Origin of the sequence: Paraburkholderia podalyriae (assembly GCF_014397785.1) — a bacterium.
Taxonomy (GTDB): Bacteria; Pseudomonadota; Gammaproteobacteria; order Burkholderiales; family Burkholderiaceae; genus Paraburkholderia; species Paraburkholderia podalyriae.
In genome coordinates this window covers 228,177-270,489 of the sequence record NZ_VZQQ01000010.1, presented here as the reverse complement: position 1 = coordinate 270,489, position 42,313 = coordinate 228,177, and the positions used below count along the sequence as shown (strand labels likewise).

The 42,313-nt window shown below is 63.5% G+C and carries 38 protein-coding genes, 2 tRNA genes, 4 pseudogenes and 1 riboswitch (1 of these 45 running past the window's edge); of the genes and pseudogenes, 18 read left to right on the top strand and 26 right to left on the bottom strand.

Features of this window, described 5'->3' with window-relative positions:
- On the top strand, window positions 1-334 hold a 334-nt coding region (locus tag F6X42_RS14955; RefSeq protein ID WP_187634954.1), incomplete at its 5' end, for a transposase.
- Between the two features lie 42 nt (window positions 335-376).
- On the opposite strand, the gene F6X42_RS14950 is transcribed toward F6X42_RS14955, so the two are convergent.
- A complete protein-coding gene (locus F6X42_RS14950) occupies window positions 377-835 on the bottom strand; it encodes a hypothetical protein (protein ID WP_187634953.1) in 459 nt (152 codons plus the stop codon).
- A 613-nt stretch (window positions 836-1,448) separates the two neighbouring features.
- On the opposite strand from F6X42_RS14950, the gene F6X42_RS14945 reads away from it, so the two are divergent.
- The 6 genes from F6X42_RS14945 (at window position 1,449) to F6X42_RS14920 (ending at window position 8,256) form a co-directional block, all read left to right on the top strand.
- Window positions 1,449-1,850 carry a GreA/GreB family elongation factor gene (locus F6X42_RS14945; protein ID WP_187634965.1) on the top strand — a complete coding sequence of 134 codons (402 nt, stop codon included), beginning with the start codon at window positions 1,449-1,451 and terminating at the stop codon, window positions 1,848-1,850.
- 141 nt (window positions 1,851-1,991) lie between these two features.
- Window positions 1,992-2,109, top strand: a riboswitch (TPP riboswitch).
- Between the two features lie 89 nt (window positions 2,110-2,198).
- Window positions 2,199-4,130 carry a phosphomethylpyrimidine synthase ThiC gene (thiC, locus tag F6X42_RS14940; protein WP_187634952.1) on the top strand — a complete coding sequence of 644 codons (1,932 nt, stop codon included), beginning with the start codon at window positions 2,199-2,201 and terminating at the stop codon, window positions 4,128-4,130.
- Between the two features lie 165 nt (window positions 4,131-4,295).
- The gene (locus F6X42_RS14935) at window positions 4,296-4,520 is read left to right on the top strand and encodes a YMGG-like glycine zipper-containing protein (RefSeq protein ID WP_187634951.1); all 225 of its coding nucleotides are present in this window, start codon (window positions 4,296-4,298) and stop codon (window positions 4,518-4,520) included.
- 133 nt (window positions 4,521-4,653) lie between these two features.
- On the top strand, window positions 4,654-5,133 hold the full coding sequence (locus tag F6X42_RS14930) for a hypothetical protein (protein ID WP_187634950.1): 480 nt from the start codon (window positions 4,654-4,656) through the stop codon (window positions 5,131-5,133).
- 293 nt (window positions 5,134-5,426) lie between these two features.
- Window positions 5,427-7,025: an L-lactate permease gene (locus tag F6X42_RS14925; RefSeq protein ID WP_187634949.1), complete on the top strand. Its 1,599-nt coding sequence runs from the start codon at window positions 5,427-5,429 to the stop codon at window positions 7,023-7,025.
- 304 nt (window positions 7,026-7,329) lie between these two features.
- Window positions 7,330-8,256 carry a DMT family transporter gene (locus tag F6X42_RS14920; protein WP_187634948.1) on the top strand — a complete coding sequence of 309 codons (927 nt, stop codon included), beginning with the start codon at window positions 7,330-7,332 and terminating at the stop codon, window positions 8,254-8,256.
- A 97-nt stretch (window positions 8,257-8,353) separates the two neighbouring features.
- On the opposite strand, the gene bamC is transcribed toward F6X42_RS14920, so the two are convergent.
- Entirely contained in the window at window positions 8,354-9,586 is a 1,233-nt protein-coding gene (bamC, locus tag F6X42_RS14915) for an NlpB/DapX family lipoprotein (RefSeq protein ID WP_187634947.1), read from the bottom strand.
- Between the two features lie 350 nt (window positions 9,587-9,936).
- On the opposite strand from bamC, the gene F6X42_RS14910 reads away from it, so the two are divergent.
- Window positions 9,937-10,401, top strand: a complete 465-nt coding sequence (locus F6X42_RS14910; protein WP_187634946.1) for a DUF2844 domain-containing protein — start codon at window positions 9,937-9,939, stop codon at window positions 10,399-10,401.
- Window positions 10,402-10,469: 68 nt separating this feature from the next.
- Window positions 10,470-11,749 (top strand): annotated as a pseudogene (locus F6X42_RS14905) (DUF3443 domain-containing protein).
- A 47-nt stretch (window positions 11,750-11,796) separates the two neighbouring features.
- On the opposite strand, the gene F6X42_RS14900 reads toward F6X42_RS14905, so the two are convergent.
- Complete coding sequence (locus tag F6X42_RS14900; protein WP_187634945.1) at window positions 11,797-12,240, bottom strand: hypothetical protein; 444 nt, start codon at window positions 12,238-12,240, stop codon at window positions 11,797-11,799.
- Window positions 12,241-12,446: 206 nt separating this feature from the next.
- On the opposite strand from F6X42_RS14900, the gene F6X42_RS14895 reads away from it, so the two are divergent.
- Both F6X42_RS14895 and leuA read left to right on the top strand, forming a co-directional pair.
- Complete coding sequence (locus F6X42_RS14895) at window positions 12,447-13,073, top strand: cadmium resistance transporter (protein ID WP_187634944.1); 627 nt, start codon at window positions 12,447-12,449, stop codon at window positions 13,071-13,073.
- A gap of 335 nt (window positions 13,074-13,408) precedes the next feature.
- A complete protein-coding gene (gene leuA / locus F6X42_RS14890) occupies window positions 13,409-15,115 on the top strand; it encodes a 2-isopropylmalate synthase (protein WP_187634943.1) in 1,707 nt (568 codons plus the stop codon).
- A 128-nt stretch (window positions 15,116-15,243) separates the two neighbouring features.
- On the opposite strand, the gene F6X42_RS14885 is transcribed toward leuA, so the two are convergent.
- The 5 genes from F6X42_RS14885 to F6X42_RS14865 all read right to left on the bottom strand — a co-directional run bounded on the left by F6X42_RS14885 (window position 15,244) and on the right by F6X42_RS14865 (window position 21,785).
- Entirely contained in the window at window positions 15,244-16,023 is a 780-nt protein-coding gene (locus F6X42_RS14885; protein ID WP_187634942.1) for an amino acid ABC transporter substrate-binding protein, read from the bottom strand.
- 146 nt (window positions 16,024-16,169) lie between these two features.
- Window positions 16,170-17,408, bottom strand: a complete 1,239-nt coding sequence (gene boxA / locus F6X42_RS14880) for a benzoyl-CoA 2,3-epoxidase subunit BoxA (RefSeq protein WP_187634941.1) — start codon at window positions 17,406-17,408, stop codon at window positions 16,170-16,172.
- Window positions 17,409-17,465: 57 nt separating this feature from the next.
- Complete coding sequence (gene boxB, locus F6X42_RS14875) at window positions 17,466-18,893, bottom strand: benzoyl-CoA 2,3-epoxidase subunit BoxB (protein ID WP_187634940.1); 1,428 nt, start codon at window positions 18,891-18,893, stop codon at window positions 17,466-17,468.
- Window positions 18,894-18,990: 97 nt separating this feature from the next.
- Entirely contained in the window at window positions 18,991-20,670 is a 1,680-nt protein-coding gene (gene boxC, locus F6X42_RS14870; protein WP_187634939.1) for a 2,3-epoxybenzoyl-CoA dihydrolase, read from the bottom strand.
- A gap of 113 nt (window positions 20,671-20,783) precedes the next feature.
- Complete coding sequence (locus tag F6X42_RS14865) at window positions 20,784-21,785, bottom strand: helix-turn-helix transcriptional regulator (RefSeq protein ID WP_187634938.1); 1,002 nt, start codon at window positions 21,783-21,785, stop codon at window positions 20,784-20,786.
- 176 nt (window positions 21,786-21,961) lie between these two features.
- Here F6X42_RS14865 and F6X42_RS14860 point away from each other — a divergent pair, with 176 nt between their 5' ends.
- The 3 genes from F6X42_RS14860 to F6X42_RS14850 all read left to right on the top strand — a co-directional run bounded on the left by F6X42_RS14860 (window position 21,962) and on the right by F6X42_RS14850 (window position 24,964).
- Window positions 21,962-22,429: a DUF4863 family protein gene (locus F6X42_RS14860; protein ID WP_187634937.1), complete on the top strand. Its 468-nt coding sequence runs from the start codon at window positions 21,962-21,964 to the stop codon at window positions 22,427-22,429.
- Between the two features lie 73 nt (window positions 22,430-22,502).
- Entirely contained in the window at window positions 22,503-24,092 is a 1,590-nt protein-coding gene (locus F6X42_RS14855) for a benzoate-CoA ligase family protein (protein WP_187634936.1), read from the top strand.
- Between the two features lie 11 nt (window positions 24,093-24,103).
- Window positions 24,104-24,964 carry an alpha/beta fold hydrolase gene (locus F6X42_RS14850; RefSeq protein WP_187634935.1) on the top strand — a complete coding sequence of 287 codons (861 nt, stop codon included), beginning with the start codon at window positions 24,104-24,106 and terminating at the stop codon, window positions 24,962-24,964.
- Between the two features lie 51 nt (window positions 24,965-25,015).
- Here the strand turns inward: F6X42_RS14850 and F6X42_RS14845 are convergent, their stop codons facing one another.
- The gene (locus F6X42_RS14845; RefSeq protein WP_187634934.1) at window positions 25,016-25,519 is read right to left on the bottom strand and encodes a hypothetical protein; all 504 of its coding nucleotides are present in this window, start codon (window positions 25,517-25,519) and stop codon (window positions 25,016-25,018) included.
- Between F6X42_RS14845 and F6X42_RS14840 the strand changes: the two genes are divergently transcribed.
- Window positions 25,518-27,635 (top strand): phosphocholine-specific phospholipase C, encoded by a 2,118-nt coding sequence (locus tag F6X42_RS14840; RefSeq protein WP_187634933.1) that lies wholly within the window; start codon window positions 25,518-25,520, stop codon window positions 27,633-27,635. The genes F6X42_RS14845 and F6X42_RS14840 overlap by 2 nt on opposite strands.
- 106 nt (window positions 27,636-27,741) lie before the next feature.
- On the opposite strand, the gene F6X42_RS14835 is transcribed toward F6X42_RS14840, so the two are convergent.
- Window positions 27,742-28,122 (bottom strand): DUF5594 family protein, encoded by a 381-nt coding sequence (locus F6X42_RS14835; RefSeq protein WP_187634932.1) that lies wholly within the window; start codon window positions 28,120-28,122, stop codon window positions 27,742-27,744.
- A gap of 48 nt (window positions 28,123-28,170) precedes the next feature.
- Entirely contained in the window at window positions 28,171-29,835 is a 1,665-nt protein-coding gene (locus F6X42_RS14830; protein ID WP_187634931.1) for an acyl-CoA synthetase, read from the bottom strand.
- Between the two features lie 321 nt (window positions 29,836-30,156).
- Here F6X42_RS14830 and F6X42_RS14825 point away from each other — a divergent pair, with 321 nt between their 5' ends.
- Window positions 30,157-31,023 carry a hypothetical protein gene (locus F6X42_RS14825; RefSeq protein WP_187634930.1) on the top strand — a complete coding sequence of 289 codons (867 nt, stop codon included), beginning with the start codon at window positions 30,157-30,159 and terminating at the stop codon, window positions 31,021-31,023.
- A 10-nt stretch (window positions 31,024-31,033) separates the two neighbouring features.
- On the opposite strand, the pseudogene F6X42_RS14820 reads toward F6X42_RS14825, so the two are convergent.
- A pseudogene (locus tag F6X42_RS14820) lies at window positions 31,034-31,337 on the bottom strand (type 2 periplasmic-binding domain-containing protein); the annotation flags it as partial.
- Window positions 31,338-31,367: 30 nt separating this feature from the next.
- Between F6X42_RS14820 and F6X42_RS43990 the strand changes: the two are divergent.
- Window positions 31,368-32,081 (top strand): annotated as a pseudogene (locus tag F6X42_RS43990) (acyl-CoA dehydrogenase family protein); the annotation flags it as partial.
- A gap of 165 nt (window positions 32,082-32,246) precedes the next feature.
- Here the strand turns inward: F6X42_RS43990 and F6X42_RS45890 are convergent.
- Window positions 32,247-32,459 (bottom strand): hypothetical protein, encoded by a 213-nt coding sequence (locus F6X42_RS45890; protein ID WP_187634929.1) that lies wholly within the window; start codon window positions 32,457-32,459, stop codon window positions 32,247-32,249.
- Here F6X42_RS45890 and F6X42_RS14800 point away from each other — a divergent pair.
- A complete protein-coding gene (locus tag F6X42_RS14800) occupies window positions 32,458-32,775 on the top strand; it encodes a lysozyme inhibitor LprI family protein (RefSeq protein WP_187634928.1) in 318 nt (105 codons plus the stop codon). The genes F6X42_RS45890 and F6X42_RS14800 overlap by 2 nt on opposite strands.
- A 131-nt stretch (window positions 32,776-32,906) precedes the next feature.
- Here F6X42_RS14800 and F6X42_RS14795 read toward each other — a convergent pair.
- The 13 genes and pseudogenes from F6X42_RS14795 to F6X42_RS14740 all read right to left on the bottom strand — a co-directional run.
- Window positions 32,907-32,983 (bottom strand) — tRNA-Pro (locus F6X42_RS14795).
- Between the two features lie 76 nt (window positions 32,984-33,059).
- On the bottom strand, window positions 33,060-33,467 hold the full coding sequence (locus F6X42_RS14790) for a MerR family transcriptional regulator (protein WP_187634927.1): 408 nt from the start codon (window positions 33,465-33,467) through the stop codon (window positions 33,060-33,062).
- 43 nt (window positions 33,468-33,510) lie between these two features.
- Window positions 33,511-33,921, bottom strand: coding sequence for an integration host factor subunit alpha (locus F6X42_RS14785; protein WP_176108086.1), 411 nt, complete (start codon window positions 33,919-33,921; stop codon window positions 33,511-33,513).
- Window positions 33,922-33,990: 69 nt separating this feature from the next.
- Window positions 33,991-36,426, bottom strand: a complete 2,436-nt coding sequence (pheT, locus tag F6X42_RS14780; protein WP_187634926.1) for a phenylalanine--tRNA ligase subunit beta — start codon at window positions 36,424-36,426, stop codon at window positions 33,991-33,993.
- A gap of 160 nt (window positions 36,427-36,586) precedes the next feature.
- Window positions 36,587-37,600: a phenylalanine--tRNA ligase subunit alpha gene (gene pheS, locus F6X42_RS14775; RefSeq protein WP_187634925.1), complete on the bottom strand. Its 1,014-nt coding sequence runs from the start codon at window positions 37,598-37,600 to the stop codon at window positions 36,587-36,589.
- A 158-nt stretch (window positions 37,601-37,758) separates the two neighbouring features.
- A complete protein-coding gene (gene rplT, locus F6X42_RS14770) occupies window positions 37,759-38,118 on the bottom strand; it encodes a 50S ribosomal protein L20 (protein WP_006052502.1) in 360 nt (119 codons plus the stop codon).
- 29 nt (window positions 38,119-38,147) lie between these two features.
- On the bottom strand, window positions 38,148-38,345 hold the full coding sequence (gene rpmI / locus F6X42_RS14765; protein WP_027198217.1) for a 50S ribosomal protein L35: 198 nt from the start codon (window positions 38,343-38,345) through the stop codon (window positions 38,148-38,150).
- Window positions 38,346-38,608: 263 nt separating this feature from the next.
- Window positions 38,609-39,133, bottom strand: a complete 525-nt coding sequence (infC, locus tag F6X42_RS14760; protein WP_075643713.1) for a translation initiation factor IF-3 — start codon at window positions 39,131-39,133, stop codon at window positions 38,609-38,611.
- Window positions 39,134-39,182: 49 nt separating this feature from the next.
- Window positions 39,183-41,090 carry a threonine--tRNA ligase gene (thrS, locus tag F6X42_RS14755; RefSeq protein ID WP_187634924.1) on the bottom strand — a complete coding sequence of 636 codons (1,908 nt, stop codon included), beginning with the start codon at window positions 41,088-41,090 and terminating at the stop codon, window positions 39,183-39,185.
- Between the two features lie 255 nt (window positions 41,091-41,345).
- A tRNA-Val gene (locus F6X42_RS14750) sits at window positions 41,346-41,422 on the bottom strand.
- An 80-nt stretch (window positions 41,423-41,502) separates the two neighbouring features.
- Window positions 41,503-41,601 (bottom strand): annotated as a pseudogene (locus F6X42_RS46405) (DUF6429 family protein); the annotation flags it as partial.
- Between the two features lie 277 nt (window positions 41,602-41,878).
- The gene (locus tag F6X42_RS45885; RefSeq protein ID WP_376776368.1) at window positions 41,879-42,037 is read right to left on the bottom strand and encodes a hypothetical protein; all 159 of its coding nucleotides are present in this window, start codon (window positions 42,035-42,037) and stop codon (window positions 41,879-41,881) included.
- Between the two features lie 167 nt (window positions 42,038-42,204).
- On the bottom strand, window positions 42,205-42,313 hold the 3' portion of the coding sequence (locus F6X42_RS14740; RefSeq protein WP_187634923.1) for a RelA/SpoT family protein. It continues 2,135 nt past the right edge of the window; 109 of the gene's 2,244 nt are visible here — the last part of the coding sequence; the start codon falls outside the window, past its right edge; it ends in the stop codon at window positions 42,205-42,207.

The window sequence follows — 42,313 nt, the reverse complement described above, 5'->3', positions numbered from 1 at the left end:
GATGCTCGGCGTCTTCGAGGCCAGGTGGGACAAGGACTACCCTTCCATCGGGCAGAGCTGGCGGCGCAACTGGGCACGCGTGATTCCGTTCTTCGATTACCCGCCGGAAATCAGGAAGGTGATTTACACCACGAATGCCATAGAATCGATCAACATGAGTCTGCGCAAAGTAATCAAGACCCGCAGCTCGTTTCCGACCGATGAGGCCGTGACCAAGCTGTTTTACCTGGCGCTGAACAACATCAGCAAGAAGTGGACGATGCCTATCCGCGACTGGAAAGCGGCCCTGAACCGCTTCACAATCCAGTTCGAAGAGCGGCTAGTGCCGGGTTAAACCTCAACCCGTTTACACAAAATTCCGGACACCCCCGGCGACTCAGTCGTAACTGACCACCACCGTGACGCGCGTGTCGATATTAGTACGCTGCGCGTTCAGCGACAGCAGCCCGCCCGCGCGACCGACCGCGTAGTGGCCGTCGCGGGCCGTCGTGACGTGCCCGGTGGCATCGACGAAACGCGCCGCCACCCGATCGCGCGACTGCGTGTTGCCGTTCACTTCGAGCGCGACGTCGGCCCCGCTGACGACACCCGGTGGCGCGCTGAACGTCACCGTGCGCGAGAAGCGCTCTCCCGCCACGCTCACGCTATCGACAGCGACGCCCGTGGGCGCCGTATCCATGCTGAACTGCATCTGCGGCGCGACGATCCTGCCTACGAAGCGGATCACCCCGCCCGTCACCGTCGATGCCGCCGGCGCCGCCAGCGGCGCGGCGAGCAACGCCGCCACCGCGATCGTGCGACCGACCGTTCGCCACCGCCTTCTTTCCGCTTTCATGTGCACCTCACTCCGGTCAACCGGCGCGAGTCGCCTCGCGCCCTTCATGCGCCATCCCGCGAATCGCTTCGCCGGAGCGCGGCCTTCGCTGCACTTTCTTTAACGGCAATCTTCCGACTGGCTTGAACGCAATGCGGACCCCGTCACTTTCATCTGGCACCGCGCAAAAACGACAAATCGATGGTGCGCGACGCCGCGAACAGAAGTGCGCGAGACAGCGTGCTAACATGAACCTTTCGTCTCGCTGCTGCCGCGCGACCTCCGGTTTTGTCGCGCGACACCTCCGCGACACCTCCGATTCGCTCTTCCGTCGACACCTGGTTGTTTTGCCCGTGACTTCTCTGCGCCGTCCGACTTTTCGTGCTCTCGCCCGCTTGCGCCCACGCCGCGCAGGCGGCTGCGCGCGCGCGAGCGGCGCCCCGCACAGCGCCGGCGAGACGTCCCCAACGCTCCCGCTTCACGCCGCCCGGCGCCCTCGCTGATGTAGCCCGCTGACACCCAGGGCCGCGTCGCCGGGCTCCGGGCTTTCCCATTCGCTCACTGATCCGCCAACCACCCCGGTTGGGTCGTTGCATGCGGCCTTTCTTCACCGGTCTTATCTGGAGTTCTGATGATGAAGAAGATCAAAACCTGCTATCTGACCGAACTCGACGTGACCCGCCTCGAGAAACTCGCGGCCGCCGACGCCAAGCTGCAGCACATGCTCGACGACGTGCTCGAACGCGCGGTGATCGTCGACTCGCACGACATCCCCGCCGACGTCGTCACGATGAACTCGCAAGCGACGCTGATCGACACGGCGAGCGGCGAGCAGATGACGTGGACCGTCGTCTATCCGCCGAACGCGGATTTCGCGCAAGGACGCCTGAACGTGTTCTCGCCGGCAGGCCTCGCGCTGCTCGGCGCGCGCCGCGGCGAGAGCATCCGCTTCACGCCACCCAGCGGCGATCAGAAAGTGCTCAAGCTCCACAAGATCCTGTATCAGCCCGAAGCCGCCGACGATTTTTCGCTGTAAGCCGGCTGTTCTGCCACTGTAAGTTGCCCTGTCCGATGCGTTCTCAAATTAAGAATAAGGGGCGTGTGACGTCGTCTGGATCAATCTTTTGATCCATTCGGACAGGTTGCCAAACCGTGCGCGGGCGGTGTATCGTGTGCGCTGCTAACGCGGGGGTCCTGCGTAGCGCGGAGCTGGAGGTCCGTGTTGCGTGGGTGAGAAATACCCTTTGAACCTGATCTGGATAATGCCAGCGCAGGGAAGCGTACGGATTTCGCACCCAGCCTCGACGGCCTCACCTCTGCGCGATTTCCGACCACTTCCATCTCAGTCTCCTGCTTAGCCGCCCCACTTTGTACGGAGACTTACATGAACGCCAATCCGAAGTTTATTTCCGCCGAAGCCCACGTGGACGAGGCGGCCGTCGCGCCGTTGCCGAATTCGCGCAAGGTCTACGTGAGCGGCTCGCGCCCGGACATCCGCGTGCCGATGCGCGAAATCTCGCAGGCCGACACGCCCGACAGCTTCGGCGGCGAAAAGAATCCGCCGATCTACGTGTACGACACGTCGGGCCCGTACTCCGACCCGGACGCGAAGATCGACATCCGCGCGGGCTTGCCCGCGCTGCGTCAGGCGTGGATCGAGGAGCGCGGCGATACCGAGCCGCTGAGCGGTCTGTCGAGCAGCTTCAGCCGCGAGCGCGCCGCCGATCCGGCCACCGCGCAGCTGCGTTTTCCGGGACTGCATCGCACGCCGCGCCGCGCGATCGCCGGCGCGAACGTGACGCAGATGCACTACGCGAAACAAGGCATCGTCACGCCGGAAATGGAATACATCGCGATTCGCGAAAACCAGCGCCGCGCCGAGTATCTGGAGAGCCTGAAGACGAGCGGCCCGAACGGCGCGAAGCTCGCCGCGATGATGGGCCGCCAGCACCCTGGACAGGCATTCGGCGCGAGCGCGTTCGGTCCGAACGGCCTCACCGAAATCACCGCGGAGTTCGTGCGCGAGGAGATCGCGCGCGGCCGGGCGATCATCCCGAACAACATCAATCACCCGGAAAGCGAGCCGATGATCATCGGCCGCAACTTCCTCGTGAAGGTCAATGCGAACATCGGCAACTCGGCGGTGACGTCGTCGATTGGCGAGGAAGTCGACAAGATGACGTGGGCGATCCGCTGGGGCGGCGACACGGTGATGGATCTGTCGACCGGCAAGCACATTCATGAAACGCGCGAATGGATCATCCGCAACAGCCCGGTGCCGATCGGCACGGTGCCGATTTATCAGGCGCTCGAAAAGGTCAACGGCAAGGCTGAAGATCTGACGTGGGAAATCTTCCGCGACACGCTGATCGAGCAGGCCGAGCAAGGGGTCGACTACTTCACGATCCACGCGGGTGTGCGTCTGCAATACGTGCCGCTCACGGCGAACCGGATGACCGGCATCGTGTCGCGCGGCGGCTCGATCATGGCGAAGTGGTGTCTCGCGCATCACAAGGAAAGCTTCCTGTACGAGCATTTCGAAGATATCTGCGAAATCATGAAGGCGTACGACGTGGCCTTCTCGCTCGGCGACGGCCTGCGCCCGGGCTCGATCTACGACGCGAACGATGAAGCGCAACTGGGCGAGCTGAAGACGCTCGGCGAGCTCACGCAGATCGCGTGGAAGCACGACGTGCAGGTGATGATCGAAGGTCCGGGCCATGTGCCGATGCAGTTGATCAAGGAGAACATGGACCTGCAACTCGACTGGTGCGACGAAGCACCGTTCTACACGCTCGGGCCGCTGACCACCGACATCGCGCCGGGCTACGACCACATCACGTCGGGCATTGGCGCTGCGATGATCGGCTGGTTCGGCACCGCGATGCTGTGCTACGTGACGCCGAAGGAACACCTCGGTCTGCCGAACAAGGACGACGTGAAGACCGGCATCATCACGTACAAGCTCGCCGCGCATGCCGCGGACCTCGCGAAGGGTCATCCGGGCTCGCAAGTGCGGGACAACGCTCTGTCGAAGGCACGCTTCGAATTCCGCTGGGAAGATCAGTTCAATCTCGGTCTCGACCCGGACAAGGCGCGCGAATTCCACGACGAAACGTTGCCGAAGGATTCGGCCAAGGTCGCGCATTTCTGCTCGATGTGCGGCCCGCACTTCTGCTCGATGAAGATCACCCAGGACGTGCGCGAGTTCGCCGCGCAGCAAGGCGTGACCGACGACGAAGCGCTCAGGAAAGGCATGGAAGTGAAGTCCATCGAATTCATCAGGCAAGGCGCTGAGATTTATCAGCGGCAATAAGCGCGAATAGTGCGAATAAGCGGCTTGCGTGATTCGCGCGAGCCCGCGCAGCCGTATCGAAGCCCGCCCACATGGCGGGCTTTTTTTATTCCGCCGGATCGAGCAGGCACGTTGCGTGCTGGGAGAAAGAGACACCCGTTTCCAACAACGAACGGAGGCAGCATCATGAATTCGATCCGTCAACTCGGTACTTGTCTTGGCACGGTCGCAACCGCCATTTCACTGGTCGCGGGCCTCGCGGCATGCGGCGACATGTCCCCGCGTACACGCGACACCGCGATCGGCGCGGGCGTCGGCGGCGCCGCTGGCGCGGCGATCGGCGGCAATGGCTGGTCGACGCTGGGCGGCGCCGCGGTCGGCGGTGTCATCGGTAATCAGGTCGGCAAGTGAGCGTTACGTCCGGTGAGCGTGGAAACAGACTGAAATATGCGGTTGCGGTTTTGCCACAGCTTGCCGCGGCAAGAGCGTAAGCTCCTCACAACGATGTCGCGCGAAGCGGCGTCGGTTCATCCGGGAGCGCGCCATGAAGTCCCGCATCGTCATCCATCTTTGCGCGGTGCGCCTCTCGACGCCACGCGCTTCGTCCCCTCGTTCCGCGAGGTTCGCGCGGTCCGCCGCCGCAATTTCAACGCTCGCGTCGAGCCTCTTTTTGGCAGGCTGTTATTACCCCGTCGGCTACTATCCCGCCGCCTATTACCCGTCGTACTACTCGACCGCGCCCGCGACCGCAGCCGACCAAACCGCACCGGCGGTCGATCCACAGCAGGCAGCTCAAGCCCAGCCGCAAATGCAAGTCGCGCCGCAGGATCAGCCGCCCGCTTATGCGGTGTCCCCGCCCGTGTATGCGGCACCACCGGTCTATCCCGCCTACTATCCGCCGCCGGTTTATCCTTACCCCGCTTACTACGGCTACCCCGCCTATTACGGACCGTCGATCGCGATCGGCGTCGGCGGTTATTGGGGCGGGCACTGGGGCGGTCATTGGGGCGGACACCGGCATTGACGCGTCCTCTGTCGTCGTGAAGCGTGCTCGCGCCGGCACTGCAGTTGCCGGCACGCGCATTTCTTCGTAAGCCGTTTTTCCGCGCGCTTCGCCTGCCAGCGCGCCCACCCCGCCCGTACTTTCCCGGCTTGACGCGCCGGTATGGCGCCCTATGCTTGGAAAGCTTCGCGCAGCACCCGCTTAACTCAGGCGACGCCGCTTTGCCGAGGCCACTTGCGAGCGTCCGCCGTGCCAGCGACGCGCCGTCATGCGCAGTCCCCCGCGTCGAATTACACAACAACGAAGGAGACGTGATGTTTCATCAGCTACTCACTCCGGTTGGCAATTCGCTTTTTCCGTCGTTCATCGTCGCGGCGCTGCCGATCATCGCGGTGCTCGCGCTGCTCGGCTGGGCGCGCAGACCCGCGTGGCAAGCGTCGCTCGCGGGACTGATCATCGGTTTGATCGTGGCGATTTTCGTCTGGCAGTTTCCGCTCGGGCTCGCGCTCAATTCGGTCGCGGCCGGCGTCGTGTTCGCGTGCTGGCCGGTGATGTGGATCGTGTTTACCGCGATCCTGCTGTACAACATCGCGCAGCGCTCGGGGCGCTTCGCGGCCTTCCGCCTGTGGATGATCGACAACCTGCCGAACGACCGGCGCATCGTGCTCGTCGTGGTCGGCTTTTCGTTCGGCGCGCTGCTCGAGGGCATTTCCGGATTCGGCACGCCGGTCGCGATCACGAGTTCGCTGCTGATCATGCTCGGCTTTCCAACGCTCGAAGCGCTGACCTTCTCACTGATCTTCAACACCGCGCCGGTCGCGTTCGGCGCGCTCGGTGTACCGATCACGGTGCTCGGCGCGGTCACGCATCTGCCGTCCGACACGCTCGCGAAAATGGTCGGGCGTCAATTGCCTTTCTTTGCGGTCCTGCTGCCCTTCTATGTGATCGGCGTGTACGCGGGCTTTCGCAACATGCTGCGGATCTGGCCGGTGCTGCTGGTGTCGGGCGTGAGTTTCGCGCTGACCCAGTTCGTCGTGTCGAACTTCGTGAACTACAGTCTGACCGACGTGCTGTCTTCGCTGATTTCGCTGATTCTCACGGTCGCGTTCCTGCGCGTCTGGAAGCCCGCCGCCGATCCGAAATTCGCGATCAACGTCGATCGCATCAACGACGTGCGCGGCAAGATCGGCGGCGTGCAAGGCTGGTATCCGTGGATCATCGTGTCGGTCGTCGTGATCATCTGGACGCTCGCGAGGATCTTCACGATCGGCGACATCAAGGTGCCGTGGCCGGGTCTCGACAAGGCCGTGTTCATCACGCTGTACAACACGCCGTACGGCGCGATCTGGGACTTCCAGCCGCTCGCGACCGGCACCGCCATCCTCGTCGCGGCGCTCATCACCGCGTTCGTCGTGCGGCTCTCGCCCGCCGAGTTCGGCAAGTCGATCTCCGATACGTGGGTGCAGACGCGCATCGCCATTCTGACCGTGGCAACGATCGTCGGCCTCGCGTATCTGATGAACTACTCGGGACTCAACTACACGCTCGGTCTCGGCGTTGCGTCGGTCGGGCCGCTGTTTCCGCTCGTGTCGGCGTTCCTCGGCTGGGTCGCGGTGTTCCTGTCGGGCAGCGATACGTCGGGCAACGCACTGTTCGGCAATCTGCAGGTGGTCGCGGCCAATCAGCTCAACCTGAATCCGGTGCTGATGGCGGCGACCAACTCGTCGGGCGGCGTGATGGGCAAGATGATCTCGCCACAGAACATTTCGACCGGCGTCGCGACCACCGAGTTGAAGGGCAAGGAAGGCATCGTGTTCGCCAGGACCTTCAAGCATTCGATCCTGCTGACGGTGCTGCTCGGCGTGCTCGTCTGGGCGCAGCAGAACTTCCTGCAGTGGATGATTCCGCACTGAGGCCGCACCGATAACGGCGCAATGCCATTCACATTGTTTCGCACGGCCGCCCGCGCCTCGCGGGCGCTGTTTGAAATCCCGTTTGAAATCCCGTCCTCATTGGAGCTCCGCCGGAGCGTATTTTTTCTCACATATCGGTGAGAATTGCTCGTTTGGCGTGTGTCCTCGCGGCGCTTACCATCGGCCTCATCGGACCCGGCCGTCTCCCGGATCTTGCCGTTTCATCCCGCAATGAAACGATTTGCGCGATCGCGCTGTTACGATGCGCTGACGTCCCGACTCAACTGCGCGCGGCGCCATTCCAATGAAAGCCAGAAACCTGCTGCAACTGCTGATCCTCGCCGCCCTGTGGGGCGCGTCGTTCCTGTTCATCCGCGTCGGCGTCACCGACTTCGGCGTCGCGCCGCTGATGGCGCTGCGCGTCGGCATCGGCGCCCTCTTTCTCGCGATCGTGCTGATCGCGCGACGGCCGCTGCAACAGTCCGCCACGGTGTTGCGCGAGCGCGCGCTGCCGCTGCTGGTGGTCGGCGTCCTCAATTCGGCGGCACCGTTCTGCCTGTTCGCGTATGCGGAGCTGACGCTGTCGGCGGGCGTCACGTCGGTGATCAATGCGTGCGCGCCGCTGTGGGGCGCGCTGGTCGCCTTCCTGTGGTTGCGCGACCGGCTCAGCGCGTTGCGCACGCTTGGTCTCGTGATCGGTTTTCTCGGCGTGCTGATGCTCGTGTGGGATCAGATCGCGGCGCCGGCCGGCTCGGCCGCCTCGCCGCTGACCATCGCGCTCGCGGCCGGCGCCGCGCTCGGTGCCACGCTGCTCTATGGCATCGCCGCCAACTACACGAAGCGTCACCTGACCGGCGTCGACGCGCTGACCGTCGCGACCGGCACGATGATCGGCGCGACGATCGTGCTGCTGCCGCTCGCGATCATCTACTGGCCCACCGCGTCGATCTCGCTACGCGCGTGGGGCGCGGTGATCGCGCTCGGCGTCGCCTGTACCGGTGTCGCGTACATGCTGTTCTTCCACCTGATCGCGGTCGGCGGGCCGACACGCGCGATCACCGTGACCTTCGTGATTCCGATCTTCGGCATTCTATGGGGCGCGTTGTTTCTCGGCGAGACGGTGTCGCCCGGGATGCTCGAAGGTTGCGCGGTGATTCTCGTCGGCACCGCGTTGGCGACCGGCGTGGTCAAGCGCCTGCCGTGGGTGGGGACGCGGCGCGCGGATACCTGAGTGCCCGTCGCGACGAAATGCCTGGCCGTAAAAAAACCGCCCGGATTTCTCCGGACGGTTTTGTCGAACCGGCGGCGTCGGCCGCAAGGCTCTCTTATCAGTGCAACTGGTCGACCATCAGGCTCATGATCTGCCTGGCCTGCGAGCTTTCGTCGAGCTGCCCCTTGTCGTCTACCACGGCTACGCGGGTCTGGTTCGGCGTCACCGCGCGCACGTTCACGCGGTATTGTTTGGCGACCTTCTCCTTCTTGCCGTGGAAGATCTGGCTCCAGAAGCCCTGCTCGGCCGACGACATATCCTTCGGATCGACATAGCGCACGAAATACAGGCCGCGGCTCACGTCGCGGTCGTCGACCGTGAAGTTGCTGCGATCGAGCGCGAGGCCCACGCGCAGCCACGCGCGGTCATACGGCTCGCCGAGTGTGAGTTCGCTCGACGAGATCTGCGCCGACGTGTTCGCCGAATCCGCGTCCGGCACCGGCTGCTGGGCCGACAGCGCGACATTCTGCGCGGCGACCGCGGCCGCCGCCGACTTCGCACCCGCCGTCGCCGCATTCGGCGCGATCTGCGTGCCCGCAGGCGACAGCTCGGCGTTCTGCGCGCCAGCCGCGCTGGTACCTGAATCGGCCCGCGCAAGCGAGGCCATCAGACGCTTCAGATATTCCTGCTCGAGCGCCGGGTCGTTCGGCTTGGGCTGCCACTGCGTCGATTCGCTGTTCGTGCCGGTGATCGCCTCACGCATGCCTTTCTGGCTCACGAACACATAGGTGCCGCCGTTCGGCGCCGCTTCGAGACGCGTGCGGTACTTGTTGCGCTCCGAGTTCACGTAGCTGTTGCCCATCGCCTTAGACAGCGTGTTGCGGATAAAGCCGTCGTTGATCTGCGCGTGGGTTTCGTTCCAGTCGGTTTCCATCACGCCCTTGTCGCGCTGGTCGACGACGAGCAGGAAGCCCTGCTCCTGCCAGAAGCGGCGGATTTGCGGCCAGGCCTGATCGGGCGTTTTGTTGTCGAGCACGAGCCAGCTCTCGGTGCCGTCGCGCTGGATGTGGATGCCCTGCACGGGCGGCACGACCGCGACCGCGTCGCCGGCCGGCGCCTTGGCCTGCACCTGTTTCAGCGTGGACAGCGAGGTTTCGCCGCCTTGCGGCGGCAGCGAACGTTGATCGGCCGTCTCGTCGATCATGTTCGGCGGTACGGCAAGCGATACCTGCTTCGAACGGGAGTCGCTCTTGTAGTCGATTTTGGTCGGCGACGAGGTGCCGCAGCCGGCGACCAGCCCGCCTGCCACGACCATTACTGCAAACCGCTTGGTGAGACGAAGATCAGTCATGTTCGGGGAATCCTTCCGCAACGCCACGGCAAGTTTCCGTGGATCAACCCAACATTTTACCGGTCCGGGCGAGGCGTGTGCAAAAACTGGGGTTTGCCCGCAAATCGCCCGTTATGCTATTTACCTTCTTATGAGGTAAATTTAACACTCAATAACGCTTTCGAGTTGACATCGGGAGTGTTCCCAAGTTCTCGCCGGAGGCCTGCCGAATAAGGGCTTCCGGACTGCATGCGGCTCATTTTTGCGACCGCGGGCGGCCGTGTCCGCAGCGGTTTGCAAAGAACACCAAAAACCGGTGCTAGGTTAAACGATCTGTCTCAATAAAATCCGGCGCCAACGAGGAAGGCCACATGTACAAGTCGCGTCTCAATCCATCCGCGATCGCATCGGCGATCGCCGTCGTCGCGTGCTGCGCGAGCGTCGGCGCACATGCCGAATTAGGTGGCGCGATGCCGAGCCAGGCGGTGTCGGGCGCGAGCGCGCCGCGCACGCTGCTCAATGGCGCACTGCGCGAGCGCACATGGACCGACGCCGGCAATACGACCGTCAACGAATATGCGACCAGCGCCGGCCTGATCGTCGCCTATTCATGGCAAGGACCGACGATGCCGGATCTGCACGCGCTGCTCGGCAAATACGGCGACTCGTACAAGACGGGCGCCTCGGCGGCGGCCGGCAGCGGCAATCTGCACGCGTCGCGGGTCACGCGCCCGGACGTGATCGTCGAGTCGGGCGGACCGATGCGTGGCTACGTCGGACGCGCGTGGCTGCCGGCGGCTTTACCCGCCGGCGTCACCGCCGACGATATCCAGTAACGCGTGCGCCCGCACGCGTCGCTCGCACCCCCTTCACGCCTGAGTTCCATCCGTCGGACCGCCACGCCATGAAATCCGCCCTGCGTTTCCATGCCCTGCTCGTCGTCGTCTGCGCGGCCCTCGTCGGCTGCGGCGGCGGAGGCGGCAGTTCGTCGTCCAGCCCGTCGGGCTCGTCCGGCTCGGGCTCGACGCCGTCCGCGAGCACGCCGAACTCGTCGACCGGTTCGACGAGCGCGTCGAACACCACGCAGAGCGCGAACGTCCCGCAATCGACCACGCCCAACGTGCAGCCGGTCACGGTCGGCGTCTCGCCCGGCATTACGCGCAACATGCTGACGACAAGCGTCACCGTCTGCCAGGCCGGCACCAGCAACTGCGCGACGATCGACGACATCCAGGTCGACACCGGCTCGAACGGCCTGCGCATCCTCGCCTCCGCGTTGCCGACGACCCTGGCGCTGCCGACCATCGCCGCGGGCAGCGGCGTGAGCGCCGAATGCGCGGTGTTCGGCAGCGGCTACGCGTGGGGCTCGCTGCGCAACGCGGACGTGCGGATGGCCGGCCAACAGGCATCATCGATTCCGATCCAGGTGATCGCCGATACCGCGCGCTGCCCGCCGCGCCCATCGACTGCGCCAACTCCGGCGCGTCGCTGCTGACGGTGTCGAGCCTGCACGCGAACGGCATTCTCGGCGTGGGTCTGTTCCCGGTCGACTGCGGCAGCGGCTGCTCGAATTCCGCGTTGCCGCGCTGGTACTACAGCTGCTCGACGAGCGGCTGCGCCGCGACCGCGCAACCGCTTGCGCAGCAGGTCACCAACCCGGTCAGCAGCTTCCCGCTCGACAACAACGGCGTCGTGATCGACCTGCCGGCCGTCGCCGATGCGGGTGCGGCCGGCGCGTCGGGCTCGCTGATCTTCGGCATCGGCACCCAGTCGAACAACACGCTGACGAGCACGAACGTCCTCAAGGCGAACGCGGCGACCGGCTATGTGACGACCGCCTCGGGCGGCCAGACCTATGCGGTGAGCTATCTCGACAGCGGCTCGAACGGCCTCTTCTTCCACTCGACGCAGTTCCCCTTGTGCGGCTTCTGGTACTGCCCGACTTCGACGCAGTCGGCGAACGCGTCGATCACCGGCGTCGATGGCGTGTCGAGCACGGTGTCGTTCGACATTGGCAATTCGAGCACGCTGTTCGCATCAACGAACAACGCGTTCGACAATCTCGCCGGCAATTCGAGTCAGGGCTTCGGCTGGGGCTTGCCGTTCTTTTACGGCAAACGCATTTACACGGCGATTGCGGCGCGCAATACGTCGGCCGGCCAGGGGCCGTATTACGCGTTCTGAGGTCGATCGGGTGGATGCGCGGCGACGCGCGTGGCGCGGTTGCGAACTCAGCCGGCCGCGCTAGCCGGTTGCGCGGCCGGCGTGGCGAGCTTCGCCGGCGCGAGCCAGCGGAATACGTCCAGCTCTTCACCGTGGAACGTGCATTCGGCGGCGGCCGGTGTGCTGAGCTTCTTCGGCTGGGCCGGCTTCGCGGCCACCTTGACGTCCGACGCCGACGGGACAAGCGCCGCGGAAGCCGCCACCTCGGACGCGCTCACCGGATGTTCGATCGACCCCTCCACCACGACGCGCGAGCCGCGAATCGCGGCCCCGCGATGCGTGACCCGCAGCGTATCCGACGACATCCCCGACGATACCCCCGACGACGCCTCGGCCAGCTTGCTGCGCATCAATTGCTCGCATGCGCTGGAGTTGCGGGTGACGATCGTGCAGGCGGCCAGCAGCGTCGCGGCGCTCGCGATACAGGCGATGGAGAGGATGCGAATATTCATCGATGTTCCGTTGTTCCAAGCGTCGGTCATTGTAGCTTACGGCCTCGTCGCCCGGCTCCGCGGCTGTCGGCCGCTTGACCTTGACGCGGCGCATCGGCATCGTGTTGACCGGCCGCGCGGTCGGTGGCGCAATCGTCCGCCTGACTGGCCACATTGCGCGGCGAAATCGAAGCGACTTCCCCCCCAGTATCGACCCCGACTTCTTCATGCTCAGCCTCGTCCTGCTCGCGATCGCCGCCTACGCCGCGACCAATATCGACAACCTGTTCGTGCTGCTCGGCTTTCTGACCGAAGCGGGCGCCCAGCGGCGCAGCGTGGTCGCAGGGCAGTACGCGGGATCATTGATCCTCGTCGCCGCGGCGCTCGTGCTCGCGGCCTTGCTCACGCGCCTGCCGGCCGGTTATGTGGGCCTGCTCGGCTTACTGCCGATCGTCGTCGGCTTGCACAACGCATGGCAGCGCTTCGGTCCCGGCCATGCGCAGCGCAACCCTGGCGAGGCTGGCGAGGACAGCCTCCCAAGCGCACCGACATCCATTCGCGGTTCATCGAGCTGGACCGTCGCAAGCGTCGCAATCGCCAACGGCTCGGACAACCTCGCCGTCTACGTGCCGCTGTACGCGAGCCATACGGCTGCCGCGAACGCGCTCGTTTCGCTGGTGTTCATCGTCATGATCGGGCTGTGGTGCGCGGGCGCGGCATGGCTCGTCGATCATCCGTTGCTCGGCGCGCCGATCCGGCGGTACGGCTCGGCGCTGCTGCCGCTGATCCTGCTCGCGATAGGCGTATCGGTGATCGTGAACAACGATACGCTGCGGCTTTTGTTCGGCGGATGAGCAACGCGGGGCTGGGTCGCGGCACTGACCGGGCCGTTCGCCCGCTTCTGCAGCCGGGCATGTCGCGGCCCATCCCACCTCGGCCCTTGACGCACTCTCAATAATATGGTCCCATTGCGCACTATGTACCGCGCCCAGACCACCCTATCGCTACTACTAGCCCGCTCTACCGGGCTAGGTCTGCTGCTGCGCGCGTCCGCTTCTCTCTGAAACACCGAAGCATCGCTTGAATCCCCAGTAACTGACCCAGCCCCGGTTTCCGACCGGCGGCCCAGTATCGCGTTTTCGTCGTCCGGTCGACACCCGTTCCACGGTCTCTCCCCCGGATGATGAAAATGTTGAAAAACCCTGCTACCAAGTACCGTTCGTTCAAGCCGATCAATTTGACGGATCGCCAGTGGCCGTCGCGCACCATCACGCGCGCGCCGATCTGGATGAGCACCGATCTGCGCGACGGCAACCAGGCGCTGTTCGAGCCGATGAACGCCGAGCGCAAAATGCGCATGTTCAAGACGCTGGTGCAGATCGGCTTCAAGGAAATCGAAGTCGCGTTTCCGTCGGCGTCGCAGACCGATTTCAACTTCGTGCGCGAGCTGATCGAGGGCGGCCATATTCCCGACGACGTGACGATCGAAGTGCTCACGCAGGCGCGCGACGATCTGATCGAGCGTACTTTCGAATCGTTGCGCGGCGCCCCCCGCGCGATCGTCCATCTGTACAACGCGACCGCGCCGGAATTCCGCAAGATCGTGTTCGGCCTCGAAAAGAGCGGCGTGATCGAACTCGCGCAGAAGGCCGCGCGCACGATGAAACGCCTCGCCGACGCTCAGCCGCAAACGCACTTCACGCTGCAGTACAGCCCGGAAGTGTTCAGCGGCACCGAGCTCGAATTCGCGAAGGAAGTCTGCGACGCGGTGTTCGACATCTGGCAACCGACGCCCGGGCACAAGGCGATCGTCAATCTGCCGGCCACCGTCGAAATGGCCACGCCGAACGTCTACGCGGACCAGATCGAATGGATGCACCGCAATCTCGCGCGCCGCGATTCGCTGATCGTCTCCGTCCACCCGCATAACGACCGCGGCACGGCCGTCGCGGCCGCGGAGCTCGCGGTGATGGCGGGCGCGGATCGCGTCGAAGGTTGCTTGTTCGGCAACGGCGAGCGCACCGGCAACGTCGACCTCGTCACGCTCGCGTTGAATCTGTACACGCAGGGCGTCGATCCCGAACTCGATTTCTCGAACATCAACGAAGTCGCGCGCACCGCCGAAGAATGCACGCAGTTGCCGGTGCATCCGCGTCATCCGTATGTCGGCGATCTGGTCTTCACCGCGTTCTCGGGCTCCCACCAGGACGCGATCAGGAAGGGCTTCGCCGCGCAGAAGCCGGACACGATCTGGGAAGTGCCGTACATGCCGATCGATCCGAGCGACCTCGGCCGTACCTACGACTCCGTGATTCGCGTGAACAGCCAGTCGGGCAAAGGCGGTATCGCGTATCTGCTCGAGCAGAGCTACGGCGTCGTGTTGCCGCGCCGTCTGCAGGTGGACTTCAGCTCGGCCGTGCAACGTTTCACCGATCAGAGCGGCCAGGAAGTCACGCCCACGCAGATCTGGGAACTGTTCCAGCAGGAATACGTGCGCACGGCGGAGCCGCTCCGCTATATCAGCCACAGCCTGTCCGAGCATGAAGGCCGCGAGCACATCAAGCTCAACGTCGAAATCAACGGCACGCCGCGCGTGCTGACCGGCGCCGGCAACGGCCCGCTCGACGCGCTGATGCACGCTTTCGACGTGCCCGTGCGCATCCAGCACTACGAGGAGCGCGCGCTCACCCAGGGCGCCGATGCGCGCGCGATCGCAATCGCCGAAATGGCCGGCGCCGATGTGGCCGGCAGCGCGTTTGGCGTCGGTGTCGATGCGAACCTGATCACCGCGTCGATTCGCGCGGTGATCAGCGGTGTCAACCGCGCCTATGCACGCGTGAACGCGGATGCCCAGCAGCGCTTCTTCGACGCCGCGCTGAGCGACGCGACGGTGTAAGGCCGCGGTCTGCCGCGTTGAACCTGCGGCGCGCCGCAGGTTCGTCGGGCTGACGGCAACAGACAAGGGGCGCTTCGACGCCCCTTGTTTTTTAACGTCGGTTTATCCGCGTCAGCGTCGGCCGACGTTCAATGAAACACGTCCCGGCCGAAGTACTTCAGCGAAATGCGCTGATAAGTACCGTCTTTTCTGATGCCGGCGAGCGCGTCGTCGATCGCCACCCGCAGCTTCGGATTGCCCTTGCGCATCAGTACGGCCGACTTGTCGCTGCTGTCAGGCGACGTATCGACCGCGACGACTTTGATCTTCGCGTCGGGCTCGCGCTTCCTGTAGTCGAGAAACGACAATGAATCGTTGACGGTCGCGTCGACGCGGCCCGCTATGAGCAGATCGATCGATTCGTCGAAGCCCAGCGCCGGAATCACCTGCGCACCGTGCGCCGCCGCGATCCTGCCGACGTTGCTGGTCGGCGTATTGGCCGATTTCCGGCCCTTCAGGTCATCGAAAGATTTGATCGTCGTATTGTCCGACGCGACGATCAGCACCGCATGCGATGTGATGTACGGGTCCGAGTAATCGTATTTGAGCTTGCGATCGTCGGTGATCGCGACCTCGTTGATCACCGCGTCGTAACGATTGACGTCGAGACCGGCGATCAGCCCGTCCCATTTGCTTTCGATGAATTGCGGCCTGACGCCGAGACGCTGCGCGATCGCGCTGGCGAGTTCGACGTCGAAGCCGGTCAGCTTGCCCGCGTCGTCGTGGTAGGTGAACGGTGCGTAAGTGCCTTCGGTGCCGATCCGGAACACGCCCGATGCCTTGATCTTCGCCAGATCGTCGGCGCTCGCCGGATGCGCGAGTGCGGCCTGCAACAGCGCGATCATCGCGAGTGAACGAATCGGCTTCATCGGACGGCTCCGGCTCAGTGGCTGCGCAGATCGCGGACTGCCGCGTTTGGCGGGCGATACCGACGCGCGGCCGGCTGCGTGGGCCGACTGTAGCAAACCATCCGCGATTTTCAAAGCGCTTCGCGCGTGGCCGCGCCGGCGCCCGCTCAGTACGTCTCCAGATGCAAGCGCCCTTCGCGCTTCAGCTTCGCCCACAACGCTTCCCAACCGAGCCGATGCTGCTCGCCGATGTCCTTGAGCGCCTGCAGCACGCCGTCCTCCATGCCTTTGAGGCCGCACACGTAGATATAGGTGTTGTCGTCCTTCAGCAGGTTCGCGACGTCCGAGCCGCGTTCACGCATCGCGTCCTGCACGTAGCGCTTCGTCTGCCCCGGCGTGCGCGAAAACGCGAGCGTCGTGTCGATGAAATCCTTCGGCAGATTGGTCAGCGGTCCAAAGTACGGCAGCTCCTGCTGGGTGCGCGCGCCGAAGAACAGCATCAGCTTGCCGGTCGCGCCTTTCAGACGCTTGCGCCGGCGATACTCGGTCATCGCGCGCATCGGCGCGGAACCGGTGCCCGTGCAGATCATCAGAAGATGCGAGTTCGGATGATTGGGCATCAGGAAGGTGCTGCCGAACGGGCCGATCACGTTGACCACGTCGCCCTTCTTCAGATCGCACAAATAGTTCGAGCAAACGCCGTCGATTGCGTCGCCGTGCTGCTGCGACACACGCTTGACCGTCAGCGACACGTTGTTATAGCCGGGCCGCTCGCCGTCGCGCGGACTGGCCACCGAGTACTGGCGCGCGTGATGCACGCGGCCGTCGGCGGCAACTCCCGGCGGCAGAATGCCGATCGACTGGCCTTCGAGCACCGGAAACGGCATCGAGCCGAAATCGAGCACGATGTGATGGATGTCGCTCGATGTCGCGCCGTCGGTGAGCCGGTAGTTGCCGACCACCGTCGCGGTGGTCGGCGCGTGGTGCGTGTAGAGATTCACGTACGGCTTCGCGGCCGACCACGGCGGCACGACCGCGCCGCGCATGGTGTCGACTTCGATGCCGTCCGCCTCGGCGGAGGCGTCGCCCGAAGCGCAAACGGCCGCCGCTTCTTCCGCCGGCACCGCCATCGTGTTCTGCTCCGGCAGCACGTCCCACTTGAACTGCTCGTCGATCGAATACGCGTCGGCCTTCAGCACCGTGCGCCAGTTGTCGATCGCGCCGGTCGGGCACGGCGGCACGCAGGCCATGCAGCCGTTGCAGACTTCGGCCTTCACGACGTAGTTGTTGTCGTCGTGCGTGATCGCGTCGATCGGACAAGTCTCTTCGCAGGTATTGCAGCGAATGCAGATCTCCGGATCGATCAGATGCTGCCGCATGACTTCGATCGATACTGGGCCGTTCATGACTTCCTCCTCCTGGTAATACGGCGCGCGCGGCGTGCCTTTCGTGCGTCGCCTGCTTCAGTTGAAGCGCACGTATTCGAAATCGACCGGCTGACGGTTCACGCCCATCGCGGGCGGCGCGATCCAGTTCGCGAACTTGCCTGGCTCGGCGACGCGGCCCATCAGCGACGCGACGAACGCGCGGTCTGCGGGCGTCGCGAGCCAGTTCGCTTCGTTCGCGGCCCATTCGGCTTCGCTGAGCACGCGGCCATCGGGCGACACCCGCGTGCCCGCGAACGTGCCGATCTGCCGGTTGAACGCCTTGTGCGGCACCGTCATCCGAAAGTCGATGCCGGCCTTCTCGAGCACCTTGTTCCAGCGGCCGACGCCCGCGACCGAGTCCTTGATGTAATCGTCGCGCAGTACTTCGTTCATCGCGTTGAGCATCGGCACCTCGCGCTCGACGAGCCTGCCGTCCTTCACGTCGAGCAGCTTGTAGCCATGCTCGTTCAGGCGATGATCGTCGTCGCGCTTGCCTTCCTCGTAGCGGCCCTTCAGACCCGAGCTATAGAACGTCGCCGCGTTCGACGAATGATCGGCGCCGAACAGGTCGATCGTGACCGAATAATGGAAGTTCAGATAGCGTTGGATGGTCGGCAGATCGATCACGCCGGCCGCGCGGATCTTCGCGGCATCGTCGGTGCCGAGCTCGTTCATCACCTGAGCGCTGCGCTGGATCACGCGCGACACGCCCGATTCGCCGACGAACATGTGATGCGCTTCCTCGGTCAGCATGAACTTCGTCGTGCGCGCGAGCGGATCGAAGCCCGACTCCGCGAGCGCCGACAACTGGAACTTGCCGTCGCGGTCGGTGAAGTACGTGAACATGTAGAACGCGAGCCAGTCCGGCGTTTTCTCGTTGAACGCGCCGAGAATGCGCGGATTGTCTTCGTCGCCCGAACGACGGCCGAGCAATGCTTCGGCTTCCTCCCGGCCGTCGCGCCCGAAGTAGCGATGCAGCAGATACACCATCGCCCACAGATGACGGCCCTCCTCGACGTTGACCTGGAACAGGTTGCGCAGATCGTACAGCGACGGCGCGGTCGAGCCGAGATGACGCTGCTGCTCAACCGAAGCCGGCTCCGTATCGCCCTGCGTAACGATGATGCGACGCAGGTTCGCGCGATGCTCGCCGGGCACGTCCTGCCACGCGGCTTCGCCCTTGTGCTCGCCGAAGTGGATCTTGCGATCCTGCTCGCCCGGCGTGAGGAAAATGCCCCAGCGGTACTCCGGCATTTTCACGTAATCGAAGTGGGCCCAGCCGCCCGCGTCGACGCTGACCGCGGTACGCAGATACACGTCGTAGCCGTGCGAGCCTTCCGGGCCCATATCGCCCCACCATGACAGAAAGTTCGGCTGCCATTGCTCGAGCGCGCGCTGCAGCGCGCGGTCGTCGGCGAGGTTGACGTTGTTCGGAATCTTTTCGCTGTAGTTGATCGAGGACATGGTCGGTTCCCTGGGACGGTTTCTATTCGAAAGCTGCACTGGCGTGAGGCGCGTATCGGCAAGCGGCGTCGTTCAGTCGGAGTGAGCGCGGCGCATCTCACACGCGCGACACATCGAATTGCGCCTTGCTGCCCTTGCCGTACACCTTGAGCGCACCTTTCTCGCCCACTGCGTTCGGCCGGTTGAAAATCCAGTTCTGCCAGGCGCTCAGACGGCCGAAAATGCGCGTCTCCATCGTCTCCGGCCCGTTGAAGCGCAGATTCGCTTCGAGGCCCGTCAATGCATCGGGCGACATCGCCGCGCGCTCCTCGAGCGCGATGCGGATTTCATCAGCCCAATCGATGTCGTCCGGCGACGCGGTGACGAGACCGAGCCGCTCGGCGTCGAGCGCCTTGACCGGCTGGCCGATCAGCGCGCGTACTGCGTCGAGCGGCTCGGCTTCTTCGTAGAAGCGTCGCGCGAGCCGGGATTGATGCGTGACCATCGGATACAGACCGAAGTTGACTTCCGTCAGCGTGATCGCCGGCTCCTCGTCCTCGTTCTCGGGCAGCGCGGCCATGTAGGTGCGATCGGCGGCGAACGCGAGTTCAGCGAACGTACCGGCAAAGCATGAGCCAGCTTCGACCAGCGTAAAGACGGAGCGCGACGACACATCGATGCGCGCGAGCGTGCGGCGCAGCATGCCGATCGTTTCGCGCACGAACCAGTGATCCTTGTGCTGCAGCAGCGTCGCGTCGACCGCGAGCAGGTGGCGCGCGTCGCCTTCGGTCTTGAACACCCAGGTGCCGATGTCGAGCGCGTTGGTGCGCATCGACAGGATCGCGTCGTCGAGTTCGCGCGCGAATTGCAGCGGCCACCAGTTCGCGCCGGCCGCGACGATCGCGGCGAGTTCGCCCGGTTGCTCGGTGTGCGGCGCGCGCGCGGTGAAGGTCGCCACCCGTTTCGCGCGATCGATCGTGACGTCGACCGTTCGATAGCCGATGCCATCTTCGCGATCCGTGCGTTCGATGCGCGCGAGCGCGACGCCTGGCGCTCCGGCTGGACGATCGCTGTGCGCGGCCAGTTCGAGCGCGCGTGCCTGAATCGCCTCTTCGAACCGGTTCGGCTTCACGACTTCGTCGACGAGACGCCAGGCCTTCGCGCGTTCGCCGCGCACGCCCTCGACCACCGTGCAGAAGATATCCGCGCGATCGTGGCGCACCTTGCGCTTATCGGTCACGCGCGTGAGTCCGCCGGTGCCGGGCAGCACGCCGAGCAGCGGCACTTCCGGCAGCGACACCGAAGAGGAACGATCGTCGATCAGATAGATTTCGTCGCAGGCGAGCGCGAGTTCATAACCGCCGCCCGCGCAGGCACCGTTCACCGCGGCGAGAAACTTCAGACCCGAATGGCGTGACGCGTCTTCCAGCCCGTTGCGGGTTTCGTTCGTGAACTTGCAGAAGTTGACCTTCCATGCGTGCGACGACAGCCCCAGCATGAAGATATTCGCGCCCGAGCAGAACACTCGATCCTTCAGGCTCGTCACCACCACCGTGCGGACTTCCGGATGCTCGAAGCGAATGCGCTGAATCGCGTCGTGCAGCTCGATATCGACGCCGAGATCATACGAATTGAGCTTCAGCTTGTAGCCGTCGCGAATGCCGCCGTCCTCGGCGATGTCGAGGCCGAGCGTCGCGACCGGACCGTTGAAGCTGAGCTTCCAGTGCTGGTACTGCGACGGATCGGTGCGGTAGTCGACCGGCGCGGCCTGAGCAACGGCGGGGGGTGCTGTGGACATGGGGCGTCTCCTGACTGGACGATGCAATCTGTGATTGCACAATAGTGCATCGTCATTATCCACGCAAAGCACTTTAATGCCTTTTACGGGGAAACCCTGGCGTGTGCGCCTCGTCAGTTCAAGCGCGCTTCGTCGGGCGCTTGCGCCGCGAGACGCGCGGCGAGACGGTCCCGCAACTGCAGGTAGGCATCGGCGAGCGTCTTCTCGCTGGTGTCGAACGTCATGTCCGCGCGCCCGTATAGCTCGGCGCGCCCGGCGAGGATGCGCTTCAGGTCGTCCATCGCCTCGCGGTTGCCGGACATCGGCCGCAGATCGCCTTGCGCGACGACGCGGCGCATATGCTCGTCGGGCGTCGCCTGCAGCCACACGGTGAAGCAGCGCGACAGCAGCACGTTGAACGTGCCCGATTCCGACACGAGCCCTCCCGGCGACGCGATCACCGCGTGCGAATGCTCATGGACCACCGCCTCGAGCGCACGATGCTCGTAACGTCGATACGCGCTCGCGCCGTACAGCGAATGGATCTCCGACGGCGGACAGCCCGCGAGCTGTTCGATCACGCGCGTCAGCTCGATGAACGGCACCTTGCGCTCCTGCGCGAGCATGCGTCCGAGCGTCGACTTGCCGGCGCCACGCAGGCCGATCAGCGCGATGCGGTCGTTGCGGTGCGGGTCGCGCGGCGCCTGCGCGAACATCTCCGCGAGCGCGATGCGCGCACGTTGCAGCGCCGCCTGGTCGCGGCCCTGCAGCAGCTCGCGAATCAATAGCCATTCGGCGGACGCGGTGGTCTCATCGCCGATCACCTCGGCGAGCGGGCAGTTCAGCGTGATCGCGAGCTGCCGCAGCACCAGCACCGACGCATTCCCGACGCCCGATTCAAGGTTCGCCAGATGTCGCTCCGACAAACCGGTTTCGGCCGCCAGCGTCTTGCGCGTCATGCCGCGGCGCGCGCGCAGCAGACGCACGCGCTCGCCCATCGCGGTCAGGAACGGGTCGCGCTCTTCACGCTCGCCGCCACGTTCGGCCGTGCGCTCACCCGCGCGCTGGGGGCGTTCGACGCGGGCTGCGTCGTCGGCGGCTTCGTCCAACGGTGCGGGAGGGTACTTTTGATTCATGTTTTGCGACCTCGTGACTTCGATACATGTACTATAGTGCTTGACACGCATCAGGTGAACGGTTTAATTTTCGCCAAAAGCTGATCGAATCACAAACACAGTCATGCGTCGCCTGGCGTTCCGGCGGCGTCACGCAGACAGCGCCGCAACACGCGTGAGCGCTTCTGGAGGCTCGCATGTCCGCACAGGAATTCCAGCGCCTGATCGCAGGCGTCACTGGGCAACTCGCCGGGCGGCCGCTCGACGATTCGCTCGCGACCTGGCTGAACGACACCTGGCCCGCCGACAGTCCCACCTTCGACGAACTGGCAAACGCCTGTCGCAACGGCGTCGCCGAAGGCTGGCTGTGCAACCGGGCGGCCGGCGGCATCCGCTACGGCCGCATCTTCAACGCGCTGCCCGACACGCATGGCTTTTCCGTCGACGTCGTCGACATGCAGGACATTGTCGGTCCGCACCACGTCCATCCGCACGGCGAAATCGATCTGATCATGCCGCTCACCGCAGGCGCGACGTTCGACGGCCACCCAGCCGGCTGGTGCGTGTACGGCCCCGGCTCGGCGCATCGTCCGACGGTCGCGAACGGCCAGGCGCTGGTGCTGTATCTGCTGCCGCAAGGGGCGATCGAATTCACGCGCGCGTGAGGAGCGACTGGCAAGCATCGAGCGGATCACGAGCAAACAACAGCCGGACCGTGCCCACGGATGGAGGAGACATATGGAAGCCCTGCAGGAAACGAGCGCGCCGCAGCCGGTCGCGCCGCCGCCCCCGCTGTTCAACTTCGCGACGCATCTGTTCCAGTTGAACGAAGCGCGCGCGAGCAAGCTCGCCTATATCGACGACCACGGCGCGATGACCTACGGCGAGCTGGAACAACGCGCGCGGCGCTGCGCCACCGCACTGCGCGCGCTGGGTGTGCATCCCGAGGAGCGCGTGCTGCTCGTGATGCTCGACACCGTATCGCTGCCGGTCGCGTTTCTTGGTGCGCTGTACGCCGGCATCGTACCGGTCGTCGCGAATACCCTGCTGAGCGCCGCCGACTATACGTACATGCTGACGCATAGCCATGCGCGAGCGGTCATCGTTTCGCAACCGCTGCTACCTCACGTGACGGACGCGCTGTGCAGCAGCGACGACGACGGCTGCCAGCTGATCGTCTCGCAGCCTGCCAGCTCCGCCGAGGCGCCGCTTGCCCCGCCTCGCTTCGAAACGCTGGTCGACGCCGCAGCGCCCGCGGCCAAGGGCTGTGCGAGCAACGCGGACGACATCGCGTTCTGGCTCTATTCGTCGGGCTCGACCGGCAAGCCGAAAGGCACCGTCCACACGCACGCGAATCTGTACTGGACCGCCGAACTGTATGCGAAGCCGGTGCTCGGCATCGTCGAGAGCGACGTGGTGTTCTCGGCGGCGAAACTGTTCTTTGCGTATGGGCTCGGCAACGCGCTGACGTTTCCGCTGTCGGTTGGCGCGACCGCGATCCTGATGGCCGAGCGCCCGAGCGCCGATGCGATCTTCGCGCGCCTCGTCCGGCATCGTCCGACCGTGTTCTACGGGGTCCCGACCTTGTACGCGAACATGCTGGTGTCGCCCAATCTGCCCGCGCGCGCCGACGTCGCGATACGCGTGTGCGCGTCGGCGGGCGAGGCGTTGCCGCGCGACGTCGGCGAACGCTTCACCGCGCACTTCGGCGCCGAGATTCTCGATGGCATCGGCTCGACGGAAATGCTGCACATCTTCCTGTCGAATCGCGCGGGCGAAGTCGAATACGGCACGACCGGGCGCCCCGTGCCGGGCTACGAAGTCGAGTTGCGCGACGAAGCGGGGCGGCCGGTACCCGATGGCGAAGTCGGCGATCTGTTCATCAAGGGGCCGAGCGCGGCGCTGATGTACTGGAGCAATCGCGAGGAAACGCGCGCGACCTTTCTCGGCGAATGGATCAGAAGCGGCGACAAATATCGGCGTCTCGCGAACGGCTGCTATGTCTACGCGGGCCGCAGTGACGACATGCTGAAAGTGAGCGGCCAGTACGTGTCGCCAGTCGAGGTCGAGATGGTGCTCGTCGCGCATCCCGCGGTGCTCGAGGCCGCGGTGGTCGGCGTCGATCATGACGGGCTCGTGAAAACGCGCGCGTTCGTCGTGCTCAAGCGCGACTTCATGCCGTCCGACGTGCTCGCGGACGAACTGAAGGTCTTCGTCAAGGAGCGGCTCGCGCCGCACAAGTACCCGCGCGATATCGTGTTCGCCGACGATCTGCCGAAAACCGCCACCGGCAAGATTCAACGCTTCAAGCTGCGCGAACAGTCATAGGTGATTCATTGATGCAGAGCCGAGCTACCGCCGCTGCTGCTCCCCGCGCGAGTGCCGCCAGCAGCTTTGCCGAACTGCCCGCCACCGCGTCGCATGGGCCGCTGCGCATCGAGTACCGCTGGGTCGACGAGCACGCGAATGCTCAGGCGGACGATCCGCCGATCGCGGTATTCCTGCACGAAGGTCTCGGCTCGATCGCGATGTGGCGCGACTGGCCGCAGACGTTGTGCGAGCGTCTCGGCATGCGCGGGCTCGTCTACTCGCGGCCCGGCTACGGCCTCTCGACACCGCGTGCGCCTCGCGACAAATGGCCGGTCGATTTCTTGACCGCGCAGGCGCGCGATATCCTCCCCGCCCTGCTCGACGCGCTCGATGTCGACCTGCGGCAACGCCAGCGCATGTGGGTGATCGGCCATAGCGACGGCGCGTCGATCGCGCTGCTATACGCGGCGCTCTTTCCCGATGCGCTCGCGGGCGCGGTCGTGATGGCGCCGCACGTCTTCGTTGAAGACATCTCGGTGCAAAGCATCGCCCAAACAAAACAGCTTTACGAAACTACCGATTTACGCGCGAAGCTCGCGCGCTATCACGCGGACGTCGATTCCGCGTTCTACGGCTGGAACGATGTCTGGCTCGATCCCGAGTTCAGGCGGTGGTCGATCGTCGAGGCGCTCGCGCCGATCCGTCGACCGCTGCTCGCGATCCAGGGCCACGACGACAACTACGGCACGATGGCGCAAGTCGACACGATCGCCGCGCAAGTGCCGCACGCGCAACTCGTCAAGCTCGACGCATGCGGACACTCGCCGCATCGCGACGCGCCCGCCGCGCTCAACGACGCGATCGCGGCGTTCGTGCGCGCGCACCGATAAGCGGCACCCTGCCTGTTACCGATACTTCATAAAAATTACATGGATCGGCGATTATGCTGCGGCATCGCTGACCTCGGCACATCGATGGCGAGGCATCCCTTCCCCGCCCGGAGACAGTGCCATGCCCTTCGTGTCGAAGCCGATCCGTGCGCCGCGGCGCAAACGATTGACGCTCGCTGTGGCCGTCATCGCGCTGTGCGCGCTGGCGAGCGCATGCAGCAACGACGACCCGCCCGCCAGCACGACTACGATCAGTTCCACAGGGCATGCCGCCGCTAACCCCGGCGACCCATCGAACGCCACGCCGCCGGCCGACTCCGCGCCGCCCACGCTGACGGTCCAGACACCGGCGGCGCCCGCGTCCGAAGCCGCCACGGCGATGTCCGCCACCTCGCCGCCGCTGGCCAGCCCCGTCATCCATAGCGTCGATTGACAATCGCGCCGCGCGCGGCCGCTAGCCTGGCTTCGCGCGGCCGACGCAGCAGCGCCGTTCCAGTACCGCAATTCCTTGTCCCCGTGCCGTTCTCGTCCACCGAAGATCAAAGCCACAACCATGACCTCAAACAATCGCCGTGATTTTCTGCGCTCGGCCGCGCAAGCCGCCGGTTCCTTCACCGCGCTAAGCATGCTGCCGCCGGGCATCCGCAATGCGCTCGCGATTCCGGCCAACAACCGGACCGGCACGATCCGCGACGTCGAGCACATCGTCGTGCTGATGCAGGAGAACCGCTCGTTCGACCACTACTTCGGCACGCTCAAAGGCGTGCGCGGCTTCGGCGACACGCGCGCGATCAACCTCGCGAACGGCCAGCCGGTGTGGTATCAGCCGCTCACCACCGACACCGCCGGCGCCAGCTACGTGCTGCCGTTCCGTCCCGCCGCGCCGAACCTCGGTCTGCAATTCCTACAGGATCTCGCGCACGACTGGGGCACCACGCACGCGGCATGGAACGGCGGCCGCAACGATCAGTGGGTGCCATCGAAAGGCGCGACCACGATGGCTTACCTGACCCGCGACGACATCCCGTTCCACTATCAGCTCGCCGACGCATTCACGATCTGCGACGCGTATCACTGCTCGCTGATGGGCCCGACCGATCCGAACCGCTACTACATGTGGAGCGGCTGGGTCGGCAACGACGGCAGCGGCGGCGGTCCGGTGATCGACAATTCGGAACTCGGCTACGGCTGGTCGACCTACCCCGAAGTGCTGCAAAACGCGGGCATCTCGTGGAAAATCTATCAAGACATCGGAACCGGGCTCGACGCGAACGGTTCGTGGGGCTGGACGCAGAACGCCTACATCGGCAACTACGGCGACAACTCGCTGCTCTATTTCAACCAGTACCGCAACGCGCAGCCGGGCAACCCGCTGTACGACAACGCGCGAACCGGCACCAACGCGGCGAACGGCGACGGCTACTTCGACATCCTGAAGCGCGACATGCAAAACGGCACGCTTCCGCAAGTGTCGTGGATCGTCGCGCCCGAAGCGTACTGCGAGCATCCGAACTGGCCCACCAACTACGGCGCGTGGTACATCGATCAGGTGCTGCAGATCCTCACGTCGAACCCGGACGTGTGGAGCAAGACCGTGCTGCTGATCAACTACGACGAAAACGACGGCTTTTTCGATCACATCGCGGCGCCGTTCGCGGCCGCGTCGAGCGCGAACGGTCTGTCGACCGTCAACGTCACGCACGACATCTATGCCGGCGATGCGAAGAACGTCGCCGGGCCGTACGGGCTCGGACCGCGCGTGCCGATGCTGGTGGTCTCGCCGTGGTCCAAAGGCGGCTACGTGTGCTCGGAAGTGTTCGACCATACGTCGGTAATCCGCTTCATCGAAAAGCGCTTCGGCCAGCAGCACAATCTCGGCGAATCGAACATCACGCCGTGGCGTCGCGCGGTGTGCGGCGATCTGAGTTCGGCGTTCAACTTCGCGAATCCGAACGCTTCGGTGCCGTCGCTGCCAAGCACGAGCGGCTACGTGCCGCCCGACCAGAACCGTCACCCGGATTACGTGCCGCAACCGCCGACGGTGCAGACGGTGCCGAAGCAGGAACCGGGCGTTCGCCCGGCGCGCGCGTTGCCGTACGAACTGTTCGTGCGCGTCGACGAAGGTTCGAACGGCAAGCTGGCGATGCGCTTCGTCAACACGGGCCGCGCGGGCGCGGTGTTTCTCATGTACGCGGCGAACAGCGCTGACGCGCCGCGCAGCTATACCGTCGAAGCGGGCAAGCATCTGCAGGACTCGTTGCTGGTCAATGCCGATGGCAGCTACGACTTCAGCGTGCACGGCCCGAATGGTTTCCTGCGCCGCTTCGCGGGCAAGCTGGTCGCGCGCAATGGGTGGAATGGTTCGGATACCGCACGACCGGCCGTCGCCGAAGGCTACGATGTCGCGAACGGCAATCTGCAACTGCGCCTCGAGAACGTCGGCAGCGCGCGTTGCCAGTTCACGATCGTCAACGCCTACGACGCGAACCACGTGATCACGCATTCGGTGCGCGGCGGCGACACCGACAATGTGTACCTCGATCTGCGCAACGCCTACGGCTGGTACGATCTGACGATCACCGTCGACACCGACCCGACGTTCGCGCGCCGCTTCGCGGGTCACGTGGAGACCGGCAGTCAGAGCATGAGCGATCCGGCGTTGGGCGGCTGAGCGTCGCTGTCACCCAACTGTGCAACAGCAACGGCCGCTGGCTCCTCGAACACAGCGGCCGTTTTTTATCCAGCTCACGAACGCAAACCCGCAGACGCGCGCGCGTCTACGACTCGAAATCGAGCCCGCCGATCAGCGTCACCGGCTCACCCTGCGTATGCGTGGAGAAATCGAGTTCGCGCGCCTGGGTCCACGCATTGAGCTTGCGCGGCAGCGCGGCCAGATATCGGGCGAAACGCGTCGCACCGTGCTCACCCATCAGCCCTTCTATTTCGCCGCTGTCCCAGGTCAGATACAGATTCAACGGATGCGGGTAATGGCCGAGTTCATCGAGCGGGGCAGCATGAATTCGCACGCGGGTGGGCTGCCCGTGTGCGCCGTGCGGCAACACGTCGGTTTGCACGGTCTTCGCGAAGCACGCGGCGATCGCCTCGGCAATGCGCGGCGCGAACTCCTGGTCGAAACGAATTGCACTGTCCGGGCGCATGCAACTCTCCGTTGTGATTCTCATCGTGGGTCGGTCATCGTAGCAGACTCAGTTTTTCGCCGGTGGAGTCGCGTCCGGTCCATGCGTCACCGCCTCGCGCAGCGCCTTGCGGATCACCTTGCCGGTGGCCGTCATCGGCAGGCTTTCGACGAAGCGAATCTCGCGCGGATATTCGTGCGCGGCCAGACGCGTCTTCACGTGCTGCTGGATCTCGCGCACGAGCGCGTCGTCGCCGACGAAGCCGGCTTTCAGCACGACGAACGCCATCACGATTTCGGTGCGCTCGCGATCGGGCGCGCCGACCACCGCAGCCATCGCGACGGCCGGATGACGCAGCAGCGAATCCTCGATCGACGCCGGCCCGATCCGGTAGCCGGCGCTCGTGATCACGTCGTCGCCACGGCCGACGAAGCGAATGAAGCCGTCCGCGTCACGCGTGCCGAGATCGCCGGTCAGCAGAAACTTGCCGCGGAATTTGTCGTTGGTGGCCGCAGCATTGCGCCAGTAGCCGACAAACATCACCGGATCGGGCGCGGCCACCGCGATATCGCCGATCGCGCCGGGCGGCAGTTCGTTGCCGGCGGCATCGATGATCGCGACATGGTGCCCCGGCACCGCGCGCCCCATCGCGCCGGGGCGCGGCTCGAATAGCGCCGCGCACGACGACACCACGACGTTGCACTCGGTCTGCCCGTAGAACTCGTTGATCGTCACGCCGAGCGCCTCGCGCCCCCAGCCGATCAGTTCCTCGCCCAGCGATTCGCCGCCGCTCGCGACCGATTGCAACGCGAGACGCAGATGGGCGGGCCGCTCGACGCCGCGCATCATCTTCAGCGCGGTCGGCGGCACGAACGCATGGGAGACCGCGTGACGCGCGAGCAGATCGAACGCGGCGTGGCCATCGAATTTCGCAAAGCGGCGCGCGAGCACCGCGACACCGTGATGCCACGATGGCAGCAGCACGTCGAACAGACCGCCGATCCACGCCCAGTCCGCGGGCGTCCACATCAGCGTCGCGTGCGCGGGAAAGCCCTGCTGCGACATCTCGACGCCGGGCAGATGTCCAAGCAACACGCGATGCGCGTGCAACGCGCCCTTCGGTTTTCCCGTCGTGCCCGATGTATAGATGATGATCGCGGGATCGTCGGCGGCGGTATCGACCGGCGTGAAATCAGCGGGGGCGCTATTCAACGCATGCCAGAACGACCGCACGGGCGCGTCCAATGCTTCGTCGTCCTGCTCGATATCGACACTGAACACGTGCCGCAACCCGGGCAGCGCGCCGCGAATTTCGTCGACCTTTTGCACGCCGGCGTGATCGGTGATCAGCGCCACCGCGCCGCTGTCGCCGAGCCGATGCTCGATCGCGTCCACGCCGAACAGCGCGAACAGCGGCACCGCGACCATGCCGGCCTTGTATGCGGCGAGATGCGCGATGGCCGTTTCGATCGATTGCGACAGAAAGATGCCGACGCACTCGCCGCGCCGCGCGCCGAGCGCGAGCAACGCATTGGCGAAGCGGTCGGATAGCGCTTTCAGTTCGTCGAACGTATAGCGGGTCGCGCGGCCATCGGCGTCTTCGGAGATCAGCGCGACACGCCCCGAGCCATCGGCCCATTTGTCGCAGGTGTCGACGCCGATGTTGTAGCGCGACGGAATACGCCATGTGAAATTGGCCGTGAGCGAATCGTAAGTCTCGTCGTCGAGGTTCATCACGTCTCCTTGATATCGTCTTTATCTCTGCGTGGCGCGCATGCATGGCTCATTGGTTGCTATACGTACGCGTGGTCGGTCTTCTGCAGTTTAGCCGACGATCCCGCGCTATTCGTTGATGCATCGCCACCCGCAACTGAATTCGCCACATACGACATAGTCCCGCCCATAATCGCCGACATGGTGCGAGGAACTCAACGTTTCGCGACAACTCCTGTGCGATTCAAGCCCTTTACGTATGACCTGTGCGATGCCCGTCTAGGATCGTTACACAGGTCCGGCGCGCATGTTGCGCTGCATGATCGTTACCCTGGATGACATATGCGCAAGGCAAGATTTGCATCGTTCTGGCACGGTCCCGAACTTTCTCCTTACGAAATCGCCTGTCTCAAATCGTTCGCGCTGTACGGCAGCGAGGTCGCGCTTTATAGCTATGAGCCGATCGCCGGTCTGCCGCCCGGCGTGATCGCGAAGGACGCGACCGCGATACTGCCGCGCGATTCGCTTCACGATTTCCCGATTCACGGCGTACCGTCGATGGCGCATTTCACCGACTATTTCCGCTTTGTGATGTTCACGAGGACCGACGAGATCTGGGTCGATACCGATCTGCTGCTGTTGCGGGATTTCGATCTCAACGCCAAGGGCGACCTGATTGGGCGAGAGACCTCATCAAGCATCTGCACGGCGATGCTGCGGCTCGACCCGGATCAGCCGCGCTTGCACGAACTGATCGAACGTGTCGAAGCAATGAAGGGCACGGCACTGAAGTGGGGCGACACGGGCCCGCGTCTGTTGACCGCCGTCTACGGCGTGAAGGCGGGTCTTCCCGAAAGTCTGTTCTATCCGGTGCATTTCAACGATTACTACAAGGTGTTCCTGCCGCGCTATTTCGACGAGTGCGCGGCGCTCTGTTCCGACGCGTACACGCTGCATCTGTGGAACAACCGTGTCGTCAAGATGGGACTCTTCAAGCGCATCGGGCCGCCCGTTGGCTCGTTCCTGCATCACGTGTTCGAGCAAACCGGCGCGAACGAGCTGTTTCGCGAGTTCTATCCGGCGAGCGTGATGCAGGCGATGATCGACAACGCGGTGGGCAAAGTCGGCAGCGATGAAGGCGTGCGCAAGCTGCTGCGCGTCGGCGTGCCGATGGTCACGACGGCCATCGCGCGCAGACTCGGCGCCTGAGTTCGCCGCTTCAGTTCGCGCCGCCCGCGCCCGAGCCCTGCGCCTGCTCCAGCACGAAGTCGATGAACGTCGCCGCCGCGCGCGTGTGATGCCGGTTCGGCATGTACAGCATGTACATGGGCGTGCCGAAGATGCTGAGCCGCCACCCATCGAGCGCGGTCAGCACGGCGCCGCGCTTCAAATCGTCCTGCGCCACGTAGTCGCAACTGCCTGCCGATCACGGCCGCGGTAATCAGCGGCGCGGTGCGCAGGTCGTCGAGCGTCGCCGGCAGGCTGTGTATCCGTGCGAGTTCGGGGGACGCGCAGGCCACGTACGCGGCAGCGATGCACAGAAACGTCACTAGCTGCCACGCATTCTCGATGGTTCCGACTGGCGGTGCCAAGGTTATTCGGAGCCGGGCGCGGGCTCCGATCTTGCGTCGGTCAGCACGACGGCGGTGCGCGGCAAGGACGCGAAGGGCGAGCACTACATCGTCAATGGCCAGAAGACCTGGACCACGCTCGGTCATTACGCGAACATGATCTTCTGCCTCTTGCGGACCGCGACCGGCGTGCGCAAACAGGAAGGCATCAGCTTTCTGCTGATCGACATGAACACGCCGGGCGGCGACGCGCAGAAGGCGGTGCTGGGGTCGTTGATCGACGGCTCGCGGCTCGTTGCGCTTGCGCACGGCGAACCGGACAGCCATTACGCACTGGCTCGGGTCGCCATGACGCGCGCGCGGCGCAGCGTCATGGGCAACCGCGGCGCGTGGACGTTAAACGGCGCAAAGGCCGGCGTTCAGCATGGCGAGCATGCTCAGATGTTCCTCATCTCGACACGCACGAGCGGCAATGACGATGCCAAAGCCGGCATCACGCTGTTTCTGGCGCCGACGGATGCGGCGGGTATCAGCGTGCGCGGCTATCGCAAGATCGACGGAGGACGCGCGGCCGAAGTGATGTTCGACAACGTCACGCTCGGCGACGACAGCGTGTTCGGCTCAGTGGACCAGGGCTTTGCGACGCTTGAATATGCGGTGAATTGCGGCGTACTCGCGCTGTGCGCGGAAGCGGTCTGGAGCGGTTTGTGGCGCTGGGGGCTCGAGGGTGATGATTCGCGTGCGCGGGCGCGTGCGAATACGGCACGCCTCGCGCCGGCCTTTTGAAAATCAACAGTGACCAGCTTTTCGCGCGTCACTCTTTTTTGTTTGTCGCCGAGGTCGGTTCGCGTGCCAAGCGAATCAAAAAGGTTGAGCAATGCCGGATGGACTGCCTTGCGGATTCGTGAGGGTGCGGTCCTTCGCTACCACAACGACGTAGCGAACAATTGCACCTTCGGGCAACCGGCTGTGCGTGTGCCGGACCTGGTCATTCGCCGCCGTTATTAGCAGTTCGGCACTGGCGGCCGCATCCAATCCAGCCGACATCGTCGCGAACCGCAGCGGACTGCCCATGAGCGAAGTCGACGCGGCACTCGCGCATTGCGACGCGATTCAGTCGAGCATGAGTCTTTGCGCGTGGCGCGATCAGATCGTTGCGGAACAGAAGCTGGAGCGAGTCGTGGAGGTCAAGGTCCGTTCATCAGAGACTTGCAAAGCCTCGCTCGAGAAAGGACCCACCGCGTGGAAACAGCGCCGTGACGCCAAGTGCGAAAAATCGGCTTCGCGAGAATGGGCCGGCGGCTCGATGCTACCCACGGCAGTTGCGATGTGTAAAACCGCCGAGACCGAGCGGATGAGCAAAGCGATCAACAACGCGAGATGCCGATGAGGGTGCGCAACGCTCTAACCGAGGATCGCAGGCACTTCCTGACGTGCTGACAGACTGGAGGCAACGCGGCCACTTGTTCGGCGACCAAGAAAAAAGGACTTACGGCTTCTACCGTAAGTCCTTTCTGATCTTGGTCGGGGCGAGAGGATTTGAACCTCCGACCACCTGCACCCCATGCAGGTACGCTACCAGGCTGCGCTACGCCCCGAACAGAAGAAAAATTATAACAGACACTTCATTCGATTAGAACTGCCCGACTCGAACAAAGCGGACCGGCGCATGAACTAGTGGCCCAGCAGATCGATCACGTTCTGCAGTTCCTTGCGCAACTTCTCGACATCGACCGCAATCGTGGTCGATGCTGCCTGCACCTGCCCCGCGGCACCCTCGCGCTCCTCGATCACCTCGTCCGGCCCAGCCCCGGGAGGTGAATCGAGCCGGTTGCGTGCCCCGTTGATCGTAAAACCCTGCTCGTACAGCAACTCTCGAATCCGCCGGATCAGCAGCACCTCGTGATGCTGATAATACCGACGATTGCCGCGCCGCTTCACCGGCCTCAACTGGGTGAACTCCTGCTCCCAGTAACGCAGCACGTGAGGCTTCACCCCGCAAAGTTCGCTGACCTCGCCAATCGTGAAGTACCGCTTCGCCGGAATCGGAGGCAAGACGACTTTCTCGATCGTCGCTGTCATCGTCAGTTAGCCGTGATGGGTTGCCCGGAAGCGCGCCAGTCGATCAGCGCGCGAAGCTCGCTTCGGCGCCGTTTTCGACGAGCGCCTTCAACTTCTGACTTGCATGAAACGTCACCACGCGACGCGCGGCGATCGGAATCGCCTCGCCGGTCTTCGGATTTCTGCCGGGACGCTGCGGCTTGTCGCGCAACTGGAAGTTGCCGAAGCCCGACAGCTTCACGCTGTCGCCGCTCTCGAGCGCATCGCGGATCACCTCGAAGAACGCCTCGACCATGTCCTTCGCTTCCCGCTTGTTGAGCCCGACATTGTCGAACAGCAACTCGGCAAGTTCCGCCTTGGTGAGCGTCGGCGTTTCATTCGAAACGACCGCGGGTGATGTCGGAATTTCTCGAATCATGGCGCTGCGTTGCGCCGTAAGAAGGGCTTCGAAATCACTCGAGTTCATTTCATTCATATCTATCAAATGGCGCGCCAAGCGTAAAACAATGGATGCGGAAACAGCCGTGCAATTGTTGATTGCGGGTTATCCGCGCAACCGTGCGCCATATACTCGAGCCAGACGTTCCACCAGAGTTTGAATAGCCAGATCGACCGTTTCATCCTGAAGGGTTCCGCCAGTATCTTGCAAGGTCACCCGGAACGCAAGGCTTTTCTCGTGCGCGGCCAGACCACCGGAAGTGTTTGATTTTGGACGAAATTCGTCGAAAAGCGCAACCTTCTGGACGGCCTTGCAGGCCGGTTCGGACAGTGCCTTCTGAAGCTCGTCGAGCAGCGCCTGAACCTCGATTTTCTGATCCACGACCACGGCGATATCACGTCGTACCGGCGGAAATTTTGAAACTTCCGACGGAATCGGCAATACCCGCTGCATTAATGCTTCCGCTTCGATTTCAAACAGAATCGGCGCATGCGGCAAATCATATTTTTGCATCCAGCGCGGATGCAATTCGCCAATCCAGCCCACTGCGCGACCATTCAATTCGATACGCGCGCTGCGTCCCGGATGCAGCGCCGGATGCTCGGCCTTCGCGAACCGCGCCACCGCCGGCGCGACCAGCGCTTCGAGATCGCCCTTCACGTCGAAGAAGTCGACGGTACGCGTCGACACGCCCCACTGCTCGTCGAGCGCGGGACCATAGGCGAGCGCGCCGATCATCTTCGGCTGCGCGAAACCTTCGACGGTCAACTCGCCGGCTTTGATCGACGGATCGTGCAGGAACACGCGGCCCGCTTCGAACACGCGCACGCGGTCCGCCGCGCGACGGCTCAGGTTCGTGCGCAGCACATGAATCAGGCTGCCGAACAGCGTCGTGCGCATCACCGACAGTTGGCTCGCGATCGGGTTGATCAGACGCACCGGGTTGCTGTTGCCCGCGAAATTCTGCTCCCACTCGGCGTCGACGAAGCTGAAGTTCACCGTTTCCGCGTAGTCGCGCGCGGCGAGCGCATGACGGATCGCGTGGATGGAGCGTTGCGTCTCGTTGGTCGCGCGCATCTCGCTGGTCGCGACCGGCGGGCGCGCCGGAATGTTTTCGAAGCCGTAGATGCGCGCGACTTCTTCGATCAGGTCCTCTTCGATTTCGATATCGAAGCGGTACGACGGCGGCATCACCGAGAATGTATCGCCGTCACGCTCGAACGACAGGCCGAGGCGCGTGAAGATCTGCGCGATTTCATCGGCGCCGATCGCGACGCCGATGATGCGGTTCGCGCGCGAAACGCGCATCGTCACGGGCGCGCGCTTCGGCACGTTGACGATCTGATCGTCGACCGGTCCCGCTTCGCCGCCGCAGATGTCGAGGATCAGCTGCGTGATCCGCTCGATATGATCGACGGTGCTGGCATAGTCGACGCCGCGCTCGAAGCGATGGCCCGCATCGGTCGAGAAGTTGTACTTGCGCGAGCGGCCACGGATGCTATCGGGCCACCAGAACGCGGCTTCGAGATAGATGTTGGTGGTGTCGAGCGTGACCGCGGTGCTGTCGCCGCCCATGATGCCCGCGAGGCTTTCGATGTGCTGCTCGTCGGCGATCACACCGACCGTTTCGTCGAGCTCGACCGTGTTGCCGTTCAACAGCTTCAGCGTTTCGCCCTTGCGGCCCCAGCGCACGTCCATGCCGCCGTGGATCTTGTCGAGATCGAACACGTGCGACGGACGCCCCAGCTCGAGCATCACATAGTTCGAGATGTCGACGAGCGCGGAGATGCTGCGCTGGCCCGAGCGCTCGAGACGCTCGACCATCCATTGCGGCGACTTCGCGCGCGCATTGACGCCGCGGATCACGCGGCCCGAGAAACGGCCACACAGATCGGACGCCGAAATGTTCACGGGCAGCGTTTCATTGAGCGTGACCGGTGCTGGCTCGATTTCGAGCGGGCGCAGCGGCGCGCCGGTAATCGCCGACGTTTCCCGCGCGACGCCGAATACCGACAGACAGTCGGCCTTGTTCGGCGTGAGCTTGATTTCAAAAACGGTGTCGTCGAGGTTGAGCGTCTCGCGGATGTCCTGGCCGATCGGCGTGTCTTCCGGCAGGATCATCAGACCGCTGTGATCTTCGGAGAGCTTCAGCTCGCGCGCCGAGCACAGCATGCCCTGGCTTTCCACGCCGCGCAGCTTCGACAGCTTGATCGCGAACGGCGCGCCGCCCTCTTCGGCCGGCGGCAGTTGCGCACCGACCAGCGCGACCGGCACCTTGATGCCGGGCGCAACATTCGGCGCACCGCACACGATGTTCAGCGTCGCGCCGGTGCCGGCGTTGACCTGACACACGTTGAGCTTGTCCGCATCCGGGTGCTTGACGACTTCCAGCACCTGGCCGACGACGATCTTCGAGGTCGGCGGCGCAGCCGGCCGCAGGTCTTCGACTTCGAGACCCGCCATCGTTAACGCGTGCGACAGCTCGTCGGTGGTCAGTTGCGGATCGACAAAAGTTCTGAGCCAGGATTCCGGAAATTGCATGGTTCTGTGTACGTTGTGATCAGGTTAGGTCCACGTCCGGCAGATGCTTCGTAAAGCCCGCTGGTCTTGCGCCGGTTCAGCGAACTCTGCCGGGGACGCACGCGGCACGCACCGGGTGCGCTACCGCGTTCTATGCTTGGTCGCGCTCTCGCGCGCCGGTTCATGCGAATTGACGCAGAAAGCGCAGGTCGTTTTCGAAGAACAGGCGCAGGTCCTGCACGCCGTAACGCAGCATCGTGAGACGCTCGAGGCCGCTGCCGAATGCGAAGCCGATGTAGCGCTCCGGGTCGAGACCCATGTTGCGGATCACGGTGGGATGCACCTGGCCGGAGCCCGAGATTTCGAGCCATTTGCCCGCGTTCTTGCCCGTTTCGAACTGCATGTCGATCTCGGCCGACGGTTCGGTAAACGGGAAATACGATGGACGGAAACGCACGAGAATGTCGTCGCGCTCGAAGAATTTCTTCAGAAAGTCGGTATATACGCCCTTCAGGTCCGCGAAGCTGATGTTCTCGTCGATCCAAAGGCCTTCGACCTGGTTGAACATCGGCGAATGCGTCGCGTCACTGTCCACGCGATACGTGCGGCCCGGTACGATTACCTTGATTGGCGGCGTGTTCGTGCGCGCGTAGCGCACCTGCATCGGGCTCGTATGCGTACGCAGCAGCAGCGGACGGCCGTCGGCATCCTTGCCGTCGACGTAGAAGGTGTCCTGCATCGAACGCGCCGGATGGTTTTCCGGGCTGTTCAGCGAAGTGAAGTTGTACCAGTCAGTTTCGATCTCGGGGCCGTCGGCCACGTCGAATCCGATCGTACGGAAAATCTGTTCGACGCGCTCCCAGGTGCGCATCACCGGGTGCAGGCTGCCTGCATTGGCGCCGCGGCCCGGCAGCGTGACGTCGATCGCTTCGGCGGCGAGGCGCTGGTTCAGCAGCGCGTCGGCGAGCGCTTGACGGCGTGTCGTCAGTGCGGCTTCGACCTGTTGCTTGACGAGGTTGATCCGTGCGCCTTCGGTCTTGCGCGTTTCGGGATCGAGTTTGCCAAGGCCCTTCAACAGCTCAGTGAGCGCACCCGCTTTACCGAGAAAGCGCGCTTTTTCGTTCTCGAGGGTGGTGACGTCGGGGGCTTCTGCGAAGGCTTTTTGCGCGTCGGCGACAATCTGGTCCAGATCCATTGATCCCATCATTTCAACGTCAGTGTTCTATCGAAACAAAACTGGTTCTGCCAACAAAAACGGGGCTCGGTGAGGAGCCCCGTTTTTGTTGCAGCGTCACCGAGACTACCGGATGTTCGCTGCAACGAACCACGCAGTTTTAATTGCCAGAAGCGCAATCAGGCTGCAACGGCGGCTTTCACCTGCTGAACGATCGCAGCAAAAGCAGCCTTGTCGAACACAGCCATGTCGGCCAGCACCTTGCGGTCCAGTTCGATCGACGCCTTCTTCAGGCCGTTGATGAACACGCTGTACGTCATGTCGTGTTGACGCACCGCCGCGTTGATACGCGTGATCCACAGTGCGCGGAACACACGCTTCTTGTTGCGGCGGTCGCGGTAGGCGTACTGGCCTGCGCGCATGACCGCCTGCTTGGCGATGCGATAGACGTTATTGCGACGGCCGCGGTAACCCTTGGCCAGCTTGATGATCTTCTTGTGACGGGCCCGTGCGGTAACCCCACGTTTTACTCGAGGCATATTTCGCTCCTATGAGTGTCGGTTAAGGGTTAAGCGAACGGCAGCATCGCGCGAACGGAGTTCAGATCGGAATCATGAACTGCCGTGGAGCCACGCAGATGGCGTTTGTTCTTGGTGGACTTCTTGGTAAGAATGTGACGCTTGAAGGCCTGACCGCGTTTGACGGTACCGCCCGGACGCACCACGAAGCGCTTTGCAGCGCTCTTCTTGGTCTTCATCTTCGGCATGACAACTCCATTATTAGATGGACATGGGTGTGCGGTCAGCCAGATGGCCAATTCCCGCCCTTCGAAACCCATTCCACTTGGTATGCAGACCGCCGATACCGCTAGCGGACGCTTTTCGGGAACGACTGCGCAATTGCATGCGCACCGTTCCGAAACCTTCCAACACGGCGCCGGGCATCCAGGACCCGGCACAGCGTCAAACAAATTCACGACACCGGAGCGCGCGCCACATGGCGCGCCGTCGCTCCGGCCAACTGATTCACTTACTTCTTTTTCTTCGGAGCAAGCACCATGATCATCTGGCGCCCTTCCATTTTCGGCATCTGCTCGACCTGACCGACTTCGTCGAGGTCGGTGCGCAGGCGTTCGAGCATGCGCATGCCGATTTCCTGGTGAGCCATTTCACGGCCACGGAAACGCAACGTGATTTTCGTCTTGTCGCCATCTTCGAGGAAGCGCACGAGGTTGCGCAGTTTGACGTTGTAATCACCGTCGTCGGTACCCGGGCGGAATTTGACTTCCTTGACCTGGATAACCTTCTGCTTGAGCTTGGCCTCGTGTTGCTTCTTCGCTTCCTGGTACTTGAACTTGCCGTAGTCCATCAAGCGGCAAACCGGCGGAACCGCTTGCGGAGCGATTTCGACCAGATCCACGTCCTGCTGTTCCGACATTCGGAACGCATCAGCGAGTTTCACGATGCCGAGCGGTTCGTTCTCGACGCCGACCAGTCGCACCTCGGGTGCTGTAATTTCACCGTTGATGCGGTGCGCAGACTTATCAGTAGCGATGTTACGTTTCCTCTAAAAATTAAAAAAACGAGCCGGGGTACCGAGTGGTTCAGTTGAACGACTGCACGTCCTGGCGCAGACGCTCAATGAAGGCGTCGACAGGCATCACACCCATATCGACACCACCACGGGCACGCACGGCTACCGTTTGCGCTTCACGCTCCTTGTCACCAACCACTAGCAGGTAGGGGACCTTTTCCAGCGTGTGCTCTCGTATTTTATAGCTAATCTTCTCGTTGCGCAAATCGGCCTCGACTCTAACCCCTTGTTTTTGCAACGATTGGGCTAGCGCCTGCGCATATTCGGCCTGACTTTCCGCGATATTCATCACAACGACCTGCATCGGCGCGAGCCATGCGGGCATTGCACCCGCATGGTGCTCGATCAAAATCCCGAGGAAACGCTCCATCGATCCGACAATCGCCCGGTGCAGCATGATCGGGCGACGGCGGCTGTTGTCTTCAGCGACGTACTCAGCACCCAGCCGCTCCGGCAATACCATGTCGAGCTGCAGCGTACCGCACTGCCACGAACGGCCGAGCGCGTCCTTGATGTGATACTCGACCTTCGGGCCGTAGAACGCGCCCTCGCCGGGCAGCTCTTCCCACGTGACTCCGCAGGCCGTCAGCGCCTCGCGCAGACCCTGCTCCGCGCGATCCCACGTATCGTCGGTGCCGGCGCGCGCATCCGGGCGCAGCGACAGCTTGATCTCGACGTTATCGAAGCCGAAGTCGCGGTAGACGCTCATTGCCAGCGTGTTAAACGCGATCGATTCGCTGATGAACTGATCTTCGGTACAAAAAATATGCGCGTCGTCCTGCACGAAGCCGCGCACACGCATCAGTCCATGCAGCGCGCCCGACGATTCGTTCCGATGGCACGACCCGAACTCCGCGTAACGCAGCGGCAGATCGCGATACGAGCGCAGACCGTGGTTGAACACCTGCACGTGACCGGGGCAGTTCATCGGCTTGATCGCGTAGTCGCGCTTTTCCGATTCCGTCGTAAACATGTTTTCACGATAGTTCTGCCAGTGACCCGACGCTTCCCACAGTGAGCGGTCCATGATCAACGGCGTCTTGATTTCAAGGTAGCCGGCGTCGTTCACACGGCGGCGCATGTACTGCTCGACTTGCTGCCACAGCGTCCAGCCGCGCGGATGCCAGAACACCATGCCCGGCGACTCGTCCTGCATGTGGAACAGGTCGAGCTGCTTGCCAAGCTTGCGATGGTCGCGCTTCTCGGCTTCTTCAAGCATGTGGAGATACGCTTCCTGGTCTTCCTTCTTCGTCCAAGCCGTGCCGTAAATGCGCTGCAGTTGCTCGTTCTTCGAGTCGCCGCGCCAGTACGCGCCCGCGACTTTCATCAGCTTGAAGACCTTCAGCTTGCCGGTGGACGGCACGTGCGGACCGCGGCACAGGTCCGTGAAGCCGCCATGCGAGTACAGCCTGATTTCGTCGCTAGCGGGGATCGATTCGATGATCTCGGCCTTGTACTTTTCGCCGATGCTCTTGAAGTACTCGACCGCTTCGTCGCGCGACACCACGCGACGCGACACCGGCTCGTCCTTCTTCGAGAGTTCCTGCATGCGCTTTTCGATCTTTTCGAGATCTTCCGGCGTGAAAGGACGGTTGTAGGAGAAGTCGTAATAGAAACCGTTGTCAATGACCGGGCCGATCGTGACCTGCGCTTCCGGGTACAGATCCTTCACCGCGTACGCGAGCAGGTGCGCCGTCGAGTGGCGGATGATATCGAGACCGTCTGCGTCCTTCTCCGTGACGATGGCGAGCGCCACGTCGTGATCGATCAGCATGGACGTATCGACCAGCTCCCCGTCGATCTTGCCGGCGAGCGCGGCTTTCGCGAGACCGGGGCCGATCGAGGCGGCCACTTCGGCGACGGTCACCGGATGCTCGTACTGTCGAACAGAACCGTCAGGCAAACGTATCGAAACCATTGCGTTCTCCGTGGTGCCGACCGGCGGCGGCACATACAACCAAGGTCAAAAAGATAAAAAAAATGCGGCCCCGCTTTCGAGGGGCCGCATTCACATTTTATGCAAACTTCACTGGCGAAATTGGTCCTCGACTAGCGTCGCTCCGAAGTGGTTTCGGTCAACGTTCGCGGTGTCATAACCGTATTCGCCTTTTTGCGCTCAAAGCGCTTACTGCAGTTTGCGAAACCCCGACGAGGCCCGGGATTTCATTTTCGTTGGTAGGCTCGATTGGACTCGAACCAACGACCCCCACCATGTCAAGGTGGTGCTCTAACCAGCTGAGCTACGAGCCTGAAGAACCGGGATTATATGGGGTACAGCGCAGCTTGGCAAGCACTTTTATGCAGCGGCTTTAATTCCTCGCGCCGCCAGTGTCCCAATCGAAGTTCTTCCAGGCACGGTTATGGTCATGCAGGGTCAAGTAGAGGAGCGCGAGGACGGCATCGTCAATGGCGGCGGTGTTGATGTCCATGGCGTCCATTCCGAGACTCTTTGGACCCGCGCGCAAAACCGTTCGAGGCTGCCGAGAATTTCGTCGGCCGATTTGCTCTAGGTGAACGGCCGAGAGGCTCCGCGTTACAGACATCGAGGTAATGCCGGATCGCCTCTTCAAGTTGCCGTGTCGAGCGATGCGTGCCACGTCGAATGTACTCCTCAGTGAGCCTGGCGAATCAGCGTTCGACCTGATTGAGCTACGACGCGGAAGTCGAGGTGAAAACTGGAAGCGCGGATGACGAGTGAACCAGTTTTTAATCGAAGGCGTCTTGTGCGTACCGTAGTTGTGTTTGCTGCGTGACTCGCAGTTTCGCCGCGACAGTCTTGTTGTCGATGCCATCGGCGCAGGCCAGCACGATCCGCGCTCGCAATGCCGCCGCCTGCGCTGTTTTGCGGCGCATCGTCAGGGCCATGAGTTGCTCGCACTCAGCTTCGCTCAGCTCGAGTTTCGCCTTGGGTCTTCCGCTCATCGCCGCCTCTTCGAGTCCGTGGCATTCACTACACGGCACTACAGACGGCAAATTATTCAATGAAGTTACAACTCAGCGCACCGCCAGCCCTTTTTACAATCGCCTGCGCCTCAGTTCTTGCGCGTCGCCCGCACCACACCCGTGATCTCGCCCAGCAGCGTGCACGCTCGCTGAATCTGCACGGAGCTCGACACCTCGACGGTAAATTGCATGAACGCG

Bases quoted from the DNA above. Each gene is read 5' to 3' on its own strand.
- F6X42_RS14950 (WP_187634953.1), bottom strand. From the start codon at position 835: ATGAAAGCGGAAAGAAGGCGGTGGCGAACGGTCGGTCGCACGATCGCG.
- F6X42_RS14945 (WP_187634965.1), top strand. From the start codon at position 1,449: ATGAAGAAGATCAAAACCTGCTATCTGACCGAACTCGACGTGACCCGC.
- thiC (WP_187634952.1), top strand. From the start codon at position 2,199: ATGAACGCCAATCCGAAGTTTATTTCCGCCGAAGCCCACGTGGACGAG.
- F6X42_RS14935 (WP_187634951.1), top strand. From the start codon at position 4,296: ATGAATTCGATCCGTCAACTCGGTACTTGTCTTGGCACGGTCGCAACC.
- F6X42_RS14930 (WP_187634950.1), top strand. From the start codon at position 4,654: ATGAAGTCCCGCATCGTCATCCATCTTTGCGCGGTGCGCCTCTCGACG.
- F6X42_RS14925 (WP_187634949.1), top strand. From the start codon at position 5,427: ATGTTTCATCAGCTACTCACTCCGGTTGGCAATTCGCTTTTTCCGTCG.
- F6X42_RS14920 (WP_187634948.1), top strand. From the start codon at position 7,330: ATGAAAGCCAGAAACCTGCTGCAACTGCTGATCCTCGCCGCCCTGTGG.
- bamC (WP_187634947.1), bottom strand. From the start codon at position 9,586: ATGACTGATCTTCGTCTCACCAAGCGGTTTGCAGTAATGGTCGTGGCA.
- F6X42_RS14910 (WP_187634946.1), top strand. From the start codon at position 9,937: ATGTACAAGTCGCGTCTCAATCCATCCGCGATCGCATCGGCGATCGCC.
- F6X42_RS14900 (WP_187634945.1), bottom strand. From the start codon at position 12,240: ATGAATATTCGCATCCTCTCCATCGCCTGTATCGCGAGCGCCGCGACG.
- F6X42_RS14895 (WP_187634944.1), top strand. From the start codon at position 12,447: ATGCTCAGCCTCGTCCTGCTCGCGATCGCCGCCTACGCCGCGACCAAT.
- leuA (WP_187634943.1), top strand. From the start codon at position 13,409: ATGTTGAAAAACCCTGCTACCAAGTACCGTTCGTTCAAGCCGATCAAT.
- F6X42_RS14885 (WP_187634942.1), bottom strand. From the start codon at position 16,023: ATGAAGCCGATTCGTTCACTCGCGATGATCGCGCTGTTGCAGGCCGCA.
- boxA (WP_187634941.1), bottom strand. From the start codon at position 17,408: ATGAACGGCCCAGTATCGATCGAAGTCATGCGGCAGCATCTGATCGAT.
- boxB (WP_187634940.1), bottom strand. From the start codon at position 18,893: ATGTCCTCGATCAACTACAGCGAAAAGATTCCGAACAACGTCAACCTC.
- boxC (WP_187634939.1), bottom strand. From the start codon at position 20,670: ATGTCCACAGCACCCCCCGCCGTTGCTCAGGCCGCGCCGGTCGACTAC.
- F6X42_RS14865 (WP_187634938.1), bottom strand. From the start codon at position 21,785: ATGAATCAAAAGTACCCTCCCGCACCGTTGGACGAAGCCGCCGACGAC.
- F6X42_RS14860 (WP_187634937.1), top strand. From the start codon at position 21,962: ATGTCCGCACAGGAATTCCAGCGCCTGATCGCAGGCGTCACTGGGCAA.
- F6X42_RS14855 (WP_187634936.1), top strand. From the start codon at position 22,503: ATGGAAGCCCTGCAGGAAACGAGCGCGCCGCAGCCGGTCGCGCCGCCG.
- F6X42_RS14850 (WP_187634935.1), top strand. From the start codon at position 24,104: ATGCAGAGCCGAGCTACCGCCGCTGCTGCTCCCCGCGCGAGTGCCGCC.
- F6X42_RS14840 (WP_187634933.1), top strand. From the start codon at position 25,518: ATGACCTCAAACAATCGCCGTGATTTTCTGCGCTCGGCCGCGCAAGCC.
- F6X42_RS14845 (WP_187634934.1), bottom strand. From the start codon at position 25,519: ATGGTTGTGGCTTTGATCTTCGGTGGACGAGAACGGCACGGGGACAAG.
- F6X42_RS14835 (WP_187634932.1), bottom strand. From the start codon at position 28,122: ATGCGCCCGGACAGTGCAATTCGTTTCGACCAGGAGTTCGCGCCGCGC.
- F6X42_RS14830 (WP_187634931.1), bottom strand. From the start codon at position 29,835: ATGAACCTCGACGACGAGACTTACGATTCGCTCACGGCCAATTTCACA.
- F6X42_RS14825 (WP_187634930.1), top strand. From the start codon at position 30,157: ATGCGCAAGGCAAGATTTGCATCGTTCTGGCACGGTCCCGAACTTTCT.
- F6X42_RS14800 (WP_187634928.1), top strand. From the start codon at position 32,458: ATGAGCGAAGTCGACGCGGCACTCGCGCATTGCGACGCGATTCAGTCG.
- F6X42_RS45890 (WP_187634929.1), bottom strand. From the start codon at position 32,459: ATGGGCAGTCCGCTGCGGTTCGCGACGATGTCGGCTGGATTGGATGCG.
- F6X42_RS14790 (WP_187634927.1), bottom strand. From the start codon at position 33,467: ATGACAGCGACGATCGAGAAAGTCGTCTTGCCTCCGATTCCGGCGAAG.
- F6X42_RS14785 (WP_176108086.1), bottom strand. From the start codon at position 33,921: ATGAATGAAATGAACTCGAGTGATTTCGAAGCCCTTCTTACGGCGCAA.
- pheT (WP_187634926.1), bottom strand. From the start codon at position 36,426: ATGCAATTTCCGGAATCCTGGCTCAGAACTTTTGTCGATCCGCAACTG.
- pheS (WP_187634925.1), bottom strand. From the start codon at position 37,600: ATGGATCTGGACCAGATTGTCGCCGACGCGCAAAAAGCCTTCGCAGAA.
- rplT (WP_006052502.1), bottom strand. From the start codon at position 38,118: ATGCCTCGAGTAAAACGTGGGGTTACCGCACGGGCCCGTCACAAGAAG.
- rpmI (WP_027198217.1), bottom strand. From the start codon at position 38,345: ATGCCGAAGATGAAGACCAAGAAGAGCGCTGCAAAGCGCTTCGTGGTG.
- thrS (WP_187634924.1), bottom strand. From the start codon at position 41,090: ATGGTTTCGATACGTTTGCCTGACGGTTCTGTTCGACAGTACGAGCAT.
- F6X42_RS45885 (WP_376776368.1), bottom strand. From the start codon at position 42,037: ATGGCCCTGACGATGCGCCGCAAAACAGCGCAGGCGGCGGCATTGCGA.